This is a genomic window from Fodinicola acaciae, from assembly GCF_010993745.1.
Taxonomy (GTDB): domain Bacteria; phylum Actinomycetota; class Actinomycetes; order Mycobacteriales; family HKI-0501; genus Fodinicola; species Fodinicola acaciae.
Genome location: NZ_WOTN01000001.1, coordinates 456534 through 513485, shown reverse-complemented (window position 1 = coordinate 513485; position 56952 = coordinate 456534). Strand labels below are relative to the sequence as shown.

The 56952-nt window shown below is 68.7% G+C and carries 54 protein-coding genes (2 of these 54 running past the window's edge); 32 read left to right on the top strand and 22 right to left on the bottom strand.

The annotated features are described in order from the left end of the window. A protein-coding gene (locus GNX95_RS02380) for an NAD(P)-dependent oxidoreductase (protein WP_163505482.1) crosses the window boundary here: on the top strand, positions 1–716 show its 3' portion. 145 nt of this gene lie to the left of the window's left edge; the window shows 716 of its 861 coding nt (coding positions 146–861); its start codon lies beyond the left edge, outside the window; its stop codon occupies positions 714–716. Positions 717–837: 121 nt separating this feature from the next. Here the strand turns inward: GNX95_RS02380 and GNX95_RS02375 are convergent, their stop codons facing one another. Then, positions 838–1938 (bottom strand): MFS transporter, encoded by a 1101-nt coding sequence (locus GNX95_RS02375; protein ID WP_163505481.1) that lies wholly within the window; start codon positions 1936–1938, stop codon positions 838–840. A gap of 199 nt (positions 1939–2137) precedes the next feature. Here GNX95_RS02375 and lon point away from each other — a divergent pair, with 199 nt between their 5' ends. Further along, a complete protein-coding gene (lon, locus tag GNX95_RS02370) occupies positions 2138–4540 on the top strand; it encodes an endopeptidase La (RefSeq protein WP_163505479.1) in 2403 nt (800 codons plus the stop codon). Between the two features lie 65 nt (positions 4541–4605). Here lon and GNX95_RS02365 read toward each other — a convergent pair whose 3' ends face one another. Next, complete coding sequence (locus GNX95_RS02365) at positions 4606–4851, bottom strand: hypothetical protein (RefSeq protein WP_163505477.1); 246 nt, start codon at positions 4849–4851, stop codon at positions 4606–4608. 154 nt (positions 4852–5005) lie between these two features. Then, positions 5006–5857 carry an SCO6745 family protein gene (locus GNX95_RS02360; protein WP_163505475.1) on the bottom strand — a complete coding sequence of 284 codons (852 nt, stop codon included), beginning with the start codon at positions 5855–5857 and terminating at the stop codon, positions 5006–5008. Between the two features lie 55 nt (positions 5858–5912). Between GNX95_RS02360 and GNX95_RS02355 the strand changes: the two genes are divergently transcribed. Next, complete coding sequence (locus tag GNX95_RS02355) at positions 5913–6521, top strand: YigZ family protein (RefSeq protein WP_222853350.1); 609 nt, start codon at positions 5913–5915, stop codon at positions 6519–6521. Here the strand turns inward: GNX95_RS02355 and GNX95_RS02350 are convergent. Next, positions 6518–7339: a class I SAM-dependent methyltransferase gene (locus GNX95_RS02350; protein WP_163505474.1), complete on the bottom strand. Its 822-nt coding sequence runs from the start codon at positions 7337–7339 to the stop codon at positions 6518–6520. The genes GNX95_RS02355 and GNX95_RS02350 overlap by 4 nt on opposite strands. Positions 7340–7486: 147 nt before the next feature. On the opposite strand from GNX95_RS02350, the gene GNX95_RS44160 reads away from it, so the two are divergent. Continuing rightward, positions 7487–8164, top strand: coding sequence for a GbsR/MarR family transcriptional regulator (locus GNX95_RS44160; protein ID WP_163505472.1), 678 nt, complete (start codon positions 7487–7489; stop codon positions 8162–8164). A 210-nt stretch (positions 8165–8374) separates the two neighbouring features. After that, positions 8375–9064 carry a MarR family transcriptional regulator gene (locus GNX95_RS02340; protein ID WP_222853349.1) on the top strand — a complete coding sequence of 230 codons (690 nt, stop codon included), beginning with the start codon at positions 8375–8377 and terminating at the stop codon, positions 9062–9064. A 3-nt stretch (positions 9065–9067) separates the two neighbouring features. Here the strand turns inward: GNX95_RS02340 and GNX95_RS02335 are convergent, their stop codons facing one another. The 3 genes from GNX95_RS02335 to GNX95_RS02325 all read right to left on the bottom strand — a co-directional run bounded on the left by GNX95_RS02335 (position 9068) and on the right by GNX95_RS02325 (position 13249). After that, entirely contained in the window at positions 9068–11134 is a 2067-nt protein-coding gene (locus GNX95_RS02335; RefSeq protein WP_163505470.1) for a RecQ family ATP-dependent DNA helicase, read from the bottom strand. A 358-nt stretch (positions 11135–11492) separates the two neighbouring features. After that, a complete protein-coding gene (locus tag GNX95_RS02330) occupies positions 11493–12587 on the bottom strand; it encodes a sensor histidine kinase (RefSeq protein WP_222853348.1) in 1095 nt (364 codons plus the stop codon). Next, the gene (locus GNX95_RS02325; protein ID WP_163505468.1) at positions 12584–13249 is read right to left on the bottom strand and encodes a response regulator transcription factor; all 666 of its coding nucleotides are present in this window, start codon (positions 13247–13249) and stop codon (positions 12584–12586) included. The genes GNX95_RS02330 and GNX95_RS02325 overlap by 4 nt, the downstream gene beginning before the upstream one ends. On the opposite strand from GNX95_RS02325, the gene GNX95_RS02320 reads away from it, so the two are divergent. The 4 genes from GNX95_RS02320 to GNX95_RS02305 are packed head-to-tail and all read left to right on the top strand — an operon-like array spanning position 13248 to position 16915. Beyond that, positions 13248–13907 (top strand): hypothetical protein, encoded by a 660-nt coding sequence (locus GNX95_RS02320; protein ID WP_163505466.1) that lies wholly within the window; start codon positions 13248–13250, stop codon positions 13905–13907. The genes GNX95_RS02325 and GNX95_RS02320 overlap by 2 nt on opposite strands. Next, positions 13904–15049, top strand: a complete 1146-nt coding sequence (locus tag GNX95_RS02315; RefSeq protein WP_222853347.1) for a peptidoglycan-binding protein — start codon at positions 13904–13906, stop codon at positions 15047–15049. The genes GNX95_RS02320 and GNX95_RS02315 overlap by 4 nt, the downstream gene beginning before the upstream one ends. Beyond that, positions 15042–15728: an ABC transporter ATP-binding protein gene (locus GNX95_RS02310; protein WP_222853346.1), complete on the top strand. Its 687-nt coding sequence runs from the start codon at positions 15042–15044 to the stop codon at positions 15726–15728. The genes GNX95_RS02315 and GNX95_RS02310 overlap by 8 nt, the downstream gene beginning before the upstream one ends. Continuing rightward, a complete protein-coding gene (locus tag GNX95_RS02305) occupies positions 15725–16915 on the top strand; it encodes an ABC transporter permease (protein ID WP_163505464.1) in 1191 nt (396 codons plus the stop codon). Before GNX95_RS02310 ends, GNX95_RS02305 begins: the two co-directional genes overlap by 4 nt. A 55-nt stretch (positions 16916–16970) precedes the next feature. Here GNX95_RS02305 and GNX95_RS02300 read toward each other — a convergent pair whose 3' ends face one another. Beyond that, positions 16971–17801 carry an aldo/keto reductase gene (locus tag GNX95_RS02300; RefSeq protein WP_187369581.1) on the bottom strand — a complete coding sequence of 277 codons (831 nt, stop codon included), beginning with the start codon at positions 17799–17801 and terminating at the stop codon, positions 16971–16973. 402 nt (positions 17802–18203) lie between these two features. On the opposite strand from GNX95_RS02300, the gene GNX95_RS02295 reads away from it, so the two are divergent. From GNX95_RS02295 to GNX95_RS02240, 12 genes are all read left to right on the top strand, one after another. After that, complete coding sequence (locus tag GNX95_RS02295; protein ID WP_163505463.1) at positions 18204–19415, top strand: DUF6119 family protein; 1212 nt, start codon at positions 18204–18206, stop codon at positions 19413–19415. 143 nt (positions 19416–19558) lie between these two features. Beyond that, entirely contained in the window at positions 19559–20326 is a 768-nt protein-coding gene (locus GNX95_RS02290; protein ID WP_163505461.1) for a GntR family transcriptional regulator, read from the top strand. Continuing rightward, the gene (locus GNX95_RS02285; RefSeq protein WP_163505459.1) at positions 20323–21072 is read left to right on the top strand and encodes a glucosamine-6-phosphate deaminase; all 750 of its coding nucleotides are present in this window, start codon (positions 20323–20325) and stop codon (positions 21070–21072) included. Before GNX95_RS02290 ends, GNX95_RS02285 begins: the two co-directional genes overlap by 4 nt. A 108-nt stretch (positions 21073–21180) precedes the next feature. Beyond that, entirely contained in the window at positions 21181–21828 is a 648-nt protein-coding gene (locus GNX95_RS02280) for a PadR family transcriptional regulator (protein ID WP_163505457.1), read from the top strand. A 160-nt stretch (positions 21829–21988) separates the two neighbouring features. Next, positions 21989–23188 (top strand): FAD-dependent monooxygenase, encoded by a 1200-nt coding sequence (locus GNX95_RS02275; protein ID WP_163505455.1) that lies wholly within the window; start codon positions 21989–21991, stop codon positions 23186–23188. Between the two features lie 249 nt (positions 23189–23437). Next, positions 23438–23908, top strand: a complete 471-nt coding sequence (locus GNX95_RS02270; RefSeq protein WP_163505453.1) for a YbaK/EbsC family protein — start codon at positions 23438–23440, stop codon at positions 23906–23908. A 100-nt stretch (positions 23909–24008) separates the two neighbouring features. Next, positions 24009–24698, top strand: coding sequence for a monooxygenase (locus tag GNX95_RS02265; RefSeq protein ID WP_163505451.1), 690 nt, complete (start codon positions 24009–24011; stop codon positions 24696–24698). Next, entirely contained in the window at positions 24695–25264 is a 570-nt protein-coding gene (locus GNX95_RS02260) for a GNAT family N-acetyltransferase (RefSeq protein WP_163505449.1), read from the top strand. The genes GNX95_RS02265 and GNX95_RS02260 overlap by 4 nt, the downstream gene beginning before the upstream one ends. Next, positions 25261–25986 (top strand): carotenoid biosynthesis protein, encoded by a 726-nt coding sequence (locus GNX95_RS02255; RefSeq protein ID WP_163505447.1) that lies wholly within the window; start codon positions 25261–25263, stop codon positions 25984–25986. Before GNX95_RS02260 ends, GNX95_RS02255 begins: the two co-directional genes overlap by 4 nt. Then, positions 25983–27050 (top strand): glycosyltransferase family 2 protein, encoded by a 1068-nt coding sequence (locus tag GNX95_RS02250; protein ID WP_163505445.1) that lies wholly within the window; start codon positions 25983–25985, stop codon positions 27048–27050. The genes GNX95_RS02255 and GNX95_RS02250 overlap by 4 nt, the downstream gene beginning before the upstream one ends. Then, positions 27047–28462 carry a phytoene desaturase family protein gene (locus GNX95_RS02245; RefSeq protein ID WP_343034754.1) on the top strand — a complete coding sequence of 472 codons (1416 nt, stop codon included), beginning with the start codon at positions 27047–27049 and terminating at the stop codon, positions 28460–28462. Before GNX95_RS02250 ends, GNX95_RS02245 begins: the two co-directional genes overlap by 4 nt. Before the next feature lie 130 nt (positions 28463–28592). Next, entirely contained in the window at positions 28593–29945 is a 1353-nt protein-coding gene (locus tag GNX95_RS02240) for an alpha/beta fold hydrolase (protein WP_163505440.1), read from the top strand. Positions 29946–30005: 60 nt separating this feature from the next. Here the strand turns inward: GNX95_RS02240 and GNX95_RS02235 are convergent, their stop codons facing one another. The 3 genes from GNX95_RS02235 to metF all read right to left on the bottom strand — a co-directional run bounded on the left by GNX95_RS02235 (position 30006) and on the right by metF (position 33142). Beyond that, on the bottom strand, positions 30006–31436 hold the full coding sequence (locus tag GNX95_RS02235) for an MFS transporter (RefSeq protein ID WP_163505439.1): 1431 nt from the start codon (positions 31434–31436) through the stop codon (positions 30006–30008). Positions 31437–31560: 124 nt separating this feature from the next. Next, positions 31561–32238 carry a CDP-alcohol phosphatidyltransferase family protein gene (locus tag GNX95_RS02230; protein WP_163505437.1) on the bottom strand — a complete coding sequence of 226 codons (678 nt, stop codon included), beginning with the start codon at positions 32236–32238 and terminating at the stop codon, positions 31561–31563. A 1-nt stretch (position 32239) separates the two neighbouring features. Beyond that, complete coding sequence (gene metF / locus GNX95_RS02225; protein WP_163505435.1) at positions 32240–33142, bottom strand: methylenetetrahydrofolate reductase [NAD(P)H]; 903 nt, start codon at positions 33140–33142, stop codon at positions 32240–32242. 95 nt (positions 33143–33237) lie between these two features. Here metF and GNX95_RS02220 point away from each other — a divergent pair, with 95 nt between their 5' ends. After that, positions 33238–34311, top strand: coding sequence for a polyprenyl synthetase family protein (locus tag GNX95_RS02220; RefSeq protein WP_222853345.1), 1074 nt, complete (start codon positions 33238–33240; stop codon positions 34309–34311). A gap of 392 nt (positions 34312–34703) precedes the next feature. Here the strand turns inward: GNX95_RS02220 and nirD are convergent, their stop codons facing one another. Together nirD and nirB are read right to left on the bottom strand one after the other, a co-directional pair. Continuing rightward, a complete protein-coding gene (nirD, locus tag GNX95_RS02215) occupies positions 34704–35048 on the bottom strand; it encodes a nitrite reductase small subunit NirD (protein WP_163505433.1) in 345 nt (114 codons plus the stop codon). Continuing rightward, on the bottom strand, positions 35045–37558 hold the full coding sequence (gene nirB / locus GNX95_RS02210; RefSeq protein WP_163505432.1) for a nitrite reductase large subunit NirB: 2514 nt from the start codon (positions 37556–37558) through the stop codon (positions 35045–35047). Before nirB ends, nirD begins: the two co-directional genes overlap by 4 nt. Before the next feature lie 163 nt (positions 37559–37721). Here nirB and GNX95_RS02205 point away from each other — a divergent pair, with 163 nt between their 5' ends. After that, complete coding sequence (locus GNX95_RS02205) at positions 37722–38852, top strand: uroporphyrinogen-III synthase (protein WP_163505431.1); 1131 nt, start codon at positions 37722–37724, stop codon at positions 38850–38852. 114 nt (positions 38853–38966) lie between these two features. Continuing rightward, complete coding sequence (locus GNX95_RS02200; RefSeq protein ID WP_222853344.1) at positions 38967–40307, top strand: nitrate/nitrite transporter; 1341 nt, start codon at positions 38967–38969, stop codon at positions 40305–40307. Here GNX95_RS02200 and GNX95_RS02195 read toward each other — a convergent pair. Genes GNX95_RS02195 through GNX95_RS02185 form a run of 3 tightly spaced genes read right to left on the bottom strand, consistent with a single transcriptional unit; the run spans position 40292 to position 43702 of the window. Further along, positions 40292–41554, bottom strand: coding sequence for an amidohydrolase (locus tag GNX95_RS02195; protein ID WP_163505429.1), 1263 nt, complete (start codon positions 41552–41554; stop codon positions 40292–40294). The two genes, GNX95_RS02200 and GNX95_RS02195, sit on opposite strands and share 16 nt — an antisense overlap. Next, entirely contained in the window at positions 41551–42765 is a 1215-nt protein-coding gene (locus GNX95_RS02190; RefSeq protein ID WP_163505427.1) for a threonine synthase, read from the bottom strand. The genes GNX95_RS02195 and GNX95_RS02190 overlap by 4 nt, the downstream gene beginning before the upstream one ends. A 46-nt stretch (positions 42766–42811) precedes the next feature. Beyond that, the gene (locus GNX95_RS02185; protein ID WP_163505425.1) at positions 42812–43702 is read right to left on the bottom strand and encodes a LysR family transcriptional regulator; all 891 of its coding nucleotides are present in this window, start codon (positions 43700–43702) and stop codon (positions 42812–42814) included. A gap of 97 nt (positions 43703–43799) precedes the next feature. Between GNX95_RS02185 and GNX95_RS02180 the strand changes: the two genes are divergently transcribed. Next, positions 43800–45071, top strand: a complete 1272-nt coding sequence (locus tag GNX95_RS02180; protein ID WP_222853343.1) for an APC family permease — start codon at positions 43800–43802, stop codon at positions 45069–45071. Here GNX95_RS02180 and GNX95_RS02175 read toward each other — a convergent pair. Further along, the gene (locus tag GNX95_RS02175) at positions 45059–46258 is read right to left on the bottom strand and encodes an acyl-CoA dehydrogenase family protein (RefSeq protein ID WP_163505423.1); all 1200 of its coding nucleotides are present in this window, start codon (positions 46256–46258) and stop codon (positions 45059–45061) included. The genes GNX95_RS02180 and GNX95_RS02175 overlap by 13 nt on opposite strands. Then, positions 46255–47586, bottom strand: coding sequence for an acyl-CoA dehydrogenase family protein (locus GNX95_RS02170; protein ID WP_222853342.1), 1332 nt, complete (start codon positions 47584–47586; stop codon positions 46255–46257). Before GNX95_RS02170 ends, GNX95_RS02175 begins: the two co-directional genes overlap by 4 nt. A 74-nt stretch (positions 47587–47660) precedes the next feature. Here GNX95_RS02170 and GNX95_RS02165 point away from each other — a divergent pair, with 74 nt between their 5' ends. Both GNX95_RS02165 and GNX95_RS02160 read left to right on the top strand, forming a co-directional pair. Next, a complete protein-coding gene (locus tag GNX95_RS02165) occupies positions 47661–48254 on the top strand; it encodes a TetR/AcrR family transcriptional regulator (protein WP_163505421.1) in 594 nt (197 codons plus the stop codon). 37 nt (positions 48255–48291) lie between these two features. Next, the gene (locus tag GNX95_RS02160; RefSeq protein WP_163505420.1) at positions 48292–48903 is read left to right on the top strand and encodes a methyltransferase family protein; all 612 of its coding nucleotides are present in this window, start codon (positions 48292–48294) and stop codon (positions 48901–48903) included. 4 nt (positions 48904–48907) lie between these two features. Here the strand turns inward: GNX95_RS02160 and GNX95_RS02155 are convergent, their stop codons facing one another. Then, positions 48908–49291 (bottom strand): DoxX family protein, encoded by a 384-nt coding sequence (locus tag GNX95_RS02155; protein ID WP_163505418.1) that lies wholly within the window; start codon positions 49289–49291, stop codon positions 48908–48910. A gap of 88 nt (positions 49292–49379) precedes the next feature. Between GNX95_RS02155 and GNX95_RS02150 the strand changes: the two genes are divergently transcribed. After that, positions 49380–49694, top strand: a complete 315-nt coding sequence (locus GNX95_RS02150; protein WP_163505416.1) for a hypothetical protein — start codon at positions 49380–49382, stop codon at positions 49692–49694. 27 nt (positions 49695–49721) lie between these two features. Here GNX95_RS02150 and GNX95_RS02145 read toward each other — a convergent pair whose 3' ends face one another. Beyond that, positions 49722–50663, bottom strand: coding sequence for an oxygenase MpaB family protein (locus GNX95_RS02145; protein WP_163505414.1), 942 nt, complete (start codon positions 50661–50663; stop codon positions 49722–49724). A gap of 77 nt (positions 50664–50740) precedes the next feature. Between GNX95_RS02145 and GNX95_RS02140 the strand changes: the two genes are divergently transcribed. Then, positions 50741–51337: a TetR/AcrR family transcriptional regulator gene (locus GNX95_RS02140; RefSeq protein ID WP_163505413.1), complete on the top strand. Its 597-nt coding sequence runs from the start codon at positions 50741–50743 to the stop codon at positions 51335–51337. Positions 51338–51600: 263 nt separating this feature from the next. After that, a complete protein-coding gene (locus tag GNX95_RS02135) occupies positions 51601–52578 on the top strand; it encodes an alpha/beta fold hydrolase (protein ID WP_163505412.1) in 978 nt (325 codons plus the stop codon). Between the two features lie 6 nt (positions 52579–52584). Here GNX95_RS02135 and GNX95_RS02130 read toward each other — a convergent pair whose 3' ends face one another. After that, a complete protein-coding gene (locus GNX95_RS02130) occupies positions 52585–53067 on the bottom strand; it encodes a CGNR zinc finger domain-containing protein (protein ID WP_163505411.1) in 483 nt (160 codons plus the stop codon). A gap of 86 nt (positions 53068–53153) precedes the next feature. Between GNX95_RS02130 and GNX95_RS02120 the strand changes: the two genes are divergently transcribed. Both GNX95_RS02120 and GNX95_RS02115 read left to right on the top strand, forming a co-directional pair. Beyond that, entirely contained in the window at positions 53154–54440 is a 1287-nt protein-coding gene (locus GNX95_RS02120) for an SDR family oxidoreductase (RefSeq protein ID WP_222853341.1), read from the top strand. Positions 54441–54453: 13 nt separating this feature from the next. Next, positions 54454–56103, top strand: a complete 1650-nt coding sequence (locus GNX95_RS02115; protein ID WP_163505410.1) for an MOSC and FAD-binding oxidoreductase domain-containing protein — start codon at positions 54454–54456, stop codon at positions 56101–56103. A gap of 12 nt (positions 56104–56115) precedes the next feature. Here the strand turns inward: GNX95_RS02115 and GNX95_RS02110 are convergent, their stop codons facing one another. Beyond that, positions 56116–56952: the 3' portion of a serine hydrolase domain-containing protein gene (locus GNX95_RS02110; protein WP_222853340.1), read on the bottom strand. It continues 504 nt past the right edge of the window; only the last 837 of its 1341 coding nucleotides appear in the window; its start codon lies off the right edge, out of view; it ends in the stop codon at positions 56116–56118.

Below are 56952 nucleotides of genomic sequence, written 5' to 3'. Positions count from 1 at the left end.
CCGCCGAGGAGGCCGTACGCGACGCCGACCTGGTCGTCACGATGCTCTTCGACGGCGACTCGGTGGCCGAGGTGATGGAGCGCGCGCTCCCGGAGATGCGCGATGACGCGATCTGGTTGCAGACCACCACCGTCGGCACCGACGCCATCGCGCGGCTCGCCGACATGGCGGCCAAGCGCGGCGTCGGCTTCGTGGACGCGCCGGTGATGGGCACCCGGCAGCCGGCGGAGAGCGGCCAGCTGACCGTGTTGGCCGCCGGCGCGGACGAGACCATCGCGAAGGCCGAGCCGGTTTTCGACGCTGTCGGGGCGAAAACCGTGCGACTGGGCACCGAGGTCGGCGCGGCGAGCCGGTTCAAGCTGGTGATGAACGCCTGGGTCGTCTCGCTGACCACCGCGACCGCGCAGTCGGTGGCTTTCTGCAAGGCCGCCGGGATCGATCCGCAACGGTTCCTGGACGCGATCGCGGGCGGTCCGCTGGACAGCGGCTATGCGCAGGCCAAGGGCAAGGCGATGATCGCCGGCGACTTCTCGCCGTCCTTCGCCGTGGACGGCGCGGCCAAGGACGCGTCGCTGGTCGCCGCCGCCCTCGACGAGTGTGGCGCCGACTCCACGCTCGCCACGGCCGTCGCGACCCTCATGCGCAAGGCGATGGACGCCGGCGACCCACACGACGACATGGCTGCCGTCCTCCGCGCGTTCCAGGCCGTCGCATAGCCACCTTCGCCCCTCGTGGTCGGAAACTGGGCTAACAGGCGGCGGAGGCGTCGCCGCAGGTCAGAGCGGTCCCCAGGTTCCAATCGGATTCCGATTGGAACCTCCGGCGGCGGGGCGGAGGTCAGGCGGTACTGGGCACGAGACGTTGCGGCAGAGTCGCGAGGAGGACGGCGAGCGCGGCGGCGGCCGGGGCCGCCGCGAAGGCGGCCACCGGGCCGTACGCGTCGGCCAGCGGTCCGGAGAGTGCGCGAGTGGCAGCCGTGCCGAGCGGACCGGCGGCGCAGAGGATCGTCATGGCGAAGGATGTCGGCGCGAGGCGGTCCGTCAGCGCGTAGAGCGTGATCATGTACGGCGCGACCGTCACGCTCGCCAGCGCGATCGCCAGCGGCAGCGGACGTACGACCACCAGCGCCACACAGCCGGCCGCCAGCGCGACCGCGAACACGCGGTGCCGCCACACCAGGCCAAAGCGAGCGGGCAGCCAGGCGCAGGCCAGGCCGGCGAGCGCACTGCCGGCACCGAGCTCGGCATAGAGCAGGCCGGCGGCGAGCGGGTCGGCGGCCGTGACGCCGACCTGGATCGCGCCGAAGACGCCACCGATCATCACCATGCCGGCGAACAGCCGCGCCATCGCCACCACCGGCAGCGAGCCAACCCGCACTCGCGAAGCTGGCTCCATGCCATAGATCCAGCCAAACGGCAGCGCCGCACCAACCAACAGCACCACGCTGGCCAACACCGGCACAGCCGGTCCGAGGAAGGCCAGCAGGCCGACCACCGCCGGACCGACGACGAAGACCGTGTCGTCAGCGGCCGCCTCGTACGACAGAGCCGTCGGCAACAACGACCGCCGCGATCGCCCCCACCAGACGCGCACCAGCGGGCCGACCTGCGGCTGTGTCAGACCGGCCAGGCCAGCGGTCACCACCATCAGCCAGCCATCGGTGACGGCAAGCATCCCGACCAGCGCAAACGCATTCGCGACCGGGAGCACGGCGCCGGTCAGCCGCCATCGGTCGGCGAGGAAACCGACGAGCGGTCCGGCGAGGGCGATCGCCACGCTCTGTACGGCGCTCGCCAGACCGGCGAAGGCGATGCTGCCGGTGGCGGCGGTGAACAGCACCAGCGTCGCGAGCGGACTCATCGCGTACGGCAGCCGCGCCAGGAACCCCAGCACGAAAAACCACGGACTGACCGCGCGCAGCAAGGCGAGATAGGACATGAGGGCGTCTCCACGAGCACGTCGAGGAGACGCGCCTGCCCAGCCACCTAGCGCGTCCGTCACCCGGTTCTGGTCACCACTCTAACCCGATCGCTCAGAGCGAACAGGCTGGAGGAACAGATCCACCGTCAGCAGAGTTGCGTCAGTACGACTCAGATTTATGGTGCGTCGCGAGTGCATAGATGAAGGGCTGACACAGATGAGCCAGACAGTGATCGTGCCGGTGTTGCCGCTGGACGACGAGGTCGTGTTGCCGCAGATGGTGGTGCCTCTCGACCTGGCCGACGCCGACACGCGCACCGCCATCGAGGCGGCGCAGGCCGGGGCACGGGAGAACGGCGTCCGGCAGAATGACTTCCATAGGCCAGGCATCCGGTCCAACGGCGGTGACGCGCAGGTGCTGCTCGTGCCGCGGCTGGACGGAGAGTACGGCGCGATCGGCGCGCTTGGCACGATCGAGCAGATCGGCCGGCTGCCAGGTGGCGGCAGGGCCGCGGTGATCCGTACGACCAGCCGCGCCCGCATTGGCGCCGGCACGACCGGCCCCGGCGCGGCGCTGTGGGTCCAGGCGGACATCGTCGAGGAGACCGGCGCGGACAAGCTGACCAAGGAGGCGATCCGCGACTACAAGGCGGTCATCGCCTCGATCCTGCAGCAGCGCCAGGCCTGGCAGATGGTCGACTCGGTGCAGCGGCTGGACGACCCGTCCGCGCTGGCCGACCTCTCCGGCTATGCCTCCTACCTGTCCAACGAGCAGAAAAAGCAGCTGCTCGAGGAGGTCGACGTGGCAGAGCGGCTGGTCACCGCACTGGCGTGGGCCCGTGACCACCTGGCCGAGCTGGAGGTCAACGAGACCATCCGCAAGGACGTCCAGGAGGGCATGGAGAAGCAGCAGCGCGAGTTTCTGCTGCGCCAGCAGCTGGCCGCGATCCGCAAGGAGCTCGGCGAGCTGTCCGGCAAGCCGGCGACCGAGGAGCAGGACTACCGCGCCAAGGTCGAGGAGGCCGACCTGCCGGAGAAGGTCAAGGAGGCCGCGCTCGCCGAGGTCGACAAGCTGGAGCGTACGTCCGACCAGTCCCCCGAAGGCGGCTGGATCCGCACCTGGCTCGACACCGTGCTGGACATGCCGTGGAACGAGCGGACCGAGGACAGCTACGACATCAAGGCGGCGCGCGCCGTACTCGACGCCGACCACGCCGGCCTGGACGACGTGAAAGACCGGATCATCGAGCACCTGGCCGTGCGTGCGCGCCGCGCCGAGAAGGGGCTCGGAGTCGTCGGCGGCCGCCGGTCCGGTGCCGTGCTGGCACTGGTCGGTCCGCCCGGGGTCGGCAAGACCTCGCTCGGCGAGTCAGTCGCACGCGCGATGGGACGCACGTTCGTCCGGGTGGCGCTCGGCGGCGTACGCGACGAGGCGGAGGTCCGCGGCCACCGGCGGACGTACGTCGGCGCGTTGCCCGGCCGGATCGTACGGGCCATCAAGGAGGCCGGCTCGATGAACCCGGTCGTGCTGCTCGACGAGGTCGACAAGCTCGGCGCGGACTACCGCGGCGACCCGACCGCGGCGCTGCTGGAGGTGCTCGACCCGGCGCAAAACCACACGTTCCGCGACCACTACCTGGAGGTCGAGCTCGACCTGTCGGACGTGATGTTCCTGGCGACCGCCAACGTGCTGGAGTCGATCCCGGCTCCGCTGCTGGACCGGATGGAGCTGGTCACGCTGGACGGCTACACCGAGGCGGAGAAGGTCGTGATCGCTCGCGACCACCTGCTGCCGCGCCAGCTCGACCGCGCCGGCCTGACCGCCGACGACGTGGCGATCACCGACGACGCGCTGGGCAAGTTGGCCGCCGAATACACCCGTGAGGCCGGCGTACGAAACCTGGAGCGCGCGATCGCTCGCGTACTGCGGAAGGTGACGACCAAGCTGGCCGTCGACGAGGTCAGGACGCCGCTCTCGGTGGACGCCGGGGACCTGCGCGACTACGTCGGCCGGCCGCGACACCTGCCGGAGTCAGCGGAGCGTACGTCCCTGCCAGGCGTCGCGACCGGGCTGGCGGTGACCGGCACCGGCGGTGACGTGCTCTTCGTGGAGGCCTCGCTGGCCGATCCGGAGACCGGCTCGGAAGGCGTCACGCTGACCGGCCAGCTGGGTGACGTGATGAAGGAGTCGGCGCAGATCGCGTTGTCCTACCTGCGCTCGCACGGTGCCGAGCTGGAGCTGCCGGTCGGCGACCTGGCACACCGCGGCGTACATCTGCACGTGCCGGCCGGTGCGGTGCCGAAGGACGGTCCGTCCGCCGGTGTCACGATGACGACCGCGCTGGCGTCGCTGCTGTCCGGCCGGTCGGTACGGTCGGACGTGGCGATGACCGGCGAGGTGTCGCTGACCGGCCGGGTGCTGCCGATCGGTGGCGTCAAACAGAAACTGCTCGCCGCTCACCGCGCCGGCATCACGACGGTGCTGATCCCGCAACGCAACGAGCCCGACCTGGACGACGTGCCGGAGGACGTGCTCAAAGACCTGACCGTGCTGCCGGTCAGCGACGTACGCGAGGTGCTCGACACCGCGCTCACGTCGGCAGCGGTCCTGGTCGCATAGGAAACGAACGGCCGCAGGGACTCCCCGCGTGCGCCTGGCGCACGCGGGGAATCCCTGTGGCATCTCTATGTGCGTACGACCAGCGACTCGGTGCCCTGGCGCGGCCGTGGCTTGCGGATCCGCGGGCGCGGCTGGCTGGTGTCCGGCAGCGTACGCTTCACCAGGTCCGGCTTGGCCGGCTTCTCGGTCGCGTCGTCCTCGGCGGCGCGGCGCGGCAGCGGATCCCAGCCGAGCGTCTCGACGACGGCGTCGAATATCGGCGCAGGCTCCTGCGGCCGTTGCGAGAGCACCTCGACGACCTCGTAAATCATCGGTGAAACCTCCAAGCGGCGGTCGGCGACCACCTGTCGCTGGCACCGACCTCACGCACAGCCTCGCCGCCGGCGGCCAGCCGTGCATCCCCGTTCCGTGCCATCCGTGGCAAAACTACGGATGGCCCTGAAAACCTCCTTAAATGACAAGGAGTTACTTCGCGAACACGCCAGTCGGGTTGGCGCCGGCCGCGTCCAGCCGGTCGCGGACCACCGTACCGACCTCGATCAACCGCGCGGTGTCGCGCTCGCCGAGCACCTTCCACGGCACGATCGCGGCGCGGTCGGTGGCCGCCTCCATCTCCGAGCGCAGTTTCCGGCCGGCGTCGGTGATTTTCTCCTCGCCGTCGATCAGGCCGCGGCTGGCGAGCGCGGCGGCCGACGCCCTCCACTGGTCGTCCGACCAACCGCGGCTGACCTTCGCGAACTCGCGGTTGAAGCCGCGTCCGGTGGACACGTGCAGCTGCAACGCCGCCAGGCCTGGCAAACCGGCCTGCACCAACGCGGAAATGTGGCCGTCACCACGAAACTCGCGCAGCAGCGAGGACGCGTGCCAGAGCACGAGGTGCGGTTTCTCCGGCCATTCCAGGTCGGCGTACGCGGCGAACAGCGGTCGCCCCTCCGGCACGCAGGCCTCCGCGGCCGTCCGCGCCAACTCGCTCAGCTCGAGGATTTCCTGGCTCTGGCAGCCGTCCTCGCCGAGCAGTCGGACCATCGCCGCGTCGACAGCGGCCAGCCGTGCGGCGATCACGTCCGAGGGCGTCGCCAGCGTCCAGGCGCGCGGGATGTTGCGGGCGATCTTCTCCGGGTTGAAGTTGTAGAACGTGGCGGCGACGACGCCTGCGCCAACCGCCCCCATCGGCGCCGCGCGGGCGGCGTAGTAGACCATCCGGCCCGGCCGCAGGCCAATCGCGGCCAGGTAACGCTCCACCTCCGGCTGGAAATAGCAGACGATGTGGACCGGCTCGAGCACACTGGCCGCGACACGCGCGATACGGGTCTCCATGCCGGCCACCGTATGCCACGCCACTGTGGCCGGCACCCTTCGTTAGGGTCACTCTGTGGACATTCTGACGGTTTCCGCCGCGGTCGACGTGGAGACCGAGGTCCGCAAGTCCCGGTTTCTGTGCCTTTTGGTGCCGGTTGGCGATGAACCGGCGGCGCGCGCGGTGATCGCCGCGCGGCGCCGCGAACACCACGCCGCCCGGCACCACTGTTCGGCATTCATTGCCGGTCCGGTCCAGCGATCCAGCGACGACGGCGAGCCGGCCGGCACGGCCGGCGCGCCCATGTTGGAGGTGTTGCGCGGCCGGCAGCTGACCGACGTGGTCGCGGTGGTCACCCGGTATTTCGGTGGCGTGCTGCTGGGCACCGGCGGATTGATCCGCGCGTACGGCGGCGCCGTGTCCGCCGCGGTCGACGCGGCCACCGTCGTACGACGCCGCGCGATGCACACCGTCACGGTCACGACCGACCACGTTTGGGCTGGACGTCTGGAAAACGATCTGCGCTCCTCACCGTACACAGTGGACGGTGTGGACTACGGCGCGGACGTACGCATCGAGGTTTTCGTTGCGCCCGAAGATATTCACGTGTTCACCGCCTGGCTGGCCGAACACGCACCGGCCGCGACGATGTCTGTCGGCGAGATGTCTTTTCGCGCCATCTAAAACGTATAGCGCGCGATCGACGTGCCGCGCCGCGACCAGGCGGTGCTGCGTGCCGCCAGGTGGCTGACGAATCGGATGAACACCGGCTGGTTGGCCACCTCCGGATCGCGCGTGGTGAAATACTCCTCCACCAGTTTCAGTTTGGGCGCCCAGCTTTCCGGTTCGTGCGGGTCGTCCATGCCGGGGTTTTTCACCACGTCCGCGATCGAGTCGGTGCCGCGATAGTGCTTGATGGCCCACACATGGAACGTCGTGTACGGGTTGAAAGCCAGCTCGCCGCACGGAAAATGACCGGTGAGCCGGCGCAGCAACGCGACCAGGTCGTCCTGCGAGAGAAACGCGGTCAATCCGTCCGCGACGATCACCGCCGGCCGGCCAGCCGGAACCGCGTCCAGCCAGTGCGGGTCGGTCAGGTCAGCGGCGATCTGATGGACGTTCGCCGGCTGGCTGACCACCTGCCGGCGCACCGCCACGACATCGGCGAAGTCGACCTCGTACGCGTCCACAGTGGACGGTGGGGTGACCCGCGCGAACCTGTTGTCCAGTCCGGCGCCCAGATCCAGCGCCACCGCGTCCGGATGGCGAGCGATGAAGTCGCGCGTGATGTCGTCGAGTTTCTTGGCCCGCAAGGCGATGTCGAAGGTCTTGCTCGGCGCCATCGGGAAGTCGTCCATGTCCCGACCGATCTTCCGTACGACCTCGGCGGCGGCGGTGTCGTGCAGGATCGAGTGCGGCTGGCGGCTGTCGAGCGCTCGGCCGTACAGGGTGAGGAAGAGGCTGTTTTCCACCGGCGTGAAGGCCGGAAGCGTGATTGCCATGTCCAGAAAGCTACGTTGCGTTTCCACTTTGGTCAACAGTTACTGACCTGATATGGAGGGGTTTGTCATACGAACCTGCGTCACGTTTGCAATGACTGTGCGGAATTGCAATTGCAATGAGGTCGTCGCGTACGCAAACTGTCGGGCATGCCGGGAAACCGACTCACCCACCACGACCGCCAGCAGATCGCCACGCATCTCGCGGCCGGCCTCGGCTATGCCGACATCGCACGCCAGCTCGGCCGGCCGACCTCCACGGTCAGTCGCGAGGTCAGCCGCAATGGCGGCCGCGACGGCTACCGCGCCGATCATGCCGAGCACGCGACTCGCCAACGCGCGCGACGCGTGTCTGGGCCGGCGCCGCACACCGAGGGCGAGGCCGTACGCACGTTTCTCGACAGCTTCACGGCGACCATGGTCGCGACCGGTCTCGCCCGCATGCCGGCCCGCGTTCTCGTGTGCCTGTTGACCAGCCCGGACGGCAGCCTGTCCGCGGCCGACCTGGTCCACCGGCTCCAGGTCAGTCCGGCGGCGGTGTCCAAGGCGGTCGGTTATCTGGAGGCGATCGGGCTGATCCGCCGCGAACGCGACGGCCGGCGCGAGCGGTATGTCATGGACGACGACGTGTGGTATCGCGCGTTGTCGCAACAGGTCCGCGTCTGCCAGGCCTGGGCGGCCTCGGCCCGGCAGGGCGCCCAGGTGTACGCCGGGTCCGCGGCGGGCGTCCGGCTGGGTGAGATGGGCGAGTATTTCGACAACGTGGGCCGTGATCTCGCCACCGCGGCCGATCACTGGCGCAGCGTGTTCACCGACCGGCACAGGTAACCGATTTCTCGTTTTGTGGTCAATCTGCCGGCTTGCCCGGCTTGGCTACGCTCGGCCGTAGCGATCGAAAATGCGAGAACGGGGCGACAGTGCGAGAGACGACGCTTGACAATGCGACAGCGGTCCGCCATGGACAACAGCGATGTTGAGAATCCATTTCTCCGCCGCCGACCTCACCCACGTCCGGCTGGTCAGCAAGCCCGACCCGCTGTGGGAGGTCGTGCTGAGCGGATCCGACAGGAGTTCGCCGTCCTGGCGTCCTCGCACCGGCTGTCGCCGGCCGCCCGGTCGCTGGCCGACGGCGACCGGGACACGCTGCGGCAGCTTGGCGAGGCGTTGACGGTGTCGTACGAGGCGCTGGTGCGCCCCTTCACCAGCCACATCCAGGCGCGGCTCGACGGCGACCGCGGCCTGCGGGCGTGCGCGTTGTTGGACGGCGGCGTGGACGCACTGTTGTCCAGCCTGCGGCCGACGATGCAGTGGCACTCGCCGGTCCTGGAGGCGAGCTTCCCCTCGGAACAGGATCTGCACCTGCGCGGTCGCGGCCTGGTGCTGGTGCCATCCTATTTCTGCTGGGACAAGCCGGTGACGCTCGCCGACCCGGACCTGCCGCCGGTGCTCGTCTATCCGGCCGCCTACGACCCGCCTGACGCCGAGGCCCCGGAAGCCGCGCTGGGCAACCTGATCGGCACCACCCGCGCCACCGTCCTGCGGGCCATCGGCGCCGGCGGCGGCACGACCACCACGGAGCTGGCGCGCTCGACCGGCATGTCACCGGCGTCGACGAGCGAGCACACCAAGGTGCTGCGCGAAGCCGGCCTGGTGACCAGCATCCGCAACGGCAACTCCGTCCTGCACGCGACCACGCCGCTGGGCCGCGGCCTCCTGCGCGGCGTGTGACGGTCAGATGAGCTTGTGCAGGACCAGCGGGTAGACCGGGCCGGCGCCGGCCTCCCGCAGCAGGGCGGCGCAGACGGTGATGGTCCAGCGCGAGCGGCACTCGTCGTCGAGCAACAACACCGGACCTGACTGGACCGGCGTCATCGCCGACCAACGGCGGAGGGCGGCCACCCCGGCGGCTCCCTGGCTCGGCGCGTCCGACTGCCACGGCGCGCTGCCCGCGTGCGGCTGCAGCGCCTCGACCAGCTGCATCCGGCCGAGCTGCGCCACCCGCTCGGCGAGATCCGGCAGCAGGCGCGGCCGCCGCCGGGACGGGATCCAGGTGACCCAGGTGGGCCGGCCCTCCGGCCAGCCCCAGCGGCTCAGCACGCGTACGACGCCGTCCAGCACCTCCTGCGACACCGGCTGGTCGGCGTCGAGCGCGGCGGTGATCGCGTCGCCCCAGGCCGGGTCCTCCCCGAGCGCCAGCGCGCGGCCAACCTCCGGCCGCAGGTCGGCCGGGATGCTGCCGCGGCGGGACGCGCCGGACGGCCAGCGCTTGCGCGGTTCGATCGTGATGATCTGCGAGCGGAGGAAGTCGACCGCGGCGTCGACGGTCTCCTCACGTGCCGGTGGTGCCGGCTGCCGGCCCGTACACACCGAGCAGCGGCCGCAGTCGGTGACCTCAGGATCGTCCAACGACTCGCGCAACGCGCGCATGAGGCAGGTGGCGCCGCTCATGTAGTCGCGCATGACGGCCTGCTCGGCCTTGCGCGCGGCGGCGATCGCCTCGTAACGCTCGCGGTCGTAGACCCACTCCTGGCCGGTCGCGATCCAGCCACCTTCGGCACGCTCCACGGCGCCGTCGACATCGAGCACCTTCAGCAGCGACTCCAGCCGTCCGCGGGCCAGCTCGCCGCGGTTTTCCAGCTCGGTCACGGTGACCGGACCGTCCGAGGTGGACAGGATGTCCAGTACGCGGCGGACCGTACGCTCGGCCGGGAAGGCGGTGGAGTCGAAGTAGGCCCAGATGTTGGCGTCGGCGGTGGTCGGCAGCAGCACGGCGGTCGCCTGGTCGAGTGCGCGTCCGGCGCGGCCGACCTGCTGGTAGTACGCGATCGGCGAGCTCGGCGCGCCGAGGTGCACGACGAACGCCAGATCCGGCTTGTCCAGGCCCATGCCGAGGCTGGAGGTGGCGACCAGGGCCTTGAGATCGTTGGCCAGCAACGCCTTTTCCAGCGCGCCGCGGACCTCGGGGTCCGTACGGCCGGAATATGCCTCGGCGCGATGGCCCTGCTGGCCGAGGAACGCCGCCAGCCGCTCGGTCTCGGCGACCGTCAGCGTGTAGACGATGCCGGAGCCGGGCATCTTGTGCAGCGCGTCGGCGATCCAGGCGTATGCGGTGGGGACGTTTGGCGTGTCGACGACAGACAGGGTCAGGCTCGCGCGGTCGAGGGTGCCGCGCAGCGTCAGCGTCTCCTCCCCCAACTGGCTCGCGATGTCGTCGATGACGCGCGAGTTGGCGGTCGCCGTGGTGGCCAGCACCGGCGTCTCGGCCGGCAGGCCGGCCAGCACCTGGCGGATCCGCCGGTAGTCCGGCCGGAAGTCGTGACCCCAGTCGGAGATGCAGTGCGCCTCGTCCACCACCAGCATGCCGAGCCGCGGCGCCAGCCGCGGCAGCACCCGCGACCGGAAGCCGGCCGAGTTGAGCCGCTCCGGCGAGATCAGCAGCACGTCGGCGCGGTCGGCGGCGATCTCCGCCTCGATCGTCGACCACTCGTCGAAATTGGCCGAGTTGAGCGTGACCGCGTGGATGCCGGCGCGCTGCGCGGCGTTGACCTGGTCGCGCATGAGCGCCAGCAACGGCGAGACGACGAGCGTCGGGCCGTACCCTTCGCCGCGGCGCAGCGCCGTGGAGATCCAGTAGACCGCCGACTTTCCCCAGCCCGTACGCTGCACCACCACGCACCGGCGCCTGCCAGCGACGAGCGCCTCGATGGCCGCCGCCTGGTCGTCGCGCAGCACGGCCTCCGGGCCGGCCAGCTTCCGCAGCTCCGCCTGCGCGGCCGTCAGCAGATCGTCGCTCGTCACAACCCCATCCTCTCAACGCCGTCGCCGACCAGTCTGGAGGCGGGGTCCGACAGTCTTCCCCCGTCCAGCCACCCGACGACGCAATCGGATTCCGATTGCGTCGTCTGATGTGGCCTGACCTGCGGTGATGCCGGCGCCGGTGACAATCGGACACGCGAATCGGAGTCCGATTGTCACCTTCTTGACCAGCTGAATCGATCCCGGCGGTCAACAAGGTGGCATTCGGACACCGCGTCGGCGACCAAGATCAACTTCAAATAGTTGCCAACATTCCACGCGAACCCGCCCCCCACCCGTTTTGGGTGGGGGCCAGATTGGCAGGTGGGTACGACAGTTTCGGCCTGTAGCGGGTAGTTGGTTAGCGCGCCGGGAAGGCGACCCAGACGGTCAGGCCGCCGTCTGTGCCGGGGTCGGCGCGGAGTTCGGCGTTGTGGGCGTCGGCGATGGCGGCGACGATGGACAGGCCGAGGCCGTGGCCGTCGCGTACGCCAGTGCGTTCGGCGTCGAAGCGTTGGAACGGTTGGAAAAGTCGCGCGATCTCGGCCCGCGGCAGGACCGGGCCGCCGTTGGCGACGGTGAGTACGGAACGGTCGCCTTCGCGGCGAGTCGTGATCCTGATCCAGCCGCCGAGCACGTTGTGCCGCACGGCGTTGTCGACGAGGTTGGTGACCAGCCGCTCGACCAGCCGCGGATCGCCGTACGCCGGCGCCGGCGCCAGCTCGACCTCGACCTTGAGGTCCTCGGCACCGGCGCGGTCGACGGTGTCGCTCGCCAGTACGGCCAGGTCAAGGCGCTCGCGGCGGCCCGGTCCGCGCTGGCTGCTGGCCAGCGTCAGCAGCCCCTCGATGAGGCGTTCCTGCTGGTCACCGGCGGCGAGTACGCGCCGGCAGGCGGCACGCATGGACGAGATCGTGGCCTCCGGATCGTCCAACGCCACCTCGATCAACGCCCGCTGGCGGGTCAACGGCGTACGCAGCTCGTGCGAGGCATTGGCGACGAACTGCCGCTGCGCGTCGAAGGCCGCCTCCAGCCGGCCAAGCAGCGCGTCGATCGTGTCGGCCAGCTCGTGCAGCTCGTCGGCCGGTCCGTCCAGGGCGAGCCGTTCCTGCAGGTTGGTGGCCGAGATCCGGCGCGTACGCGTGGTGATCGTCCGCAGCGGCCGCAGCACCCCACCGGCGACCTCCCAGCCCAGCGCCAGCGCCAGGAAGGCGACGATGACCAGGGCAATGGCCGACACGCCGAGCAGCGCCCCGACGTTCACCGGCGGCCCCGCGACGCCTCCGGAGAGCACCGGCCCGTCGGTGGTGTTCTCCTGCTTGAGAAAGACGGCGTTGGGCGGAAGATAGACGACCAGCAGGTAGGTGATGAGCAGCAGAACGGCGCCGGAGGCGACCGACATCCCGCAATACATCAGCGCCAGCCGCAACCGCGCCGTCCACCGCGGCACCTTCACGCGGACTCCTCGATCCGATAGCCGGCCTGCGAGACGGTCTCGATCACCGGCGGCTCACCGAGCTTGCGGCGCAGCCGGCTGACCGTCACCTTCACGGCCGTCGTGAACGGATCCGCGGCCTCGTCCCACACGCGCTCCAGCAACTCCTCAGCCGACACGACCCGGCCGCGCGCGGCCATCAACAGCTCCAGTACGGCGAACTCCTTCGGCCCCAGGTCGAGCGTCCGGCCACTGCGTACGACCCGCCGCCGCGCCGGGTCCAGCGACAGGCTGCCAGTGCTCAGCACTGGCGGCAAGGCCGGCTGCGAACGGCGCACCAGGGCCTGGATCCGCGCCACCAGCTCCTTGAACGCGAACGGCTTCGGCAGATAGTCGTCGGCGCCGAGGGTCAGCCCCTCGACCCGGTCGTCGATGGTCGACGCGGCGGTCAGCATCAGGACCCGGCACGGCCGCTTCGCGGCCACCAGCCGCTCGCAGACGTCGTCACCGTGCAGGCCCGGCAGGTCGCGGTCAAGGACGACGACGTCGTACGCGTTGACCAGCGCACGCTCCAGGCCGGAAGGTCCGTCGATGGCGATGTCCACCGCCATCGCGTGCCGCCGCAGGCCGGCACCGACCACCTCGGCCAGCTCCGCGTCGTCCTCGACCACCAGCACCCGCATGTCGTCCTCCCGGCTGTTCGCTGTCACCATCTTCGCCGGATTTCGGTTGCACGCCGGTTACACCCGCCGCCGCTCGGTGTCACCGCCGTGCAACCGGTTGCCGCGTACGACTGTCGGCATGAAGACCAAACTGTTGACACTGCTGGCGTTGCTGCTCGTGGCCACCGCGTGCGCCAAGCCGGCGGAGCCCGGCGTCGCGCGCGGCAACCCGGCGGCGAGCGCGAGCGCGAGCAGCTCGACCACCGCCAAGCGCGACCCGGTCGCCTTCGCCAAGTGCATGCGCGCCAACGGCATCCCGAAGTTCCCCGACCCGGACAAGGACGGCGGCATCAGCATCAGCTCCGACATGGGGGTCGATCCCAACTCGACTACCTTCAAGAACGCGCAGAAGACCTGCCAGAAGTACATGCCGCCGCCGTCCGCCGCGGAGCAGGCGCAGGCTTACCAGGACGGCCTGAAGTACGCCAAGTGCATGCGCGACCACGGCGTCAGCGCCTTCCCCGACCCGGACAAGAACGGCGGCATCAAGATCGAGGCCGGCAAAGGCAGTGGGCTCGACCCGGACTCGCCGACGTTCCAGCAGGCGCAGAAGGCCTGCCAGTCGCTGGCCGGCAAGGGCGGCGTCAGCAGGCAGCGCTCGATCGGCCGCGACTCGTGAGCCGGCTGGAACCGCAGGTCACCGCGGGTCCTTGGCCCGATCCGGCGACCGATGAGCCGGACGGCATGGCGCGCCACCGCCGCCGTCGCCGCGTACGCGCCGCGGCCATCACCGGCGCGGTCGTGGTGACCGGCGCGACGGTCGTCGCCGCTTCGATCGGCATCGGGGGACGACCGTCGGCCACGCCGACCGGAAACGCTGCGCCACCGTCGACCGCGACGGTCACCAGGTCGACGCTGACCGCGACCGAGCAGGTCGACGGCAAGCTCGGCTACGGGTCGGCCGCGCCGCTGGCCTCCGCCGCCGCCAACGGCGTCATCACCTGGCTGCCGAGCGCCGGCAGTACGGTCACCCGCGGCCACGCCGCGTACAAGGTCGACGACCGACCGGTGCCGCTGCTCTACGGCACGCTGCCGTTCTATCGGACGCTCGGCACCGGCATGACCGGCTCGGACGTACGGCAACTGGAGCGCAACCTGTCCGCCCTCGGCTATTCCGGCTTCACCGTGGACGACAAGTTCACCGCGGCGACCGCGGCGGCGGTCAAGGACTGGCAGGACGACCTGGGGCTCACCGAGACCGGTACGGTCGCACCGAACCAGGTCGCGCTGGCGCCGGCGGCCATCCGGGTCGCCGAGGTCAAGGCCAGCCTCGGCGGCATGGCCAACGGTCCGGTCTACACCTACACCGGCACCACCGTCGTCGTGACCGTCGCGCTCGACGTGGCGAAACAGGCGATGGTGAAGGCCGGACAGCGTGTCACGGTGACCATGCCGGACGGCGGCCAAGTCGCCGGTACGATCCGCAGCGTCGGCAAGGTGGCCACTACGTCAGGCGACAACCCGCGCGAGCAGACATCGACGGTCAGCGTCGTCATCGACCTCGCCAAGGCCGATCCCAGCAAGAGCCTCGACCAGGCACCGGTCTCGGTCACGCTGGTGACCAGCGAGGTCAAGGACGTGCTGAACGTGCCGGTGAACGCACTGGTCGCGCTGGCCGACGGCGGCTACGGCGTCGAGGTCGTCAAGGGAGCCGCGCGGACGTACGTGCCGGTGCAGACCGGCACCTTCGCCGGCGGCCGCGTGGAGATCAGCGGCGCCGGCATCACCGCCGGGACCAAGGTGGTGGTCCCCAGTGACTGAGGTCATCCGCCTCGACGGCGTCACGAAGACCTACGCCGGCGGTGTGCAGGCGCTGCGAGGCGTGTCGATGGCGATCGCGTACGGCGAGTTCGTCGCGGTCGTCGGGCCGTCCGGTTCCGGCAAGTCGACACTTCTGCACGTCATGGGTGCTTTGGACCGGCCGTCGTCAGGGACGCTGGAGCTGGCCAGCCATCCGGTCGCCGAGCTGTCCGACCGGCAGCTGTCGGCGCTGCGCGCGAGCACGATCGGCTTTGTCTTCCAACAGTTTCACCTCGCCGCCGGAGTGGCGGCGATCGACGTGGTCGCAGACGGACTGCTCTACAGCGGCGTACAGATCGGTGACCGCCGCCAGCGAGCCGCCGAGGCGCTGCGCCGCGTCGGCCTGGCGAACCGCATGCACCACCGGCGGCACGAGCTCTCCGGTGGCGAGCAGCAGAGGGTCGCGATCGCGCGCGCTGTGGTCGGACAGCCGCCACTGCTGCTGGCCGACGAGCCGACCGGCAACCTCGACTCGGTCTCCGGTGCCAGCGTGCTGGCGTTGTTGTGGCAGCTGCACGAGAGCGGTACGACCGTCGTCATCATCACGCACGACCGCGAGCTGGCGGCGAGCCTGCCGCGGCGGGTGGAGATGCGCGACGGCCAGGTCGTCGCGGACAGTCAGGCGGTGGTGCCGGCGTGACCACGCTCGTGCCGGCCCGGCTGCGTCCGGCCGACCTCGCGCGGGTCGCCGGCGTCGGCCTGCGTACGCGGCCACTGCGCGCCATCCTGTCCGCGCTCGGCATCGCGATCGGCATCGCCGCGATGATCGCCGTGGTGGGGATTTCCTCTTCCAGCAGGGAAAACCTGGATCGTCAGCTGGCCGCGCTCGGCACCAACCTGCTGCGCGTCGCGCCTGGCCAGACCATCTTCGGCGACAACGCGCACCTGCCGACCGCGTCCGTCGGCATGGTCGGGCGGATCGGTCCTGTGCTGTCCGCGACGGCGGTCGGCAGCTGCTCGGCGAAGGTCTATCGCAACGACCACATTCCGGCCGGCCAGAGCGGCGGCATCGGCGTGTACGCGTCGCGTACGGACCTGTTGAAGACCGTCGGCGCGTCCATCGCCAGCGGCACGTTTCTCAACGCTGCCACCGCGCGCTATCCGACCGTCGTGCTCGGCGCGACCAGCGCGCGCGTCCTCGGCATCGGCGCACCCGGCGTACAGATCTGGCTCGGCGGCCACTGGTTCACCGTGATCGGCATCCTCCGGTCGGTGCCGCTGGCTCCCGAGTTGGACACGGCTGCGCTGGTCGGCTGGCCGGTCGCGCAGTCGCTGCTGGGTTTCGACGGCTATCCGACGACCATCTACACACGCGCGCGTGAGGACGCGGTGACCGACGTGCAGGCCGTACTCGGCGCCACCGCCAACCCCGAGCACCCCGACCAGGTCGACGTGTCGCGGCCGTCGGACGCGCTGGCCGCCAAGCAGGCCGCCAACACGACGCTCAACGGCCTGCTGCTCGGGCTCGGCGCGGTGGCACTGCTGGTCGGCGGTGTCGGGGTCGCCAACACCATGGTCATCTCGGTGTTGGAGCGCCGTGCGGAAATCGGCCTGCGCCGGTCGCTCGGTGCCACGCGTGGCCAGATCCGGCTGCAGTTCTTCGCCGAGTCGCTGCTGTTGTCGCTGCTCGGCGGCATCGGCGGGGTGTTGCTCGGCGTGGCCCTGACGTACGCCTACGCCTCATACCAGGGCTGGCCGGCGGTCGTACCCGTGTGGGCCACCGCCGGCGGCGTCGGCGCCACGCTCGCGGTCGGCGGCCTGGCCGGCCTCTATCCGGCCTGGCGAGCCGCCCGCCTGTCCCCCACCGAGGCGCTGGCTCCCGCCTGATTGGCCGCATGGCCACCATGCGTGCGTACGGTGCACGCATGGTGGCCATGCGGACTCACGCCATGTTGAAGGTGTCCGGGTCGGGGCCGGTGCGCTGGCCGTTGTCCAGCGCGGAGACGACCTCGACGTCGTCCGGGCTCAGCTCGAAGTCGAAGATCTCGAAGTTCTCCTTCATCCGCGACGGCCGCACCGACTTCGGGATGACGATGTTGCCGAGCTCGATGTGCCACCTCAGCACGATCTGCGCCGGCGTCTTGCCATATTTCTTGGCCAGCGCGGCGATCGGCTGTACGTCGAGGATCTGCGCCTGGGCCAGCGGGCTCCACGCCTCGGTGACGATGCGGTGCTTGGCATGGAACTCGCGCAACTCGGCCTGCAGCAGGTTGGGGTGCAGCTCGATCTGGTTGGCGACCGGCACGATGTCGGTCTCGTCGAAGAGCCGCTGCAGGTGCGGCACCTGGAAGTTGGACACTCCGATCGACCGGACCCGGCCATCGGCGTAGAGCTTCTCGAAGGCCTTCCAGGTCTGCACGTACGTGTCGCGGGCCGGCAGCGGCCAGTGGATCAGGTAGAGGTCGACGAACTCCAGGCCGAGCTTGGCCAGGCTCGTGTCGAAAGCGCGCATGGTCGCGTCGTAACCCTGGTCGGAGTTGGCCAGCTTGGTGGTCACGAAGATCTCGTCGCGCGGCAGGCCGGACGCGCGTACGGCGGCGCCGACGCCTTCCTCGTTGCGATAGCCGGCCGCGGTGTCGATGCTGCGATAGCCGACCTCCAGCGCGGTCGCCACCACCTTCTCGGTCTGCTCAGGCGGCACCTGGAAAACTCCAAGGCCGAGCTGCGGAATCTCCACGCCGTTGTTGAGCTTCAGGTTCGGAACGCCGCTCATCAGCTGCTTGCTCCCCTCGCCGGTCAAAACGCCGGACCACGGTCGTATTGTGTCCGGCGGTCGTCGTTCGCCAACTCCCGGGTGCCCCTGTTCGGGCCGCCGAAACAGTCCGGTACGGTCACGCCGAACGGATCGCCACCGGTGGATTTGACACCAGTTGATCTCCAGTGGTTGGGTCCCTGACCGGACCCGGATGACGCACTGATATCGTCCGATCACCAGGCGGGAGCGACGATGCTTCCACCGCACGTAGTTGATGGACACGTGCAAGACCGGCAACGACGCCGTATCCCATCGCGCTGAGCTCTGACTCGCCAAGACTGGCAACGTCACCAGAGCGGCCAGCGCGACCGGAGCTACTCACCGTAGGCGAGTGAGTACGCAGAGACGGGAGTCGATGCGATGGTTGGTACGGCACCGAGGCTGACCGGCGAGCGGCGCAAGCAGGGCACGCTCTATCGGCTCGACCTGCCGGCACACAGTCGCACCGCGCTGTACGGCGGCCTCAGCGAGCAGTACGTGGACGATCCGGCCTTCGCGGTCGACACCGTGTCGGTCGGCCCGGCCGACGGCCTGATCGTCCGCGGAGTCAGCGGCCACGCCGCCGAGTGGTGCGACGCGGTCACCGTCCTCACCGGCTTCGGCGTCGACCTGTCGGCGAGCAGCGCCGGCTGCGCGATCCTGCTGGTGCTCGACGGCCAGAGCTACGCGCTGACCTACGGTCCGCTCGGCCGCCGGCTGCTCGACCAACAGCGCATCGACAGTGGCTTCGGCCTGCGATACGCCGCCTCGGCCGCCGCGCAACCGGAGGTCGACGACGTCATCCGGGCCGCGCTGCGCTCGCCGCGGCCGAGCATGGAGGCCTTCGAGAACATCGTGCCGCGGCTGGAGCGGCACCTGCGTGACACGCGGCTGCCGGTCAACGGCACGCGGTCGGCCACCACGATCGGCACCGACGGCCTGATCCTGGACGTGGTCGCCAACCCGGTCACGCTGCTGGCGGACGTACGCGCGGTCGCCACCATGCTCGCGTACGGTCCCCAGCATCCCGAGCTCGACCTGGTCACGCACGTACGACCGCTGCCGGCGGACGCGCCGCTGGCCGGCGCACTGGACGAGCAGCTCGCCGCGCTGCTGGGCGGCCAGCGGCCGGAGGCGCCGCTGTCGTGGCGGCACGACCTGTGCCTGGACAGCCCGGCCGGCTACCTGGAGTCGGCGTCGTACGCGCTGACCGTCGGCAACGTCGAGGATCACGCCTGCGACGAGCTGCGCGTCGAGGACATCCAGGCGGGGCTGCGCGACGTGCCGGTCGACCAGCGCTGCACCGCGCTGCGCGAGGGCACCGTACGGGTGAGCACCGAGACCGGCATGCCGAAGCTGACGCTGACCGCGCCGGCCGACCACTGGATCGTCGCCGAGATCGCACTGCCCGAATATCGCTATCTCTACTACCGCGGCGCGTGGCACCAGATCCACAACCGGCACCTGACCGCACTCGCGCGTGGCGAGGACAGCTCGCTCACCATGATGATGCAGCTTGGCCTGCACCGGCTGGTCGCGACCGCCGCCGACAAGCGCTCGCGCCACACCGTCGTACGCGCCTTCGCCGCCTGACCCGCCTTTTGCCGCAACGCCTCGTTACTGGCAGATCCTGCCGGCAACGAGGTGTTGCGGCGTTCACGGCGTGGCCGGGGGTGGTCTAGCGATCATCGTCACGTTCGCTGCCATCACTTGTTATAACAGGTCATACTGGATGCATGAAAGAAGCGGCCCAGGGTTTGCAGCGGCAGTCGTCCGTGCCGCTCTACCGGCAGCTCAAGGAGCGGATCGTCGCGCGCATCCAGGCCGACGAGCTGCGGCCGCACGACCGGCTGCCATCCGAACGCGAGCTGATCGAGACCTTCGGCGTCTCGCGGATCACCGTCCGCCAGGCACTCACCGAGCTGATGCACGAGGGCCGCATCTACAGCGCGCCAGGCAAGGGCTTCTTCCTGTCCGAGGCGTGGGCTCCGGTCGAGCTCAACGGCCTGCTGAGCTTCACCGAGCTGGCCCGCAAGCACCATCGCCAGCCCGGCACCAGCGCGCAACTGGTCAAGCTCTCCCCCTCCGACGACGCCGTCGCGGCCGCGCTCCGGGTCACCCCCGGTGAGCCGGTCGTCCGGCTGCACCGCGTACGCACGCTGGACGGCAGCGCCGTACTGGTCGAAAACGCCTTCCTGCCGATGCCCGTCGGCGCCGGCCTGCTGGACAGTGGAGTCGGCGACGGCTCGCTGTTCGCGACGCTGACGCAGCGCTTCGGTTTCCGGCCGGCGCGCAGCACCAGCCTGGTGACGGCGCGGCTGGCCGATGACGGGGAGGCGCAGATCCTCGACCTGGCCACGCCGGCCGCCGTACTCGTTGTCGAACAGATCACCTTCGACGCGTCCGGCGCGCCGATGTGTGTCACCTATTCCGCGCAACATCCGCACCGATTCCCGCTGACGGTGACCGACACCGCGGACGGGCTGATCAAGGAGATCCGGTGAGAACCGTTCGGATATTCGACTCTCCCGCGCAGGTGGCCGGCGCCGTCGCCGACCGGCTCGGGGAGCTGCTGGCGGCCAACCCGCGGCCGGTCATCACCTTTCCGACCGGCTCGACGATGCTGCCGGTCTACGACGAGATCGTGAGCCGCAGCAAGGACGGCCGGCTGGATCTGCGCGGCGTACAGGTCATCCAGCTGGACGAGTACGCCGGAGTCGACGACCAGACCGCGGCCAGCTTCCGCGCGTGGCTACACGAGCACCTGCTCGACCCGGCCGGCATCACCGAGTTTCACACGCTGCCGGCGCACGACCCGACACCGCCGGCACTCGCCGCGTACGAGGACGGCATCCGCGCGCGCGGCGGCGTCGACCTGGCCATCCTCGGCATCGGCGGCAACGGGCACATCGCCTTCAACGAGCCCGGCAGCCCGGCCGACAGCCGTACGCGCGTCGTCGACCTCGACCGGCGTACGCGCCAGGCCAACGAGCGCTACTGGACCAACGCCGACGCGTTCGTACCGACGCGCGCGGTCACCCAGGGCATCGGCACGATCCTGGAGGCGCGGTCGATCCTGCTGATCGCGACCGGCGCGGAGAAGGCCGACATCCTGCACGAGGCGCTGAACGGACCGGTCACCGAGCACGTACCGGCGTCGCTGATCCGCTCGCATCCACACGCCGAGGTGCTCGCCGACGCCGCCGCCGGCCGTCACCACGACGTCGAGGACGACCGCATCTCCGCCTGATCTTTTCGGAACGCCCCTGTCCGTGCACAAGTTGCACGGACAGGGGCGTTCCGTTTTTTACCGAGCGGGGTATACTCGTCGGCGAGCATTCGCGTACGAGGAGGAGCCATGGCGAAGCGGCGGAAGGTGGCCAACCTGCTGGCGCTGGCCGTCCTGTCGACGCTGACCCAGAGGCCGATGCATCCGTACGAGATGGCCTCCATCCTTCGCGCGCGCGACAAGCACAACGACATGCCGATCAAGTGGGGCTCGCTCTACACGGTCGTGCAAAACCTGGAAAAGCACGGCTTCGTCGAGGCGACCGAGAACGTACGCGACGGCGGCCGGCCGGAGCGGACGATCTATCGGATCACCGATGACGGCAGGGCCGAGCTCACCGACTGGGTCAGAGAGCTGGTCGCCGAGCCGGAACGCGAGCATCCACGCTTCGTGGCCGCGCTCTCGGTGCTCGGCGCACTCAGCCCCGACGAGGTCATCGACCTGCTCCGCCAGCGCCTGCGGATCCTCGACCAACAGATCGCCAACGATCGCGAGGCGCTCCAACGCGATCTGGCCGAGGTGCCGCGGCTCTTTCTTGTGGAGGACGAGTTCGCGCTGCGGATCCGCGAGGCCGAGGCGGCCTGGGTCGGCGACTTTCTGCGCCAGCTGACCGACGGCAGCTTTCCGGACGTGGACGGCTGGCGCGCCTTCCACCGGACAGGTGAGATCCGGCCGGATCTCGCCGCACTCGCGGAAAGGGGAAGCACACCCGAATAAGACCAAGCCCCGGCGGTGTTGCAGCACCGCTGGGGCCTGGTGTTACTCCGTCCTCGAACCTGAACCCGCGGACGGATCCCGGCCACGAGGTGGCAACCGCAAGGATAGCCGGGCTCCCCCGTACGGGCAGGTTCACCATGCCTGAGAAATGGGGAGACAGATGTCTGACGTCAAGACGGCGATCATCGTCGGCGGTGGCATCGCCGGACCGGTGACCGCTTTGGCACTGCGAAAAATCGGCGTCGCGGCGCACGTGTACGAGGCGCACGACGGCACCGCGGACGGTGTCGGCGGCATGCTCGGCCTGGCGCCCAACGGTCTCGACGCGTTCGACGCCGTCGGCCTCGGCGACGTGGTGAGGCAAGCCGCCGAGCCGGTGTCCACCATGGCCATCCAGAGCTGGACCGGCAAGACCCTGGCCGAGTTCGGCGACCGCAGCGGACCGCCCTTCCTGCGCGTCATCTGGCGCACCGATCTCTACCGGCTCCTGCAGGACGCACTGTCCACAAAGGACATCCTGGTCGACTACGGAAAACGGTTGGTGACGGCGGAAAACCAGGGCGACTTCGTGACCGCGGTGTTCGCCGATGGTACGCGCGTCAGCGCCGACATCCTGGTCGGCGCGGACGGCATCCGCTCCGCCGTACGGTCGATCATCGACCCGGCAGCACCAAAACCGCGCTACACCGGCCTGCTCGGCATCGCCGGCAACTGGCGTAAAGGCGCGGATCTGCCATCCACCAACGGATCCATGAACATGACCTACGGCAAGCGCGCGTTTTTCGCTTACCGCGTCGACGAAAACGGCCGCGCCGGCTGGTTTGCCAACCTGCCATACAGGCAGCCGCTGACCATGGCCGAGGCACGCGCGGTCGGCGGCGAGGAATGGCTCCGCCGGCTGCGGTGGATCTTCGCCGACGACCGTACGCCGGCGCCGGGCATCCTCCGGCACGTACGCACCGGCGACCTGGTTGTCGTTGGCGCGCTTGAGGATCTGCCGCGCGTGCCGACCTGGAGCCGCGGCCGGATGGTGCTGGTCGGCGACTCGGCACATGCGACCTCGCCGAGCTCCGGCCAAGGCGCGTCGATCGCCGCCGAAAGCGCGCTGCAGCTGGCGCGCTGCCTGCGTGACCTGCCGGTGACGACCGCCTTCGGCGCGTACGAACAACTTCGGCGTGAGCGGGTCGAACGGATCATCGCGGCCGGCGCGCGTACGAGCAGCGGCAAGGCGGCCGGACCGGTCGCTCGGGTGTTCCGCGACCTCACGATGCCGGCGGTGATGAAGGTGCTGGCGCGGCCGGAACGGATGGCGTGGCAGCACGGCTATCACATCGACTTCGACGCCGCCGTGGCCGGCTAGGGCCTGTCTGCATATTCCGGGGGATGAGAGTCGAGATCCAAACGTCGTCTGGCGGTGCGGCGGAGCCGCCCGGCGTGGCAGCGCCACGTGGGCGGTTTCGCCGTGCCGTCAGGCGGCCCGAGACAGATGTGACAGCGGCTCGGCTGTCGCCCCGCGGAATATGGAGACAGGCCCTAAGCGCGACCTGCCGGCGGCGCTGGCGCCACTGTCGCCGAAAAACCGTTAGGCGCCGATACGTAGGCTGAGCGCATGCTCGACCACCCCAACGTACAGAAGGTCACCGCCGCGCTCGCCGAGGCCGGCGCCACCGGCGAGGTGCGGATCCTGCCGGAGGCCGTCCACACCGCCGCGCTGGCCGCCGCCGCGCTCGGCATCGAGGTCGGCCAGATCGCCAACTCGCTGATCTTCGACGCCGACGGCGCGCCGCTGCTCGTCCTCACCTCCGGCGCACACCGCGTCGACACCGCCTCGGTCGCCGCACAGCTCGGTGTCGCGAAGCTCAGGCGCGCCAGCGCCGACTTCGTACGCGAGCACACCGGTCAGGTCATCGGCGGCGTCGCGCCGCTCGGCCACCCCGCGCCGATCCGCACGCTGGTCGACGAGGATCTGGCTCAGTACGGCGAAATCTGGGCCGCCGCCGGCGTGCCGCAGTCGGTCTTCGCCACCACCTTCGACGAGCTGGTGCGGATCACCGGCGGCACCGCCGCGCGCGTCGCGTAGTTTTGTTACCTCGCACCGGGTTGTAGCGCAAAGAAACCTCGACACGCGTACGTACGCGCCAGTCGACCAAACTCGCGCCGTGCACCGTAGGCTCGCAGTTATGGCCGTGCCTGAGCTGGTGACCGTGTATGTGTGGCGAGTGCCCGCGGTCGCCGTTCCCGCCGCGATGGCGCGAGTCGCCATGCACCGGCGGCCGCTGCGGCGCACCACCGGCCTGCGGTTCGGAAAACTGTTCGGCACCGGCAGCGGATTCCGGCCGGCGGACGCCGACGTGCGGCAGTGGGGAATGCTGGCGGCCTGGCGCACCAAGGACGACGCCGAGGCGTTCGGCGAGTCGGCGATCGTACGGTCGTGGCGGCGGATCGCCCGTGAGGAGTGGCGGCTGAGCCTGACGCCGCTGGCCTCGACCGGCTCGTGGTCGGGTCGCCAGCCGTTCGGCGCGCCGGACGGTGACTGGGAGGGGACGGTGGCGGCGCTGACCCGCGCGAGACTCCGGCCGCGCAGGGCGGTCACGTTCTGGCGAGCCGTGCCGCCGGTGGCCGCCGACCTGGCCGGCCGCCCCGGCCTGCTCGCCGCCTTCGGCCTCGGCGAGGCGCCACTGGGCGTACAGGGCACGCTGTCGGTCTGGCGCAGCGCGACCGATCTGGCCGACTTCGCGTATCGTGGTGCGCCGCACCGGGCGGTGATGGCGCGTACGAGCCGGGTCGGCTGGTATGCGGAGAGCCTGTTCGCCAGGTTCGGTGTGCTCGACTCGGCTGGTACGTTTCGCGGTTCGGATCCGGTGACATGAGAGCAAGCAGAGTGAACCCCGAGGACGTCGGCACCGAGCTGGTCCGGTGGGACCGGCGCGAGTTCCTTCGTCGCCTCGATGACGTGCTGCGCGTCTACGTCACCGCGATGGGTTACTCCCCCGGCCTGGTCGGCAGCCGGCGCGGCTTCGTCGCCGGCCACGCGCAGCGCGAGGACTTCCGCGCGGTCGCGACGGTCGAGCCGGCGACCGGGCGGCTGGTCGGCATCGCGTACGGCTATCACAGCGGACCGGGTCAGTGGTGGCACGAGCAGGTCAGGGCCGGCCTCGACCGGCAGGCGGCCCGCTATTGGCTGTCCGACTGTTACGAGCTGGTCGAGCTGCACGTGATGCCGTACGCGCAGGGTCGCGGTCTCGGCGAGGCGCAACTGCGGGCGCTGATGGACGGCGTGACCGCGCGGACCGTGCTGCTGTCGACGCCGGAAGGCGACACGCGCGCGTGGCGGCTCTATCGCCGGCTCGGCTTCGAGGACGTGCTGCGCGACTACCTGTTTCCTGGTGACGCACGGCCGTTCGGAGTGCTGGGTCGGCTGCTTCCGCTCGATTGACCGGCTGGCTGGCGGCCGCGACCGTGCTGGCGCAGATCGGCTATCCGCTCACGTCCGGCACCGCCCGCAACGTCCTGACCGTCGTCACCGTCTTGCTTTTCGCCGCCACCTCGATCGTGCATGCCGGTCGCACACAAGGCTGGTCGTACGCGGCGCGGTTCGTCGCGATCACCGCCGGCGGCGGCTTTCTCGTCGAGGTCGTCGGTGTCGCTTTTGGCATTCCGTTTGGCTCCTATGTGTACGCGGACACGCTGGGGCCGCGGCTTTTCGGCGTACCGCTGGTCATTCCGCTGGCCTGGACGATGATGGCCTGGCCGTCATGGTTGGTCGCCGGCCGGCTCGTACGGTCGCGCTGGCTTCGGGTTTTGGTCGCTGGCTGGGCTTTGGCGAGCTGGGACGTGTTCCTGGATCCGCAGATGGTGGCGGCCGGGCACTGGCGGTGGCTCGATCCGTCGCCGTCGCTGCCGGGGATTTCGGCCGTACCATTGACAAACTACGTCGGCTGGATGGTCGTGGCGGTGGCGCTGATGGCACTGCTGTCGACGCAATCGGAATCCAATTGTAACCACGACGGGATCATGATGGCGCTGTATCTCTGGACGTACGGCTCCTCCGTCCTGGCGCATGCGGTGTTTCTCGGCCTGCCAGCGTCGGCGTTGGCCGGTGGCATCGCCATGGGAACGGTCGCGATTCCGTTGGCTGTCAAGCTGGTGCGGTCATGAAACTGGTGACGATCGCCGCGCTGGCCGCGGCCGCGGCGACGGCGCACACGATCGTCAACGCGCGCCTGCTGCGCCGGCCTTCGCGTCAGCCTTGCGATGCTCGCGTCTCGGTGCTGGTGCCGGCCCGCGACGAGGAGCACCGGATCGAGCCCTGCCTGCGGTCTTTGCTCGCTCAGACAGCGAAAAACCTGGAGATCATCGTCCTCGACGACGGCTCGACCGACCGTACGGCCGAGGTCGTCCGGTCGCTCGGCTGCCGGTTGGTGACCGGTGAGGCACTGCCGGAGGGCTGGCTCGGCAAGCCGCATGCCTGTCACCAGGCGGCAAAACATGCCGGCGACGCGAGCGAAATCCTCATCTTCGTGGACGCCGACGTCGTGCTCGCGCCGCACGCCGTCGAGTCCACAGTGGACACGTTGCGGTCGACCGGTCTCGACCTGGTCTCGCCGTATCCGCGCCAGCAGGCGGTTTCCGTCGCCGAGCGGCTGGTGCAGCCGCTGCTGCAGTGGTCGTGGCTGACCTTCCTTCCGTTGCGGCTGGCGGAGCAGTCGCCGCGGCCGTCGCTGTCCGCGGCCAACGGACAGTTTCTGGCCGTACGAAGGGAAACGTACGAGCGCGCCGGCGGCCACGCGGCCGTGAAAGACGAGGTCATCGAGGACGTCGCGCTCCTGCGCGCGATCAAGCGTGCGGGCGGCAAAGGCGTTGTCGTCGACGGCACGGAGTTGGCCACCTGCCGGATGTACGCCGGTGCCGGTGACATCCTCGACGGCTATGGAAAATCGCTGTCGTCAGCCTTTGGGTCACCGCTCGGAGCGGCATGCGTGATGTCGGCGCTGGCGTTCACGTACGTGCTGCCGGCTGCCGCCGCCCTGACCGGTTCACCGGTTGGAATCGCCGGCTATCTGGCCGGTGTCGCCGGTCGCGTGGTCTCCGCGCGCGCGACCGGTGGCCGGGTTTTTCCCGACGCGTTCGCACATCCGCTCTCGATCGCGGCTTTGGCCGGCCTGACCGGCTGTTCGTACGCCAGACGCGGCCGCACGCGATGGAAAGGCCGCCCGCTGTGATCGCCGTGATCGGTGCCGGGGTCGGCGGGCTGGCGGTGGCGGCACGACTCGCGGCCGGCGGTCATCGCGTCACGGTCTTCGAGAAATCCGATACGGTCGGCGGAAAACTCGGCGAGTGGTCGCGCGACGGCTTCCGCTTCGACACCGGTCCGAGCCTGCTCACGTTGCCACAGGTGCTCACCGGTCTGTTCGCCGAGATCGGCCGCGACTTTCCGCTGGAGCTGAGGCGGCTGGATCCGGTCGCGCGCTATCGGTTCGCGGATGGCCAGTGGTTTTCCATGTACGCTCGGAAAGACGCGCGCGACGAGGCCCTGGACGACGCGTTCGGCGATGGCTCGGCTCGCCGCTGGAACGCCTTCATGGCGCGTGCCGGCGCGATCTGGCAGGCGACCCGCGGCCCGTTCCTGGAGTCCACTGTGGACGGTTGGACGCTGGTTCGGCAGGCCGTGCACGTACGCGACCTCGCGACGATCGCACCGTGGCGCTCGCTGCGTTCGCTGGCTCGGCATTATCTGCCGGATCCGCGGATGCGGATGCTGGTCGACAGATATGCCACCTACACCGGCTCCGATCCACGTCAGGCGCCGGCCGCGCTCGCCTCGATCCCGTACATCGAGACCGCGTACGGCGGCTGGTATGTCGAAGGTGGCCTGCGGAAAATCGCCGACGCTCTCCTCGAGCTCTGCCTGAGCCTCGGCGTGGACGTACGCACCGGCTCGGAGGTCAGCCGGATCGCGGTCACCTCGTCCGGCGTCACCGGCGTCGAGGTCGGCGGCCGCGTGTTTCGCGCTTCGACCGTGGTCGCGAATGTCGACGCCGACCGGCTCTATGGCGAGTTGTTGCCCGTCTCCAGCGAAATCCGCAAGCTGCGGCGCGTTCAGCGATCGCTGTCCGGCTTCGTCCTGCTGCTGGGCCTGCGTGACCGTACGCCTGGACTCGGCCACCACACCGTGCTGTTTCCGCGCGACTACGACGCGGAGTTCGACGCGATATTCGGCCGGGATCCGCGGCCGGTCGAGGATCCGACGATCTACGTCGCCAATCCGACCGGCGACGCGCTTTTCGTGCTGGTCAACGCTCCCGGTCAGGACCAGCTCGACTGGCGCGCACTTTCCGGCGCGTACGCACAAACCGTGCTGTCACGTCTGGCCGAGCGCGGATTCGAGGTGCGCGACCGGATCCTGTTCACCCACACCATCTCGCCGGCCGAGCTGGAAGAGCGCACCGGAGCCGTCGGCGGCGCCATCTATGGCACGTCCAGCAACGGACCGCGAGCGGCGTTCCTGCGCCCGGCGAACCGGTCGGTGGTGCCGGGCCTGTTTCTGGTCGGCGGCTCCGCGCATCCGGGTGGCGGCCTGCCGTTGGTGCTGCTCTCGGCGCAGATCACCGCGGGTCTGATCGGTCCGGCGTAAGGGGTTTCCCGGAGTCCGCCGTGGTCCCTTCGCCGGACTCACCGTCCGACCTCGGAGCGACGCGTCGACGATCCGTAGCTCCATACGCTCAAACGGTCCGAAACCGGAGAACAACTGGAGCATTCCAACAGTGATCACGAAAGTCGTCATAGCGGTGACCGCGGCCGCCGCGATGGTGCCGGCGACACCGTCGACCGGCATCGAGTGGAAACCGTGCGCAGACGCGACCACCTGCGCACAACTGACCGTACCAGCCGACTGGTCTCATCCCGGCCGGACGACGACGATCCAGTTGGCGCGGCTGCCTGCGGCCAAACAGAAGACCGGCACGCTTTTCTTCAACCCGGGTGGTCCCGGCGAAGGCGAAGTCGGCTATCTGCAAAGCAAACAGGCACGTGAGTACTACTTTCCGCAGGCGATCCGCGACAACTTCGACATCGTCGCGGTGGAGCCGCGCGGCACCGGCAGCAATCCACCGCTGACATGTCCGCTGCCGATCGACAACTCGGTGACGAAGTTTCCCCGCAATCAGACCGAAGTCGACGCGTTGCTGGCCAGTAACGGGAAACTCGGGCGGCGATGCGCCACCGACATCCGGCTGGACACGGTGAACGTGGCGCGCGACATGGACGCCGCACGAGCGGCGATCGGCGAGCAGCAGGTCAGCGTGCTCGGCGTCTCGTACGGCTCGATGCTCGCCCAAGCCTATGCCGAGCTGTTTCCCCATCGCGTACGCGCGATGGTGGTCGACGCGATCGTGGATCGCTCACGGCCGTGGCAGCAGCTGGCCGCCGACGACGCACTCGCGGTGGAAGACGGCGTCAACCGGTTTGCTCGGTGGTGCAAGGAAAACGCGGAGTGTGCGCTGCATGACGCCGACGTACACCAGACGCTCGTCCAGCTGCAGAGTCGCGCCGATGCCGGCCAGATCAAGGACGGCGACCGGGCCGTACGCGCCGAGGAGATCGCGGCGGCCGTCAACACCGGCATGCAAGATCCGGGTTTCTACTCGCCTCTCGCGCAGGGACTCAAGAAGACCACCGAAACCGGTGCGCTGGGTGACCTGGCCGGCCTGACACCGGCGAAGAACCCCGATTATTCGGTCTATCGCGCGATCATCTGCCAGGACGTGCCGGTGCCGGTCTCGCAGGCCGCCCAACTTCCGGCGTTGGCAGCGAAACTGCGCACGGTCGCGCCGACGTTGCGTGGATATTCGGAGTTCTGGGACATCGCCAGCGGCTGTGCCGGCTGGCCGGCGACCGTACGCTGGACACCGCACAACTGGACCGTACCGGCGGACTTTCCGGCTCCGCTCTTGCTTTCCGGAGCGCACGACGTGGCGACACCGCGGATCTGGGCCGAAAACGTCCAGCGTGCGCTGCCAGGCAGCCGGCTCGTACGGTGGGACGGCGACGGCCACGCGGCCTGGCCGGCACACGATGCCGGCGCGGTCACGGCGGCGGTGGATTTCCTCACCAAATAAGAACCCCGCAGGGCCCGTCCTCGAGCATCAGGCGCACGAGGGCGGGCCCTGCGGCCTCGCCTATGCGGCGGCGGTGCCGGCCGCGTTTTCCTTGACCAGCTGGCCTTCGGACTCCACGTAGCCGTAGACCTCCGGCAGGATGTAGCGCGCCGCGAGGAAACCGGCCAGCGAGATCGACGACATGATCAGCACGGTCAGCGGGATGCCGATCGCGTCCTTCATCGCCGGGAACACGAAGATCGTGGAGAACGCGGCCAGTTTCACGAACATGTAGCCAAAACCAGACGCCGTACCCTTGTAGCGGGTGGGCGCCACCATCGAGGTGACGGTCATGCCGTTGGAGGCGTCCCAGTAATGGCCCCAGATCATCGCCGCGGCGGAGATCAGCAGCAGCCACGGCTGGTTGGCCCAGACCGCGAAAGCGGCTACCAGCAGGGAAACGAACGCCATGCCGAAGCCCCACTGCGCGATGCCGCGGTGCCCGATCCGGGGCGTGATCATCGGACCGACCACGCCGCTGACGATCGCGAGGCTGTAGATGATCGCGTTGCTCAGGCTGTAGCCGATGAAGTTCTCGCTGGCCTTCGCCGCGCCGGCCACCGCGAGAATGCTCGGCAGATAGAAGCCGAAGGCACCCCACTCGCCGCCCTGAGCGGCATTGGAGATCCAGCCGAAGATGCTCGCACGCCGCCGGATCGGGTCCTTCCACAGGTCGCGCAGGAAGGCCATCGTGCTGGGACGTTTGATCTTGAAGTCCTGGTCCGGCAGCATGTCCAGCGAGTCGCCGAACATCTTCATCGAGACCTGCTTGGCCTGCCGGAACTTCCCGCGCTGCACAAGCGAAAGCGCCGTGTCGGTGATGGTCAGCCGGCCGAGCAGCAGGGTCAGTGCCGGCACCGCGCCGAGCGCCAGCGCGATCCGCCACAGCACGTCGTGGTCCATGCCGGTCAGATAGAGACCGAGCACCACCAGGATCGCCACGACCTCGCCGATCGCGAACATCGCCTGCCACCGGTTGCCCATCACCTCACGCTTGCCGCGCGGCATCGCCTCCATGATGTAGGCGTAGCCGGAGGAGATGTCGCTGCCGAGCGGGAAGCCGAGCAGGAACCGGATGATGATCAGCTGCCAGAAGTTCTGCGCGAAACCCTGTGCCAGCGCCAACACGATGAACATGATCATCGTGGTGATGAAGACCTTCTTGCGGCCGAACCGGTCGGCGACCCAGCCGCCGGCGAAACAACCGAGCAGCGCACCCAGCTGTACGGCCGCCGAGGCCAGGCCGACCAGCCACGGGTTGGTGCCGAAGCCGGCGGACTTCTGGACGAAGAGCATGACGAAGGCGATGGCGTACAGGTCCCACGCCTCGATGAGGATCGTCGAGATCATCATCCAACCGGCACGGCGGCCACTGGCCGTGCCCTGTTTGTTCATGATCCGGTGTGCTGCCTGGTCGGAGAGATCTCGCAGTTCGGCTTCGCTGGTGACCATCAGGGCCTTCCGTACGGGATGACCTTCCGTCTAACGGAAGTCAGTCAAATGGAGCTGAATTCTGGCCAAGGTAACGATGGCGGTCTGACACGTCAATGGAACAGCGCGTGTCGGACATCGAGCATTACCGATCGGCGAGCGCGGATCGCACAGTGTGAAGGATTTGGCCGAGTCCGGCCAAAGCGAGAGCGAGCCACAGGGCCACACCAGCTGTGGCCGCGACGCCGCTCAGTCCATCGTGGACGGTCAGCCGCAGGCCGCCGACCGCCACGAACGTGAACGCGACGACCAGGATCCTGCTCGGTCGTTCGAACACAGTGACGATCCCCATCCCGGTCATGCCGACCGCGGCGGCGCGTGCGCGTACGTATTCGAGCAGAAAGGCCACCAGCGCGGCAGGCGCCGCCAGCCATGGCGGAGCGCCGGCGACCACCAGCGCGACAAGGAAAAGCGCCTCACCGACGCGGTCGCACAGGCTGTCCAACACCGCGCCGAACCCGCTGGCGCGACCGGTCAGCACGGCAACGGCGCCGTCGACGCTGTCCGCCAAGCCGCAGCAGACCAGCAGTGGTACGACCAAAATCGCCGCCTTCGTCAGCGCGAGGAGCGGCACGCCAGCGGTCAGCAGCAAGCCAAACGCCGTCACCACATGAGGATGTACGCCGAAGCGCGCGAGCGGCAGCGCCAGCGCGTACGTGACCCGAAACCAGCCGAGCGGGAACACACCGGACGGCCGCCATCCGCCGTGCGGCGGCGCCCAACGGTCCAGATAGCCGTCGAAATCCGGGAACGGCGGCCGCACTTTACGCCGGCTGGCCGATCCGCAGGCTCTGCCAGATCTCCCTGGTCGCCGTCGACCGGTTCATGGTGATGAAATGAATCCCCGGCGCGCCTTCGGCCAACAGCTTTTCCGACAGCGCGGTCGCGACCTCGACGCCGATCGCTCGTACGGCCTCCGGGTCGTCGGCGACCGCGAGCAGCCGCTCGGCCAGGTCAGGCGGAAACTCCGCGCCGGACAGCTCGGCCATCCGCTGGATCGACTTCACGTTGGTCACCGGCATGACACCGGGGATGATCGGCGCGTCGCAGCCGGCGGCCACCACCGCGTCGCGCATCCGCGTCCAGTCCTCCCAGTTGAAGAAGAACTGGGTGATCGCGTACTCCGCGCCGGCCCGCAGTTTGCCGACCAGATAACGGATCTCGCTGTCCATGTCGGCCGAACGCGGGTGTTTCTCCGGAAAAGCCGCCACGCCGACGCAGAAGTTGCCGACCTCGCGCAACAAGGTGACCAGCTCGTTCGCGTACGACAGGCCCTGCGGATGCGCGATCCACTCCCCCTGCGGATTGCCGGGCGGGTCACCGCGCAACGCGAGCACGTTGCGTACGCCGACGGCCGCGTAATTGCCGATGATGTTGCGCAGCTCGGAAACCGAGTGATTGACGCAGGTGAGATGCGCCAGCGGCAGCAGCGTGGTCTCGGCGGCGATCCGCTCGGTGACAGCGATGGTCTTGTCGCGGTTGGAGCCGCCGGCACCGTACGTGACGGACACGAAGGACGGATGCAGCGGCTCCAGCTCGCGGATGGCCCGCCACAGGTGTCGCTCGCCCTCCGGCGTCTTCGGCGGGAAGAACTCGAACGAGAAGGTCGGACTCTTCCCGTTGACCAGGTCGCCGATCGATGGACTGCTGCTCTGGGCCTGCGCCATTCACCAACCTTACCAAGGTTGTGTCAACCGTGGGGTCGCGCGGCGGCACCGATCCGGACGGATTAGCGTCGGAGGCGGACAACCAGGAGGTTTGCGTGGGTAGCGTTGACGCCGAGGTGGCCGTCGGGCTGTCGGCCCGGGTCACCGATGCGCTCCGGTCGTTTCTGGCCGCGCGCCGCGACGAGCTGGTCGCGATCGGCACCGAGCTCGCGCCGATCGGCGAGCAGCTGACCTCCTTCCTGCTCGAGGGCGGCAAGCGGCTGCGGCCGGCGTTCGCGTACTGGGGCTGGCGTGGCGCCGGCGGCACGGACAGTGACGACGCCGTGTACGCGGTCGCCGCGCTGGAGCTCGTACAGGCGTCGGCGCTGATCCACGACGACCTGATGGACGGCTCGGACACGCGGCGCGGCCAGCCGTCCATCCATCGCCGATTCGAGCGGCTGCACCGCGAGTCCGGCTGGCAGGGACCGCCGGCCGCCTTCGGCTCGGCGGCCGCGATCCTGCTCGGCGACCTGTGCCTGACCTGGGCCGACCAGATGCTGTTCGGCTCCGGCCTGCCGACCGATGCGCTCGGCCGCGCCAAGCCGGTCTACGACACGATGCGCACGGAGCTGATGTCCGGCCAGTATCTCGACGTGCTCGGCCAGGTCCGCGATCACCACTCGGTGGCCTGGTCACTGCGGGTCGCACGGCAGAAAAGCGCGCGCTACACGATCGAGCGGCCGCTGCACCTCGGCGGTGCGCTCGCCGGCGCGTCGACTGGCCTGCTGGCGAGCTATTCCGGCTATGGACTGCCGCTCGGTGAGGCGTTTCAGCTGCGTGACGACATTCTGGGGGTGTTTGGCGATCCGCTGGTGACCGGGAAGCCTGCCGGCGATGATCTGCGCGAGGGGAAGCGTACGGTGCTCATCGCGCTGACGTTGGAGCGCGCGTCGACCGCTCAGGCGCGGGTTGTGTTGGAGCGGCTTGGGGATGCCGGGTTGGATGACGCTGGGGTTGCGGTGATGCGGGAGATCATCGCGGAGACTGGTGCGCTGGTTGAGACGGAGCGGATGATCGCGGCGCGGGCGGCTGAGGCGGTCCGTGCGATTGAAGGGGCTGAGGTGGTGGGTGAGGCTCGGGGGGCGCTGCGGGATCTGGCGGAGGCGGCGACCAGTCGTACGGTGTGAGAGCGGTGTGGTGGATGCGGGCTGGGATGTCGTGATTTGACGGGTCTCCCGGACGTGTGTCGCGGTGTTGACGTGGGTGCGGGATAGCGGGTCTTGATTTTGGGGTGCGCTTTTCTGATTGTTGCGTTTTGGGGGTGGTGGCGCCTTCGCGGCGGGCGACCTCAACGGGAGGGCGCCGTGATCAGAGTGACTGGTGTGACTGGTGACGCGTCCAACCGATCGTTGTTCTTGTCGGTGAGTGGCGAATGTAACGATAGTACGAAATTTAGCGCTACAGATCGTCATCATCGTTACATTTGGCGGCGATCACCGGCGATGTAGCGCTACAACTTTCTCAGGCTCGCCACCCGGGTCACATCAGCCACTCTGGCCACTGTGAGATGCGTTCGTCGCTAGCGACCCACGTCGATTTGGACGCTTTCGCCGACCAGGCGCACCGGATAGCAGGCGACCGACTCCTCCGCGTCGAGGCAGCGGCCGGTGTCGAGGTCGAAGCGTTGTTTGTGCATCGGGGACGCCACGGTTTGCAGGTTTCCGTGCGTACCCACGATTCCGCGCGACAGGACGTACGCGCCCGAGCAGGGGTCGAGGTTGTCGACGGCGCGCAGGCTTCCGTCGGCCAGGCGGAAGACGGCGACCTGGACGCCGGCGACGATCGCCGCGACGCCGCGTTCGGGAAGCAGGTCGTGATATTCGCAGACCTCGGTCCAGGATTCCAGCTCCAGAGCGGTGGTCATGATGCCTCCATCGACGGTACGGAACGGACGACGCGCAACCGGGGGCCGCTGATCAGGTCAGGCGGGCGGATCTGGTCGCGCTCGGTGACAAAGGTGATGCTCGGGTCGGGAGTGTCCGGCGCGTTCACGAAGGAGCGGAAGCGGCGGAGTTTTTCCGGATCGTCCAACACATCCTGCCACTCGTCACGGTATGAGCCGACGTGCCGGTCCATCGCGGCGTCGAGGTCGGCGCAGATGCCGAGCTTGTCGTCGACGATCACCTCGCGGAGGTAATCCAAGCCGCCGTCCAAAGACTCCAGCCACGGCGCCGTCCTTTGTAGACGGTCGGCGGTGCTGACGTAGAACATCAGAAACCGGTCAATGTAGGTGACCAGCGTCTCGGTGTCGAGGTCCTTCTCGAAAAGCTGCGCGTGGCGCGGCGTGAAGCCGCCGTTGCCGCCGAGATAGAGGTTCCAGCCGGATTCGGTAGCGATAATACCAAAATCCTTGCCTCGCGCCTCAGCGCACTCGCGTGCACAGCCGCTCACACCGGCCTTGAGCTTGTGCGGTGAGCGGAGCCCGCGATAGCGCAGCTCCAACATGACGGCCAGCGATGTCGAGTCCTGTACGCCATAGCGGCACCAGGTCGAGCCGACGCAGGATTTGACCGTACGTAGGGCTTTTCCGTACGCGTGGCCCGACTCCATGCCGGCGTCGACCAGTCGCCGCCAGATCGCCGGCAGCTGTTCCACGCGGGCGCCGAACAGGTCGATGCGTTGGCCGCCGGTGATTTTGGTGTAGAGGTTGAACTCCTTGGCGACCTGCGCGATGGCCAGCAGCTTGTCCGGCGTGACCTCGCCGCCCGGCAGCCTCGGCACCACCGAGTACGTGCCGTTTCGCTGCAGGTTGGCCAAAAAGTGGTCGTTAGTGTCCTGCAGCGCGGCCTGCTCGCCGTCGTGGATGTGGCCGTTTCCCTGCGAGGCGAGGATCGAGGCGACCGCCGGCTTGCAGATGTCACAGCCGCGACCGCGGCCGTGCTCGGCGATCAACGCGGAGAAGCTGGTGATGCCTTTCACCCGGACCAGGGCGAAAAGCTCCGCGCGGCTCTGGTCGAAATGCTCACACAACGCGCGGCTGATCTCGACACCGGACGACTTGAGGATCTGTTTCAGCAACGGCAGGCAGCTGCCGCATCCCGTGCCGGCCTTCGTGCAGGCTTTGACACCGCCGACATCCGTGAGGCCGTGCGCGTCGATCGCTACGCAAATGTCGCCTTTGCTGACGTTGTGGCAGCTGCACACCTGCGCCGCCGCCGGCAACTCGACCGACTTTCCGTCCGACACCGGCAAAATCAACGAGGCCGGCTCGTCCGGCAATGGCTCGTCGCTGCCGGCGAGCGCGCGCAGTGTCGGATACGCGGATGCGTCACCGACAAGGATGCCGCCGAGCAGTCGCTTCGCGTCGTCCGTGACGACGAGTTTGCCGTATCGGCCGGCGATCGGATCGGAATACACCAGCTCAAGCGCGCCTTCGGCCGCACCAAAGGCATCACCGAAGCTCGCCACATCGACGCCGAGCAGCTTGAGCTTCGTCGACGTGTCAGCACCGGGAAACGCGGCACCGGTGCCGGTCAGCTGGCTGGCGACGGTCTCGGCCATCGCATAGCCGGGCGCCACCAGACCGTACACACGGCCGGCGATCGAGGCGCACTCACCGATCGCGAAAACATTGGGATCGCTGGTCAGGCACTGATCGTCCACGACGATGCCGCCGCGCTCCCCCACCGCCAGGCCGCATTCTCTGGCCAACTCGTCGCGTGGACGTACGCCGGCGGAGAAAACCACCAGATCGGCGGAAAGTGTAGAGCCATCCGCGAACTCGAGTCCACGCACCTGGCCTTCGTCGACCAGCACACGTGAGGTCTGGCTGGAAAGCCGCAGCTCGACGCCGAGACTTTCGACGTGTCGCCGCAACATCTGGCCGCCGGCCTCGTCGACCTGTTGCGGCATCAGCCAACCGGCCATCTCCACGACGTGCGTCTCCAGGCCGAGCGCCTGCAACGCGTTCGCCGCCTCCAGGCCGAGCAGGCCACCGCCGACGACCGCGCCGACGCGCCGATCAGCCGCGTACGCGCGGATCGCGTCCAGATCGTCGATCGTGCGATAGACGAAAGAGCCGTCGGCGTCGCGACCTTCGATCGGTGGCACGAAAGGGCGAGAGCCGGTCGCCAGCACGAGCACGTCATACGGCACCTCACGACCGGTGTCGGTCGTGACGACCTGGTTGTCGCGGTCGACGCGTACGGCCAGCTCGCCGAGCACCAGATCGGCCGTCGTCGCCGGCAAAGCCAGCCGCTCGGCGTCCAGATCCTCGAAATAGGCGGAAAGATTCACCCGGTCGTACGCCGGCCGGTTCTCCTCGCCGATGACGGTGACCCGCCAGCCGCTGTCATCGGGTGCGGCCAGCGCCTCCACCAACCGGTGTGCGACCATGCCGTATCCGATGACGACGAGCCTGCGCGGTCCCTCCATGCCATGCCACTTTTCCCGAGGCGTGTAACACCGCTGGTTCGGCTTTGTTGCGGGTCAGGTACCGAATGCTCACGCCGTGGCACACCTCACAGTGAGGGTCGTGTTACCTGGCCGTAGCAAAACCGCAAACGGCCACTAACGCTGCTGACCGAGCATCAGAACGATGGCGGAGTCCAGCATGCCGAGCGATGTGCCCCCACTGACCGGTTTCACCGTGGGGGTCACCGCGTCGCGCCGCCGCGAGGAGCTGTCGTCACTGCTGTCCAGGCGGGGCGCGACGGTTGTGGAGGCGCCGGCCGTACGGATCGTGCCGCTGGCCGACGACCGCCACCTGTGGCAGGCGACCGAGGAATGCCTGGCCGCGCCGCTGGACTATGTGGTCGCCTCGACCGGCATTGGATTTCGCAGCTGGCTGGAGGCCGCGGATGGTTGGGGCGTACGCGCCACACTGCGTGACCGGCTGACGCCGGCCCGGCTTTTCGCACGCGGTCCGAAAGCCGTGGGCGCGATGCGATCGGCCGGGCTCGGCGAGGTGTGGTCTCCGCGGTCGGAGTCCTCCGCCGAGCTGTTGACCCAGTTGCTGACGGAAAACCTGGCCGGCCGGCGGATCGCCGTCCAGGAGCATGGCGCGCCGATGCCGGATTTCGTTTCCGCACTGCGTAAAGCCGGTGCGGACGTGATCGACGTGCCGGTTTATCGCTGGATGCCGCCGGCTGATCTCGCGCCATTGCGGAAAATGGTCCAGGCGATCACCTCGGCCAGCGTCGACGCCATCACGTTCACCAGTGCGCCGGCGGTGCTGACTTTGCTTGAGGTGGCAAAGGACACCGGCCACCTGGAGCAGATGATCGCCGGCCTGCGTGGACCGGTCGCGGCGGCGTGCGTCGGGACGATCTGCGCTGGTCCGCTCGCGGACCACGGCGTGACATGCGTCATTCCGGAGCGTTCTCGGCTCGGCGCGCTCGTACGTGTGCTAACCGACGAGCTCACCACGGCACGTACGCGCGTCGTCCGTGCGGCCAACAGAGAGCTGAGAATCTGCGGCACGGCGGTGGTGATCGACGGCATGCCGGTGCGCCTTTCGCAACGTGCCGCGGCGGTTTTACGCGCGCTGGCTGAGGAACCTGGCCGCGTCCTCACCCGCGCCGAACTGCTCACACGCGCCTGGCCGGACGGTCCCGGTGAGGAACACGCCGTGGAAACGACGATCGGCCGGCTGCGGGAGGCGCTCGGACCGGCCGGGGCGGCCGTGCAGACGGTCATCAAACGCGGCTATCGGCTGGCCGCGCCGTGATCCTCACAGTGTGGTGACGGCCGCGTGAAAGGAATTTAGCAGCACCGACACGGCAATTTACCCGCGAGCAAATCGGCACGCCTAGCGTCTCGTCCAACCGCTCAAGGAGGCATGATGAGTATTGGCGGACGCTGGATCGACCACTGGACGCCGGAGGATCCGCGGTTCTGGAAGGAAACCGGCGCCAGGATCGCCAACCGGAACCTGTGGTTTTCCATCCTCACCGAGCATCTCGGCTTCTCGCTGTGGTCGCTGTGGTCGGTGATGGTCCTTTTCATGGGACCGGCGTACGGCTTCAGCGCTGCTGACAAGTTCTGGCTGACCTCGCTGGTCACTCTGGTCGGCTCGGCGATCCGGTTGCCGTACACGCTCGCGCCGGCACGCTTCGGCGGCCGCAACTGGACGGTCGTCAGCGCGCTGCTGCTGCTCGTTCCGGCAGTTGCCGCCGGTTTCGTCATGCATCCGGGGGTTTCGTTCGGCACCATGGTTGTGGTGGCCATCCTGGCTGGCCTCGGTGGCGGAAACTTCGCGTCGTCGATGGCCAACATCAACACCTTCTTCCCGGAGGGCAGGAAAGGCTGGGCCCTCGGCCTCAACGCCGGCGGCGGGAACCTCGGCGTGGCGGCGATCCAGCTGGTCGGGCTCGCCGTGATCGCCGTCTCCGGCACGACCACGCCGCAGATCATCCTGTGGATCTACACGCCGTTGATCGTCGTCGCGGCGGTCTGTGCCGCACTGTTCATGGACAACATTTCCAGCGTCCGTAACGACACCAAGGCCTTCAAGGAAGCATTGGCCGACGTGCAGACCTGGGTCATGTCGTTTCTCTACGTCGGCACGTTCGGATCGTTCATCGGCTACAGCTTCGCTTTCGGTCTGGTGTTGCAAAACCAGTTTGGCCGTACGCCGCTGCAGGCCGCGTCGGTGACCTTCCTCGGGCCGCTGGTCGGCTCGTTGATCCGGCCGGTCGGCGGCTGGCTGGCCGACCGCTACGGTGGCGCGAAGGTCAGCCTGTGGAACTATCTCGCGATGGCGGTCAGCGTGGCGCTGATCATGGCCGCCTCGCAGGCCAAGTCGCTGGCCGTCTTCACCGCCGGTTTCATCGCGCTGTTTTTCTTCTCCGGTCTCGGAAACGGCTCCACGTACAAGATGATCCCGGCGATCTTCCGCGCCAAGGCGAAGACCAGGGAGGAGGCCGGCGTCCTGTCCGCGGCCGACAGCCTGCTGTGGTCGCGGCGGATCTCCGGTGCCGTCATTGGCATCGCCGGTGCCATCGGCGCTTTCGGTGGCGTACTGATCAACCTGGCGTTCCGGCAGTCGTTCCTGACGACCAAGAGCGGCATGGTCGCGTTCACGGCCTTCCTCGTCTTCTACGTCGTGTGCATCGCCGTCACGTATTTCGCCTACCTGCGCAAGCCGGCCGTCTCCGCCAAACCGGCCTACGCGAAGGTCTGACCGAGTCGGACCAGGCTCTCCAGGAGATCGACACCGAGCGGCAAGGCGGCCTCGTCGAAGTCGAAAGCAGGCGTGTGGTGTGGTCCGGCCAAGGTCGCGCCGAGTCCGACGTACGTCGCCTTGCCGCCGTTTTCCTGGACATGCCGCATGAAGGTGGTCGCGTCGTCGCTGGCCAGTCCGACCGGCAGGCCGTCGGCAACCTGCAGACCGGCGGAAACCGCGGCGGTTTCAATCGCGCTGACCGCTTCAGGGTCTGCTGTGGCCGTGGTCGTGCCGCCGATCGTCTCGATGTCCACGGTCAGGCCGTGCATGGCCGCGGCGCCGGTCAGCACGTCGCGAGCGCGAGATTCCAGGTGCTCGTTGACGACACCGAGGTCGCCACGCGTCTCCAGGAGCATTTCCGCCCTGTCCGGCACGATGTTGCTGGACGTGCCGCCGCTGATCCGGCCGACACCGGCGCGCGTCTCATGACCCGGGATCCGCGGCAGCGCGTGGATTCCGAGCATGGCGGTCGCCGCACCAAGGAGCGCGTTGCGGCCTTCGTGCGGCGCGATCGAGGCATGTGCGGCGACGCCGTGGAAGACAGCTTTCAGCTTGGAATTGGCCAAAAGACCATCGACGGACGAAAGGTAGCGGCCGGTCGGCAACCCCAGGCCTACGTGCATGGCCAGGAAGAGGTCGATCCGGTCGGCCAGGCCGACCGGCACCATGGCGCGAGCACCGCGGCCACCTTCTTCGGCCGGCTGGAAGAAAATCGTCAGCGAGCCGGCCGTCAACGGTCGCTCGGCCAGCCGTTCGGCGAGCTCGACCGCCATGCCGATGTGGCCGTCGTGCCCGCAGGCGTGCATCACTCCGTCGTACGACGACCGGAAACCATCTCTCGCCGGCAGGTGTCCAGAATCGACCGACTCGACAATTGGCAGCGCGTCGATGTCCGCTCGCAGACCGATCGCCGGCCCTGGTTGTCCACTGTCGACAGTCGCGACGACAGCGGTGAGACCGCCACGCATTCGCGGCAGGAAACGCTCGTCTGCTCCATCAGCGGCGGCGCGCTCGTACGCGGCGTCCAGACTTTCGGCGTCGGGCACACCGAGGCGATCCGCGGCCGACATCGCGTCGGTGCCGGTGCGCACCCGCCAGCCGAGATCGGCGAACCGGCCAGCGATCCGGCTGGCCGTGCGAAACTCGGCGAAGCCGACCTCCGGATGCCGGTGGATGTCACGGCGCCAGTGGATCGCCGCGCTCATCGGGGAATCCGCCCGCCGACCGGCAAGGTCGGCACGTCGACCGAGACCGTGCCGGGATATTTCAGGCCACTGCCGGTGTTGAGCACGACCACCTTGTCCTGCTCGGACAGCCAGTCCGACGCACGCAACCGTTCTGCCGCCGCAAAACACGCGGCCCCTTCCGGGCAGACGAAAGCACCTTCGGCGCGCGCGAGAGCGGACTGAGCGGCCAGCAGCTCGTCGTCGGTGACGGCGATCGCGGTGCCGCCGGTCTCACGGATCGCCCGCAGGATCAGGAAATCCCCGAGCGCTTTGGGCACGTTGATGCCGAAGGCGACCGTGTACGCGTCCACCGCCGCCGCACTCTCGGCGGCACCTGACTCGTACGCGGTCACGATCGGCGCGCATCCGGTCGACTGTACGGCGACCAGCCGCGGCAGCTCGCCGGTCAGCCAGCCGAGCGCGCGCATCTCCAGCAGTGCCTTGTAGATCCCGATGACGCCGACACCGCCACCGGTCGGGTAGAGGATCACGTCGGGCGCCTGCCAACCAAGCTGCTCGACGATCTCATAGCCCATCGTTTTCTTGCCTTCGAGCCGATACGGCTCCTTCAGCGTCGAGACTTCCTGGAATCCGGCGCGTTCGGCGACCGCGGCGGCCACGATCCGGCCGGCATCACCGATCAGGCCGTCGACGAGATAGAGCTCGCCGCCGGCGACGACGCACTCCGCCCGGGTGATCTCCGGCGCGTCGACCGGCATCGCGACCAGGCTCCGGATGCCGGCACGTGCCGCGTACAACGACCACGCGGCGCCGGCGTTTCCGTTGGTCGGCATGGCAATCCCGGTCACGCCGAGCTCGACGGCTCGGGAAACGCCGACCGCGGCGCCACGCGCCTTGAACGCACCGGTCGGGATCAGCCCTTCGTCCTTCATTTTCAGCGCCGGCAGGCCAATCCGCTTGCCGTACGCGGGCAGGTCGAGCAACGGGGTCATCCCCTCGCCGAGGGTGACGACGTGGCCGCGGTCGCGCACCGGCAAAACCTCGTGGTAGCGCCACAAGTCCGGTCCGCGACCGGCGATCTCCGCACGCGTCACGGTGGCCGCCACCCGCTCCAGGTCATATCTGGCCAGCAAGGGCGCCCCGGCACCGGAGGTGCCCTGCACGACATCGGCATCGTAGGTCTCGCCTGTCCGCGAGCATTCCAGGTGAGACAAGGCGGAAAAGTCCATCGCGCTCCTTCGGCATCGGTGCTGCGTCGACAGCAACCCAACAATGTCAACCCGTCGCGCGCAAGCAGTCGATCATCGCCGCCGCGGCCGGATGCTCCGGCGCGTCTGAGGCGGTGGCCGCGTACACCTTTCGCACCAGGCTGTCGTCCGACAGCGGACGCGCGACCAAGCCGGCCGGCATCGTATGCAGGACCAGCGAAGACGCGAGCGCGACGCCGAGGCCGGCGCCGACCAGGCCGCGCACGGTCATCTGATCGTCGATGCGAAAAGCGATGTCCGGCTCGAACCCGGCCGATCGGCACGCGTGCAGCAAAATCCCGCTCGTCGAGCTGCGGTGCGCGCCTTGCACCCAGCGTTCGCCGGCGAGATCCGGCAACGTGAGCACCGCCCGGTCGGCGAGCCGGTGACCGCGCGGCAGCGCGACATGCAGCCGGTCGGTCAGCAACTCGGTCAGCCGCAGGCCAGCTTTGGGCAGGAGGAGCGCCGGAAACTCGTACACGAGAGCGACATCGGCGTCACGATTGGCAAGCAGCGCAACACTTTCGTCCGGGTCGGCCTCGGTCAGAGCAAGCGTGATGTGCGGACTGGTCCGCGCGAAACGGCTGACCGCACTCGGCAGGAACTCCGCGTTGGCGGTGGTGAACGACGCCAGCCGCAGATGTCCGGCTTTGCCATCGGCCAACGCGGCAAGCGCCTGCTCGGCGGCGCGTACGTCGCCGAGGATCGTCTCGCCATAGTCGGCGAGCATCCGGCCGGCCTCGGTCAGGTGTACGCCGCGCGTATGCCGCTCGACAAGGCGCGCGCCGACCTCGCTTTCCAACGCGGCGATCTGTTGCGACACGGCGGACGGCGTGTGGCCGAGCCGCTCGGCGGCGCCGGCCAGCGACCGGCAGGTCGCCACCTCGTGCAGCACCCGCAACCTGTTGAGGTTGAGCATGAAGGAATTCTAAATGGCGACCACAGAAAAAGTGTGGTTGTGCGGTAGGCGGGAAATTGAGATATTGGCCTGCGGCGCCCGAAGGAGAGCTCTTTTCGTGACTCAGACCAAAATGCCATCGTTACGTCGCGGCCTGCGACTGCGCGAAGCCGTCGCGCTCGGCGTCGGCGGCACCATCGGCGGCGGCATCTTCGTCCTGGTCGGCGAAGGGGCGAGCGCGGCCGGTCCCGGCGTGCTGGTCGCCTTCGCGCTGGCTTTCGTCGCCTCGCTGGCGATCGCGCTGCCGTACGCGGAGCTGTCGTGCCGTTTTCCGTTGGCCGGCGGTGGATACGCGATGACGCGCGCGGTGCTCGGTGACCACTGGGGCTTCTTCATGGGGTGGGCCTTCTGGGGCGGCTACCTCTTCATTTCCGGTTACGTGACGGTCGGTTTCGGCGGTTACCTGGCCGGTCTCACCGGCCTGCCACCGGTCGCCGGATCAGTCCTGCTGATCGCCACCAGCACGGTGATCAACCTCGGCGGCGTGACACTTTCCGGCCGCTGGCAGAACATCGTGATCCTGCTCGGCATCGCCATGCTCGTCGTCTTCGCCATCGCCGGCATTGTCACATTACGGCCAACCGCGATCACACCGTTCTTCCCTGCCGGCATCGCCGGAGTCGGCGCCGCGACTTTGGTGACATTCCTGGCATTTGGCGGTTTCGACATGGTCGCGGCGGCCGGCGAGGAAGTGGTGGATCCGCGTCGCAACCTGCCACGCGCGATCATCCTTACGCTGCTGCTGGTCCTCGGTCTCTACCTGGCCGTCGCACTTGCCACCGTCGGCGCCCTGCCGGCCGGCGAGTTGACCGGTCAGGCACCACTCGCGGCCGCCGCGAGGCAGGTCATGGGGCCGGCCGGTGGCACGCTGATGACCGTCGCGTCCCTGCTCACCACGGCGGCGACGGCCAACGCGGTCCTGATCGTCACCAGCCGCATCTCGTACGCGATGGCGCGCGACCGGCTGTTGCCAGGGCCGCTGGCTCGCGTGTCAGCGTCGACGCGAGTGCCCTGGGTCGCGATCGCCGTCAACGGCGCGCTTTTCGCCGTCGTGGCCGCCGTCGTCTCCATCCCGCTGGCGGCGAAAATCGGCGGATTCCTGTATGTGCTGCATTTCGTCTTTCCGCTCGTCGTCCTGATCGTCGTACGCCGCCGCGCGACAACGGACGAGGCCGGATTTCAGGTGCCGCTTGCGAAAGTCGTCGTGCCGGTCGCGTTTCTGGCCTGTGCCGGGCTTTTCGTGGCCAGCGGCACGACCGGCCTGGCCGGCGGTACGCTGTGGCTGGCCGCCGGCGCAGTCTGCTATGGCATCAAACGCTATTTCAGCTGAGCCGAGGTCTTTCCGAGCACCCGCCGGGCCACGATCAGCTGCTGGATCTGCTGGGTGCCCTCGAAGATGTCCAGGATTTTGGCGTCACGAGCCCACTTCTCCAGCAGCGAGTCCTCTCCGTATCCGCCGGTGAGCTCCACGCACCGCAGCGTGATCGCGACCGCGGATCGGCCGGCCTTGGCCTTGGCCATCGAGGCCTGCAGCGAGTTTGGCTGCCGGTTGTCGGCCATCCAGGCGGCCTCCAGCGTCAGCAGATAGGCGGCCTCGTAGTCGGCCTCCAGCTCCAGATACGCCGCTGCCGCCGCGTGCTGCTGGTGCGCCGGCCGGTCGTAGTCGATGGTCACACCGGCCTCGTCGAGGATCCGGCCGGTCTCGTCCAACGCGGCACGCGCGACGCCGAGCGCCATCGCGGCGACCAGCGGCCGCGTGTTGTCGAAGGTCTGCATCGCACCGGCGAAGCCCTTACTGGTGTCGATGTCCGGCGATCCGAGCAGGTTTTCCTTCGGTACGCGGCAGTTGTCGAAGCGCAACGTGGCGGTGTCGGAGGCACGGATGCCCAGCTTGTGTTCCAGCCGCACGACCTCGAAACCCGGTGTGCCTTTCTCCACAACGAAAGACTTGATCGCGGCGCGGCCTTTGGACTTGTCCAACGTGGCCCACACGACGACGGCCTCGCTCCGGTCGCCAGCCGTGACGAAGATTTTCTCGCCGTTGAGCACATAGTGGTCGCCGTCGAGCCGCGCGGTCGCGGAGATGGCCGCCGAGTCCGAGCCGCATCCCGGCTCGGTGATGGCCATCGAGGCCCACAGCTTGCCAAAGCGTTCCAGCTGCTCCGGCGTCGCGACCGAGGCGATCGCGGCGTTGCCGAGTCCCTGGCGTGGCAAGGAAAGCAGCAGTCCGACATCACCCCAGCACATCTCCAACGTGCCGAGCACGACGTTGAGGTTGGCGCCGTTGCGGTTGCCTTTGTCCTTGCCGGCGTCAGCGCGTACGCCGGCCGCTCCGGCGCCGCCCTGTCCGGAGGCGTTGAGTCCATCGAGCACCGCCGCGAACATGTCCAGCTCGACCGGACGGCTGTGCTCGGCGCGGTCGTACTTTCGCGAGATCGGCCGTAAAACCTCGGCGGCGGCCTGCCGGGCCTGGTTGATCAGCGCGGCCGCCTTGCGCGGCGGATCCAGGTTGATCACAGCAGCACGATCCCTTCCATGACGGCGACCGCACGCAGGTCGCGATACCAGCGTTCGACCGGGTGCTCGGTGACGAAGCCGTGGCCGCCGAGCAACTGTACGCCGGTGCTGCCGATCCACATTCCCTTGTCGGCGGCCAGTTTCCGCGCCAGCGCCACCTCGCGTGCGTAGGGCTTTCCTTGCTCCGCGCGAGACGCGGCGCGGAGGGTGACCAGCCGGAGGCCTTCCAGCTCGATCGCGATGTCGGCGACCGAAAACGCGACCGCCTGCCGGTGGCTGATCGGCTCGCCGAAGGCTTCGCGTTCGTTCACATACGGAATCACGTAGTCGAGGACGGCTTTTCCGGCGCCAGCGGCCAATGCGGCCCAACCGAGGCGGCAAAGCCGTACGGCGTCGATGAAATCTTCCGGCGAGCCGAGCATCGCTCGCGCCGGCAGGTCGACCGCGTCCAGATGCAGCCGGCCGGTCGCGGCGGCGCGCAAGCCCATCGCCGGTTCCGGCTCGACGGTGAGCCCCGAGGTCGAGGACTCCACGACGAACAACCGCGGTTTGCCGTCCAGTTTCGCTGATACGACGAACAGTTCGGCGGCGGCGACCCGCGGCACCAGCGACTTGACGCCGTCGAGCCGGAAGCCGGAAGGCGTACGCGTCGCGGTCATCGCCGGCTCGAACGGATCGAAAAGCGGCCGCGGCTCCTGCAGGGCGAGCGCGGCGACCGGCGTGTTTTCACCGACGAAAGCAGGCAAATAGTCGGCTTGTTGCTGCGCGTCACCCCACAACGTCAGCGCCGCGCTCACCGCCGACGGCGCCAGCACGGCCACCGCGAGCCCCAGATCGCCATGCGCCAACGCCTCCGCGACGAGCGCGTTGGTGACCACCGACCGCTGCGCGCCGAGGCCGTCCAGCTCCTCCGGCACGCCGAGCATCGCGATGCCGAGCTCGCCGGAGCGTACGAGCAGATCGTCCGGCGGTTGGTGGTTGGTGTCGGCCTCCGCCGCGGCCGGTCGCAGCTGCTCGGCGGCGAACTCGGCGACGGCCTCGACCAGCAGCCGTTGCTCATCGGTCGGCGTGACGTCGAACAGGCCGGTGTCGTCGGCCGGTCCCGGACGCACCGGCTCGGTGAGCTTGCGCGTCGGCTTGAACGTACGGTTGATGGCTCCTGCGGTCCGGAAGCCGCTCTTGGTCGCCGCGTAGACGAGCTGCTGCAGCGGCGTACGCAGGCCGGTCGCCTCCAACACGCGGCTGCCGGCGATCCTGCTCAGCACGCCGAGGCCAAGCCCCATCACGTCGCGCCTCACGGTCCGGACGGTCCTGACTGCGGTCACCATGACCTCCTTACTCACGAGTAGGTTACCGGAAAGTAAGGACCGAGCACAGTGTGAGGTCGGATAAGGTGCCTTGCATGTCCGAGGCCCCGGTTGCGACCAGACGGCGTGGTGACGCGCTGGAGGCGGCGATCCTGGACGCGGCCTGGGCCGAGCTGGCCGAGGTGGGCTATCCGCGGCTGACCATGGAGGCGGTCGCCAACCGCGCGCGCACCAGCAAGCCGGTCATCTACCGCCGCTGGCCGACCCGCGCCGAGCTGGTGGTCGCCGCCATGCGGCACAAGCTGCCGCCGTTTCTGGAGCGCATCGACACCGGCAGCATCCGTACGGACCTGATCACCCTGCTCGAGCGCGTGGCGCATCGCTTCGACGGCGTACCAAACGACACGGTCCCCGGCCTGCTGGCCGAGACCTTCGGCAACCCCGCGGTGATGGCGTCGCTGCGTACGCAGATCGCGGCCACCGACGTACGCGGCTACATGACCGCGATGCTGGAGCGCGCGGTCGAGCGCGGCGAGCTGCCGACCGCCTACATCAGCACGCGGCTCGCGCGGCTGCCGTTCGACCTGATGCGCAGCGAGGTGCTGATCCACGGCACCCCGCTCAAGCCGGAGGTCTTCGCCGAGATCATCGACGACATCGTCCTTCCGGCCATGCGCGCCGCGAACTGACACGCCGGATTCTGGCCGGACAAGCGAGGGTCAGGCCATGGCGGTCATCTCCATCGCGCTCTGGATCCTGTTCGTGCTGCTGGTCGACGTCGTACGGCATCTGGTCCAGCGGTGGCGCACCGGCGACTCCGGCCTGCGGCTGCGGTTCGGGCGCGTCGGATCGCCGCCGTGGTTGGCCGTCGCGTTGCAGCTCGTCGGCGGAATGTGCTGTTTCGGAGCGCCGGTGATCGAACTGGCCGGATTTCCGGCGCTGTCTTTTCTTGAGGCGATGTGGCCACGGGTTCTCGGCGTGATCGTCGCGGCGGTTGGCATCGTCGCGGCTTTTGGCGCGCAGCTGTGGATGGGGTCCTCTTGGCGGATTGGCGTGGACGAGGCGGAGCGTACGGAGCTGGTGACGACCGGACCGTTTCGGTTGGTACGCAACCCGATCTACGCCGCCGGTCTGCTCGTTGTGATCGGATTGACGTTTGCCGTGCCAAATGTGCTCGCCTTCGCCGGTTTCGCGGTGGTGCTCGCCGGCATCCAGGTGCAGGTGCGGCTGGTCGAGGAGCCGCACCTGCGCCGGACCCATGGCATCGCGTACGACCAATACGCCGCCACGGTCGGACGGTTCTTGCCACGCGTCGGCCGCGTACGTCCAGTGGCATAGCGGCCTACGAGTCGCCGGTGGTTGCCGCGAGGCGCCGCTGGGCCGGCCGCAGCCACCAGGAGGCGACCGTCAAAGCCAGCAGTACGGCCAAAAACGCGACCTCCGCGAGCGCAACGCCGGTCCACAGATGCGACACGATCGCACCGAGGTCGACGAACACGACGCCGGCGTACGCCCACTCCTTCAGCCGCGGAAACCGCGGCGCCAGCAGCGCCACCGCGGCCAGCCACTTCGCGAGACCAAGGATGACCAGGAAATACGATGGATAGCCGAGTTGCGACACCACACCGCTGACCAGCGGCAGGCGCAGCACGTCCCAGCAGCCACCGACGGCCAGCTCAGCGGTGACCAACGCGGTCGCGACCCAGTATGCGATGACACGGCTCATACCTCGTTGACGGACCGGACGCCGCCGATGTGACCGCACCGAAAGATAGAGTTCGACTCGCCGACCGGTCCGTACGAGGGAGTCGAAGATGAGCTCAGAGCCGCAGCCGCATGCGGTCGAACTGCATCCACCGATCCGGCTGCGTGGCTGGATGCACTTCAACTCCAAGCTCGGCGACGGCGACAGCTACCGCGAGATCGGCATCCTCTACGTGCAGGACCGCACCGACAAGAAATACACGTTCATCACCGGCGACGTGGCCTGGGGCGACATGTTCTACGAGGGCGCCAAGACCACGTCCGAGGACGACGAGGACGGCGAGCTGGTGCCGCCGGAGCTGTTCAGCGCCAAGTTTCCGTTGCACATGGACGGCTGGGTCGTCGCCGAGTTCAAGCTGACCTGACCCGCCAAAACGCCGACCTCGCGTGGTTCAACTGAGCCGAACAGGCGGACCATCAAACAGATCCCTGGCTTCGGCCGGTGTGTACGTGCGCGGATCCGCCGGCGGCGTGCGGTGCAGATGCTGCCTGGCGATCCGCGCCGTCGCCGGCGCGACATCGGCGAGCACGGACACGAACCTCCCCCGCTCACCGAGGCCACGGATGACCGCCCTCGCCGCCGGGGCGACCGCGCGGTCGACCACCGCCGGCTGGTCGAACCCACCGACTTTCCGCATCCAGGCAGGCAAAGTCGCGATCGTCGCCGGCGCCATCAACCGGCTCGCCGCACCGATCCGGCGACCACCGCCACGGCTGCGCAGCAGATAGTGCATGCCGCGATAGGCACGCTCCGAGCTGCACAGCCGCGGGCGCACGGCGGCGTAATAGTCGCGCACCTCGTCGCGCGTACGCGGCACATCGGCCGGTTTGCAGGTCTGCAACTCGGCAGCGGTGACGCATTCCGACCAATATCGCTTTTCCTCGGCCGGCGCGAGCGGTCCGGCGCCGTACATCTCATAGCATTTGAGCACCGAATGCCAGCCGGTCACGTGAATCCACAGCTGTGACTCGGGATTGTTGGCGCTGTAACGCTTTCCGGTGATCGGCTCGATGCCGGTCGCTTTGGCGTGCACGCGCATCAGGATCTCGGAAGCCTCGACGACCGCGCGCGCGTCGGCGACCGCGACGGTCAGGAAATACGCGAGAGTGCGGTCGAGCCGACCCAGCGGATCGCGATAGATCCCCTGCATGTCGGCGACCGCCGCGGCCAGGAACGGGTCGAAGTGCTCCAGCACGACCGCTCGCTGGAAGCCGATGAGCGCGGTCGGACTGGCCCACACCTTCCAGGACGGCGAGCCGGGACCGAACAGGCCATAGTCCTGCCACTCGCGCTTCTGGACCGGGATCGCCTGACCGGCGAGCGACTTCGACACGGTCGCCTCCTTATACTACTAGGACGTAGTAATTTACTACTGTAGAGTAGTTTTGGTCGCGACGGAAGGAGGCGTACGTGGCCAAGCGCCGTCCGTACGCCGCGCGCGTGCCGGCCGACGAGCGACGCGCGCAGCTCCTCGACGCCGCTCTCCACCTGGTCGTCACGCGCGGCCACAACGCCACGACCATGGACGCGATCGCCAAGCAGGCCGGCGTGACCAAGCCGGTCGTCTACGGCCAGTTCGGCAGCCGAAACGAGCTGCTCGCCGCGCTGTTGCGACGCGAACAGGAAGCGGCCGTCGAGCAGCTGGTCACGGCCTTGCGGCCGGCCGGCGATCCGGCCGATTTTCTCGCGCAGGCACTGTCGGACTTCCTGGCCGCAGTGCAGGCGGCGCCGCAGCGCTGGCACTGCATCGTGATGCCGATGGCCGACATGCCTCCGGAGTTTCACGCGGCGCGCGAGTCGGCGCGCGCGCTCGTACTCGCACGCGCCGAGGAGGTCGCCCGGTGGCTGCTCAGCGACCTCGGCGCCGATCTCGACCCGGAGATCGCCGCGCACGCCGCGGTCGCGATGTGCGAGATGGCCGCGCGGCTGGTGCTCACCTCCCCCGAGCGGTTCACCGCCGAGCGGTTCGTCGCGGCCGTACGTGCGACGCTCGGCCTCGTTCGCTGACACGAAGCTGCCAGCGGGGACCGGTCCCTGGTCAGCCGGCCTAGGGTCTGTTTCGAAGTCCCACGCGGCGATAGCCGAGCCGCTGTCACATCTTTCTCGGGCCGCCTGCCGGCACCGGCCGAAAACCCACCATGGCGCTGCTGTTTGGGCTTCCGTCCGGCATCGGCAGGCGACGTTTGGATCTCGACTCTCATCCGCGTGGGACTTCGAAACAGACCCTGGCCTACACAATGCCATTTATCCGATTTGGAGGGAGAGGTCCATTGTGCCGTATCTGGTGGATCGCGGTCGTCGCCGCGGTCGTCGCCGCGGTCAGTGGCGTCGGCTACGCACAGGCGGCGACAGCCGGACCGTGCCAACCCGGCGGCGACCGTTGCCTCGGCCGCGTCGAGATCCGGTCCGGCGTGACGCTGCCGTATTTCGCCAGCTTTCCGCTCACCGGTTCGCCCGATCCGACCGGCGCCGTCATCGTCATGCACGGCACCGGCCGTAACGCCGCACATTATTTCGAGCTGACAACGAAAGCGGCGTCCGCGTACGCCGGCAAGGCGGAGATCATCGCGCCGTGGATGCAGACCTCCGACGACAACCCGGAGCGCTCCGACGCCTACTGGACCAACGGCGACGAGACATCCTGGAAAGACGGCGGCGACGCGGTCGACCAGGACAAGCTCAGCTCGTACGACGCGATCGACGCGATCCTGCGCATCCTTGCCGACAAAGCGAAATTCCCGCATCTCACCAAGGTCACTCTCCTCGGCCACTCGGCCGGCGCGCAGTTCATGCAGCGCTACGCCGCCGGGGCGCGCGGCCTGCCGTCCGGTCTGGACATCCGCTTCGTGGTCGCCAATCCGTCGTCGTACGCCTATCTGGACAAGAAACGACCGGCCAGCACGTCCGGATGCTCGCATTACAACGACTACAAATACGGCCTGGATCACCGCAACCGCTACCTGAGCGAGTCGACCGACCAGCAGATCGTGCGGCAATACACGTCTCGGTCGGTCACCTACCTGCTCGGCGAGAAGGACACCGTGCAGAACGGCGACATGGACGACTCCTGCGAGGCGAACGCGCAGGGCAAAAACCGTTTTGAGCGTGGAAAGTTCTATTACGCGGCGATCCACCAGGCGTATCCGTCGGCACCGCACGAGCTGTCGACCGTGCCCGGCGTCGGGCACGACAACGAGGCGATGATCAACTCCAGCCAGGGCAAGGCCGCCATCTTCCGCGGCTGGTGACCGACGCTAAGCCTGGTTGCGTCGGTAGTGGCGGCGCGCCTTCATCCGGTTGCCGCACACCTTCATCGAGCACCAGCGAGCGCTGTTCGCATGGCTGCGGTCAAGCAAGAACAGCCGGCACTCGTCGTTGGCGCACGGACGCAACCGGCCAGGCATGCTCTCGTTGAGCCGGCCCCAGGCCAGCAATGCCTGCGTGCCCAGACGGCGATCATCCTCGACATCCAGCGACCAGCGCAGGCCGGCGGCGTCGACCCCCGGCAGCATCCGTACGCCGTCGAGCAACGGCTCCAACGTGGTGGCCGGCTCGGCGGCGCGTACGACCGCCTGGAGCCGGTCGCGGACCGCGCGCAGATGCGCGACCTCGCGACCACTTCCGACCCCGCCGCGTTGGGCGGCCCACTCGTCCGACACCAGGTCGACCGTCCCGGTCGCGGTCACCGGCGTGCTGTTCAGCAGGTCCAGCAGCACCTGCTCCCCGGTCTCACCCATGTGACCATCCTAACCACATCAGAGCGTTTGACAAGTTAGCCACGGCATGGTGAGCTAACCATCAAACGTGAGTGAGGTGGTTAGCGATGGACGGCGGGGCTGTTCTCGTCATCGGTCCGCTGATGCTGGCCAAGCACCTCGGTCCGCGCATCAACGCCGGCGGCCCGCTGGTGCTCTTCTCCGGCGTCGCGGCGTTCAAGGGTCGGCACGATGGCCGTGGCGATCACCAACGGCGCCGCCGACACGCTCACGCGCTCGCTGGCCGTCGAGCTCGCGCCGATCCGGGTCAATGCCATCTCCCCGGCGTCATCGACTCCGGCGCCTGGGACGGCCTCGGCGAGCAAGCCAAAGCGGACTACTTCCGGCAGATGGCCGACCGCAACCCGGCTGGCCGCATCGGCACCACCGACGAGATCGCCAGCGCGGCGCTGTTCGCGATGACCAACACCTTCCTCACCGGCGTCACGTTGTCCGTCGACGGCGGCGAAACCCTTACCCGACAAAGGAGAACGATCATGGGACTGGCCTGGCAACAGGGACCGCTCGGCGCGACGGTCGGTCGTTTCCTCACTCCTGAGCCGATTCCGGAGCGGCTGCTTTTCGCCGAGCCACCGCGCCGCCGGATGCGCGTCAAGCTCGGCGGCGAATGGATCGCCGACAGCGAGGATGTCATCCTGCTGCACGAGCCCGGCCGCTATCCGGTCGCATACTTTCCTTTGGAATCCGTACGATCCGAGGTCCTCGAGCGGCTGAGCACGGTCACGACACACCGCGACCTCGGCTCGACCGCCTGGTTCACCGTCACCGCCGGCGGCAAGACCGCCAAGCGCGGCGCGTGGCAGCACACCGGCCTGCCGGCGTACGCGAGCGAGCTGACCGGCCGGGTCGCGTTCGCGTGGCGCGCGATGGACGCGTTTTTCGAGGAGGACGAGCGAATTGTCGGCCACGCGGCCGACCCGTACCACCGCGTCGACATCCGCCGCACGTCGCGGCATCTGGTCGTGCGAGTCGGTGACCGCGTCGTCGCCGACACGACGAATCCGGTTGTCCTCTACGAATCCGGCTTCGCGCCGCGGTGGTACGTGCCGCGCGCCGACATCGACGGCTCGGCGCTGACCCTGGTGGCAGGCGAGACTTTCTGTCCGTACAAAGGACTCGCGAGCTACTACAGCGTGGCCGGTGTCGATCGTGGTGCCTGGTCGTACGTGGACGCCTGGCCGGAGGCCGGCCGGGTCCGCGACCTGGTGTCCTTCGAGCCGGACCTGGTGACCGTGACGCTGGACAACCAGGTGCTGCACCTGGAACCTGGTCAACTGGTCACGCCGCACGGGATCGACCGCGACCTCACCGTCGACCAGGTCCCGACCGCCTGAGAGGACCGGCACCATGGCGACACTCGTCTCGGTCAACGTCGGCCAGCCGCGCGACATCGCGTGGAACGGCGTCACCGTGCACACCGGCGCGTGGAAGGATCCGGTCGAGGGCGCCAGGACCGTGCGCCGGCACGGCATGGACGGCGACGGTCAAGGCGACCTGGCTGGCCACGGCGGCCCGAACCGCGCGGTGCTGGTCTACCAGACACAGGCATACGAGCACTGGAAGGAATTCTTCCGCCGCGACGACCTGAAACCCGGTTATTTCGCGGAAAACCTCACGGTCGACGGACTGGCCGACACGGAGGTGCGGATCGGCGACCGCTATCGGATCGGCGATGCCGAGTTTGAGGTGAGCCAGCCGCGGGTCACCTGTTTCCGCGCCGGACTGCGGATCGGCGAGCCGCGGCTCGCGTCGCTGCTGGTCTCACACCATCGGCCGGGTTTCTACCTGCGTGTCGTCAAGGAGGGACAGGTCCGCGCCGGCGACGACATCGTCCGTACGGCGACTGGAAAAGTCAGTGTCGCCGACCTGGACGCCTTGCTCTACCTGCCGGATCCGGACCTGGCGACCGTACGCGCGATGATCGACGATCCGGCGCTCAGCGAAGGTTGGCGCGGTTCGCTGCGCGACATCCTCGCCGACACGCCGAAAAAGCCGACGACCTGGCCGGGATTCCGGCCGCTGCGGGTGACCGAGGTGAGGCGCGAGAGCGAGCGGATCTCGTCGTTCACCCTTGCCGATCCGGACGGCGAAGAACTGCCGGCCGCGTTGCCTGGCCAATATCTGACCGTACGGCTGCGGACCGGTGCCGTCCGCAGCTATTCGCTGTCGGCGACCGACCGATATCGGATCAGCGTGAAACGCGAGCCGGCCGGATCGGTCAGCGGTCTCCTGCACGAGACACTGCGACCAGGCGCGATTGCCGATGTCGCGGCACCGCGCGGCGACTTCGTACTCGATGACGACGACACGCGTCCGGTTGTCCTTGTGTCGGCCGGGATCGGCATCACGCCGGTGCTGGCGATGCTGCACCGGCTGGCCGCCGGGCAGAGCACCCGCGAGGTGTGGTGGCTGCACGCTGCTCGCCGGCCGGCCGAGCAGGTTTTCGCCGGCGAGGTTGGCGAACTGCTCGCCGAGCTGCCGGCCAGCCATGCGAAAACCTTCTACAGCGCCGATTCCGACCGTCTCACCGCGGGTGCGATCGCCAGGATGGGCCTGCCCACGGACGCCGTCGCGTACGTGTGCGGACCGGCCGGCTTCATGGACGACATGACCGGCGGCCTGCGCGCTGCCGGCGTGACGGACGTACGCACCGAGATTTTCGGTGCCCTGTCGGCGATCAACCCCGGCGTCGTCGAACATGACCGGCCGGCGCCACACCAACCGGCCGGGCCGCCTGGCACCGGTCCGGCGATCACCTTCGCACGCAGCGGCATCACCGCGGCTTTCGACCAGACCAAGCCAAATCTGCTGGCCTTCGCCGAGTCGTGTGACATTCCGACGCGATGGCAATGCCGCACCGGCGTGTGCCAGACCTGCGTGACACCGCTGCTGTCCGGTGAGGTCGACTACCAGCCGGCGCCACTGCTGCCGCCAGCCGAGGGCACCGTGCTCGTGTGCTGCGCACGGCCGCGTACGGACACCGTTCTGGATCTCTGAACGGCATTGCCGTCAGGAAACCTTCGGCGTAGCGCGTGCGTGTAAGTGGACATACGGACTGCCGTCGGCAAGCCGATAGAAGACGACCCCGGTCCACGGCTCGGACTCGTGCCGGCGGCCGGCGAAAACTCCGTCGCCGACCGGCACGAGATCCAGCTCCACCACGGAGTTGAGGTCCTCCAGTCCGGTGATCTCCTCCTCGCGCAGCCGCAGCACACCGTCGCGTACGGTCACGTCCACGGTGACACTCTCTCTTTCGTAGCGGCCGACGTACGCCGCGGCGTCCACTTTGGACTGTCCGGACGGCTGGATGTCGGGAATGGTGACGCCGGCGACTTCGGCCAGCAGCTCACCGAAAATCGTCCGGTAGAGGCCGTTCGTGCCGCCGCCGTTGGTGAGCAGGGCGATGGCGACGTTGGCTTCCGGCACCACGCGCAGAAACGCGCTCTGGCCGACCGTGTTGCCGTCGTGGCCGAAAGTGGACCCGCCGGGCCAGTCGAACAGGCCCCAGCCCAGGCCCCGCCACCGGCCGGTCGACCACGGATCCGGCACCTCGATCTCGCGGTTTCGCATGGCTGACACCGCATCCGCGGCCAGTACGCGGCTGCCGTCGGCGGCCAGACCACCGTCCAGATGCATGCGTGCGAACCGTACGAGGTCCGCGGCGGTCGCACAGATGAGACCCGCCGGACCACACGATCGTGGCAGTCCCCAGACGGTCGCCGGCCGCGGTTGGGTGCCAGGATCACCGACATGTCCCATCGCCGCGCGAAACCTGAGTACGTCCTCCGGCAGCGTCACCGTACTCGTCAGGCCGAGCGGATCGAGCAGCCGCTCACGCAGCGCTGT

Excerpts from the sequence above, each read along its gene's own strand:
- GNX95_RS02375 (WP_163505481.1), bottom strand. The coding sequence starts at position 1,938 with ATGTCCTATCTCGCCTTGCTGCGCGCGGTCAGTCCGTGGTTTTTCGTG.
- lon (WP_163505479.1), top strand. The coding sequence starts at position 2,138 with ATGAGCCAGACAGTGATCGTGCCGGTGTTGCCGCTGGACGACGAGGTC.
- GNX95_RS02365 (WP_163505477.1), bottom strand. The coding sequence starts at position 4,851 with ATGATTTACGAGGTCGTCGAGGTGCTCTCGCAACGGCCGCAGGAGCCT.
- GNX95_RS02360 (WP_163505475.1), bottom strand. The coding sequence starts at position 5,857 with ATGGAGACCCGTATCGCGCGTGTCGCGGCCAGTGTGCTCGAGCCGGTC.
- GNX95_RS02350 (WP_163505474.1), bottom strand. The coding sequence starts at position 7,339 with ATGGCAATCACGCTTCCGGCCTTCACGCCGGTGGAAAACAGCCTCTTC.
- GNX95_RS44160 (WP_163505472.1), top strand. The coding sequence starts at position 7,487 with ATGCCGGGAAACCGACTCACCCACCACGACCGCCAGCAGATCGCCACG.
- GNX95_RS02320 (WP_163505466.1), top strand. The coding sequence starts at position 13,248 with ATGTCGTCCTCCCGGCTGTTCGCTGTCACCATCTTCGCCGGATTTCGG.
- GNX95_RS02325 (WP_163505468.1), bottom strand. The coding sequence starts at position 13,249 with ATGCGGGTGCTGGTGGTCGAGGACGACGCGGAGCTGGCCGAGGTGGTC.
- GNX95_RS02300 (WP_187369581.1), bottom strand. The coding sequence starts at position 17,801 with ATGAGCGGCGTTCCGAACCTGAAGCTCAACAACGGCGTGGAGATTCCG.
- GNX95_RS02295 (WP_163505463.1), top strand. The coding sequence starts at position 18,204 with ATGGTTGGTACGGCACCGAGGCTGACCGGCGAGCGGCGCAAGCAGGGC.
- GNX95_RS02290 (WP_163505461.1), top strand. The coding sequence starts at position 19,559 with ATGAAAGAAGCGGCCCAGGGTTTGCAGCGGCAGTCGTCCGTGCCGCTC.
- GNX95_RS02280 (WP_163505457.1), top strand. The coding sequence starts at position 21,181 with ATGGCGAAGCGGCGGAAGGTGGCCAACCTGCTGGCGCTGGCCGTCCTG.
- GNX95_RS02275 (WP_163505455.1), top strand. The coding sequence starts at position 21,989 with ATGTCTGACGTCAAGACGGCGATCATCGTCGGCGGTGGCATCGCCGGA.
- GNX95_RS02270 (WP_163505453.1), top strand. The coding sequence starts at position 23,438 with ATGCTCGACCACCCCAACGTACAGAAGGTCACCGCCGCGCTCGCCGAG.
- GNX95_RS02265 (WP_163505451.1), top strand. The coding sequence starts at position 24,009 with ATGGCCGTGCCTGAGCTGGTGACCGTGTATGTGTGGCGAGTGCCCGCG.
- GNX95_RS02260 (WP_163505449.1), top strand. The coding sequence starts at position 24,695 with ATGAGAGCAAGCAGAGTGAACCCCGAGGACGTCGGCACCGAGCTGGTC.
- GNX95_RS02250 (WP_163505445.1), top strand. The coding sequence starts at position 25,983 with ATGAAACTGGTGACGATCGCCGCGCTGGCCGCGGCCGCGGCGACGGCG.
- GNX95_RS02235 (WP_163505439.1), bottom strand. The coding sequence starts at position 31,436 with ATGGTCACCAGCGAAGCCGAACTGCGAGATCTCTCCGACCAGGCAGCA.
- metF (WP_163505435.1), bottom strand. The coding sequence starts at position 33,142 with ATGGCGCAGGCCCAGAGCAGCAGTCCATCGATCGGCGACCTGGTCAAC.
- nirD (WP_163505433.1), bottom strand. The coding sequence starts at position 35,048 with ATGACCACCGCTCTGGAGCTGGAATCCTGGACCGAGGTCTGCGAATAT.
- nirB (WP_163505432.1), bottom strand. The coding sequence starts at position 37,558 with ATGGAGGGACCGCGCAGGCTCGTCGTCATCGGATACGGCATGGTCGCA.
- GNX95_RS02205 (WP_163505431.1), top strand. The coding sequence starts at position 37,722 with ATGGCGGAGTCCAGCATGCCGAGCGATGTGCCCCCACTGACCGGTTTC.
- GNX95_RS02200 (WP_222853344.1), top strand. The coding sequence starts at position 38,967 with ATGAGTATTGGCGGACGCTGGATCGACCACTGGACGCCGGAGGATCCG.
- GNX95_RS02195 (WP_163505429.1), bottom strand. The coding sequence starts at position 41,554 with ATGAGCGCGGCGATCCACTGGCGCCGTGACATCCACCGGCATCCGGAG.
- GNX95_RS02190 (WP_163505427.1), bottom strand. The coding sequence starts at position 42,765 with ATGGACTTTTCCGCCTTGTCTCACCTGGAATGCTCGCGGACAGGCGAG.
- GNX95_RS02185 (WP_163505425.1), bottom strand. The coding sequence starts at position 43,702 with ATGCTCAACCTCAACAGGTTGCGGGTGCTGCACGAGGTGGCGACCTGC.
- GNX95_RS02170 (WP_222853342.1), bottom strand. The coding sequence starts at position 47,586 with ATGGTGACCGCAGTCAGGACCGTCCGGACCGTGAGGCGCGACGTGATG.
- GNX95_RS02165 (WP_163505421.1), top strand. The coding sequence starts at position 47,661 with ATGTCCGAGGCCCCGGTTGCGACCAGACGGCGTGGTGACGCGCTGGAG.
- GNX95_RS02160 (WP_163505420.1), top strand. The coding sequence starts at position 48,292 with ATGGCGGTCATCTCCATCGCGCTCTGGATCCTGTTCGTGCTGCTGGTC.
- GNX95_RS02155 (WP_163505418.1), bottom strand. The coding sequence starts at position 49,291 with ATGAGCCGTGTCATCGCATACTGGGTCGCGACCGCGTTGGTCACCGCT.
- GNX95_RS02150 (WP_163505416.1), top strand. The coding sequence starts at position 49,380 with ATGAGCTCAGAGCCGCAGCCGCATGCGGTCGAACTGCATCCACCGATC.
- GNX95_RS02130 (WP_163505411.1), bottom strand. The coding sequence starts at position 53,067 with ATGGGTGAGACCGGGGAGCAGGTGCTGCTGGACCTGCTGAACAGCACG.
- GNX95_RS02120 (WP_222853341.1), top strand. The coding sequence starts at position 53,154 with ATGGACGGCGGGGCTGTTCTCGTCATCGGTCCGCTGATGCTGGCCAAG.
- GNX95_RS02115 (WP_163505410.1), top strand. The coding sequence starts at position 54,454 with ATGGCGACACTCGTCTCGGTCAACGTCGGCCAGCCGCGCGACATCGCG.